Here is a 57,419-nt window from a genome sequence, read left to right on the forward strand (position 1 = left end):
GTGACGGCGACGGAGTCGCCCACGAGCTCCGCCTCCAGCCGCGGGCTCGGCCGCTCCGTGATCGTCACGGGCGCCTCCCACGCCAGCGCGGGCGGCGCGGCCAGCGACGCGACGAGGTTGAGGCCGTCGGTCGGGCTCGGCGGCGGCGCGGACAGCGCGCCGAGCGCGACGAGCACCGCGGCGGCGACGACCCAGAGCCAGCCGCGCTCGGGCGGGTGCGGCCGTGGTCCCGGGGCGGGCTCGCTCGCACCGAGCTCGAACTCCTCGACGAGCCCGGCCCCCGCGACGGCGCCGCGTGCCATGCGTCATTGTGCCGCGTGGCGGGCCGCCGCACCAGGGCGGAGCCGCGGGTCAGCCCGGGGGGGCGTCAGAGGTACGGCGCGACGAGGCGGTCGTAGCGCTCGGTCATGGTGGCCACGATCTCGTCGGTCGGCATGGCCCACACGTCGGCGTTGAAGATCTCGACCTCGACGGCGCCGGTGTACCCGGCCTCGGCGACCCAGCGGGTGATCGTGGGGAAGTCGACGTAGCCGTCGCCCATGAAGCCGCGCGAGAGCAGCGGGTCGGCCGCGAGCGGCAGCAGCCAGTCGCACACCTGGTAGAGCGCGAGCCGGCCCTCGCGGCCCGCGCGGGCGATCTGCTGCTCCAGCTGCGGGTCCCACCACACGTGGTAGGTGTCGACGAGCACGCCGACCTCGCTGCTGTCGAACGGGGCGGCGACATCGAGGCACTGGCCCAGCGTCGACAGCACCGCGCGGTCGGCCGCGAACATCGGGTGCAGCGGCTCCAGCACCAGACGCACGCCGTGCTCGGCGGCGAACGGCACCAGCTCGCCCACGCGGTCGACGACGCGCTGCCGCGCCGCCGCGATGTCCTTGTCGCCGTCGGGCAGCGCCGCGGCGCCCGGCTCCGGGTTGGCGGGCAGCCCGCCGACGACGAGCACCAGCTCGCTCGCGCCGAGGGTCGCGGCCTCGACGATCGCCGCGCGGTTGTCGGCGAGCGCGGCCTCGCGGCCCGCGTCGTCGGCCGCCGTGAGGAAGCCGCCGCGGCACAGGCTCGAGACCTGCAGCCCGGCGTCACGGATGATCCTCGCGGCGGCCTCGGTGCCGACCTCGGCGACCCTGTCGCGCCACGGCCCGACCGCGGGCAGGCCCGCGCGGGCGGCCGCCTCGACGGCCTCGGCCAGCGTGGCGCGCTTGGCGGTCGCGGTGTTGAGCGCCAGCCGGGTCACAGCGTGATCGGCTCCAGCTCGACGCGGCGGCCCTCGGCGGAGGAGCGCAGCCCGGCCTCGGCCAGCTGCACGCCGCGTGCGGCCGACAGCAGGTCGTAGCGGTGCGCGCGCCCGGCGACGACGTCGCGGATGAACTCCTCCCACTGCAGCTTGAAGCCGTTGTCGAGGTCGGCGTTCGCGGGGACCTCCATCCACTGGTCGCGGAACGGCTCGGTGACCGGCAGGTCCGGGTTCCACACCGGCTTGGGCGTGTGCGAGCGGTGCTGGGCGACGCACTTGCGCAGCCCGGCCACCGCCGAGCCGTGGGTGCCGTCGACCTGGAACTCGACCAGCTCGTCGCGGTACACGCGCACCGCCCACGAGGAGTTGATCTGCGCGACGATCTCCTCGCCGTCCGGGCCGGCGACCTCGAAGATGCCGTAGGCGGCGTCGTCGGCGGTCGCCGCGTACTCGCGGCCCTGCTCGTCCCAGCGGGTGGGGATGTGGGTGATCGTCTTCGCCGTGACGCTGCGGACCTGGCCGAGGATGCCCTCGAGGACGTAGTTCCAGTGGCAGAACATGTCGGTCGTCATGCCGCCGCCGTCCTCCTTGCGGTAGTTCCACGACGGCCGCTGGGCGGCCTGCACGTCGCCCTCGAACACCCAGTAGCCGAACTCGCCGCGCAGCGACAGGATGCGGCCGAAGAAGCCCTCGTCGACGAGACGGCGGAGCTTGACCAGACCGGGCAGGTAGAGCTTGTCGTGCACGACGCCGGCGGTCACGCCGGTCTCCTCGCGCAGCCGCGCGAGCTCGATCGCCTCGGCGAGCGTCTCCGCCGTCGGCTTCTCGGTGAACACGTGCTTGCCGGCCTTCATGGCCGCGGTGAGCGTGCCCGCGCGCAGCGAGGTCATCGACGCGTCGAAGAGGACGTCGATGCTCGGGTCGGCGATCGTGGCGTCGAGGTCGGTGGTCCAGTGCTCGACGTCGTGCCGCTCGGCGATCTCCCGCACGGCGTCCGGACGGCGACCCACGAGCACCGGCTCGACCTGCACCTTCGTGCCGTCGGCGAGCGTCACCCCGCCCTGCTCGCGGATCGGCAGGATCGACCGGACCAGGTGCTGGCGGTACCCCATCCGGCCGGTGATGCCGTTCATGCCGATGCGGAGGGTGCGGGTGGCCATGTGACTCCTCGAAGACGTGGGAATGCGCTTTCCGCAGCGTACGGGAGGCCCTGACGGGTGTCAACGGCCGCGAGTCCTCCCCGCGCCCACGCCCCTCCCAGCAGCCACCGCCTCCCGCGTGCCCGCCCACCGACCGCCCCTGTGCCCGCCGAGTTCGCACCTTCGCGCCGAGTTCGCACCGTGCGCGGTGCGAACTCGGCGCGAAGGTGCGAACTCGATGCCGCGAGGGGGTGGGCGAGGCGGGCGCGATCTCACAACGTCGGTCACCGCGCTGAGCGGAAGACGTAACAGGTCCGACCGCCTCCCGGTGACGGAGGTGAAACGCGCGGTTCCTAGCGTCGACGGCACGCCGCGACGAGCAGGGCCAGGCCCGGCGAGGCGCGACCCCCTCCAGACCCGGGAGCACACCGATGTCCTACGTGAAGCCGTCCGACCTGGTCGTCGCGATGACCGACGCCGGCGAGGCCAAGATCCGCATGTCCACCTCCGACACCCTCGCCAAGGCGGCGATGGGTGGCGCGATGCTGAGCGTCGCGGCGGCCTTCGCCGTGACGATCTCGGTGACCACCGGGGTCCCGCTGCTGGGCGCGGTCCTGTTCCCCGTCGGGTTCGCGCTGCTGTACCTGCTCGGCTACGACCTCCTCACGGGCGTGCTGGTGCTCGGACCGATGGCGTGGCTCGACCGCTCGCGCGGGATCGGCGCCCGCGACGTGCTGCGGAACTGGGGGCTGGTGTTCGCCGGCAACTTCGCGGGTGCCTTCACCGTCGCGGTGCTCATGGCCGTGGTCGTCACCTACGGCTTCGACACCACGCCCAACGAGGTCGGCCAGGCGATCGGCCACATCGGCGAGGGCCGCACCGTCGGGTACGCCGCGCACGGCGCCGGCGGCATGCTCACGCTGTTCGTGCGGGCGATGCTGTGCAACTGGATGGTCTCGACCGGTGTCATCGGCGCGATGGTCGCGCGCGACGTCGTCGGCAAGGTCCTCGTGATGTGGCTGCCGATCATGCTGTTCTTCTTCATGGGCTTCGAGCACTCGATCGTCAACATGTTCCTGTTCCCCTCCGGGCTGCTGCTCGGCGGGAACTTCACGATCGGGGACTACCTCGTGTGGAACGAGCTGCCGACGCTGCTCGGCAACCTCGCGGGCGGGATCCTCTTCACCGTGACGCCGCTGTTCTTCGTCTACGGCCGGCGCCGCGCCGCCGCGGCGGCCGAGCCCGAGCCGGCGCCGGTCGCGACGCCGCGCACGCAGCCCGCGCTGGTGGGCGAGGCCGTCTGAGGAGCGGTTGGTCGTCCCCGGTCAGTCGGAGGTGGGCGTGAGCCCGTCCGCCTCGACCGGGCACGACAGACCCGCGAGCAGGGCCTCGAGGCCGCGTGCGAGCACTGTCTCGGGCTCGACGGCGTGCGCCTCGCGCAGGGCGGCGTACCGGGGAGCGATGGCGGGGTCGACCGGCGTGCTGCGCTCCGCCGCCGCGGCGGCCGCGGTCAGAGCGGAGCCGATCACGAGGTTGGAGAGCGCGTAGGCGTCGCCGAGCGGGTCGGGGGACCCGGCGTCGGCCGTGAGCACGCACATGCGCTCGGACAGACGGAGGTAGTGGGGACCGCGCGGAGCCCGCATCGACACCACCTGGCACGCCCACGGGTGGGCCAGCAGGTGCCGGTGGAGCGCGAGCGCCAGGTCGCGCAGCGGCGCCGAGGCGATCGCCTCCTGCAGGTGCGCGTCGTCGCGCAGCGCCGCGTCCAGAGCGAGGTCGTACAGGTCGTCGACGGACCGGATGCGCGAGTACAGGCTCGCCGGTGCGACGCCGAGGCGCGAGGCCACCGCGCGCAGCGTCAGCGCGCGGAACCCGCCGGCGTCGAGCAGCTCGACGGCGACGCTCGCGATCCGCGCCACGTCCACCGCGCGCACGCGACGGGGTACCGGTGGGTCGGTCCAGTAGCCCATGCGCCTCCTTATCCGAATGCTGTTAGTTTAAGGGCGATGCTGGATCCACGCCATCTCCCTCTCATCGGTGACCGCACCCGCCTGCGTGCGCTGCGGCACGAGGACGCGGCCGCGTACGCCGCGGGGACGGCGGACCCCGAGGTGCGCAGGTTCGCCCACCTCCCCGAGCCCGAGTACACCGAGGACTCGGTCGTCGCACTCGTCGACGGCCCGGTCCGCGACGGGCTCGCACGGGGCGACCTGGCCGTGCTCGCGATCGCCGACGTCGCCACCGACCGGTTCGCGGGCAGCCTGGTGCTGTTCGACGTCGACGATGCCACGGCTGAGGTCGGTTTCTGGGTCCACGCCGACCACCGCGGGCGCGGGTTCGCCGTCGAGGCGCTCGATCTCGCGGGACGCCTGGCGCGCCTGAGCGGCCTGCGCCTGCTCACCGCGCGGACCGCGGTCGACAACCTCGGCGCGCAGCGTGCGCTGGAGACCGCCGGGTACCGGGTCCGCTCGCGCGGCCGCGACGTCGCGCCGTCGGGCCGTGAGGTCGTCGCGGCGCACTACGTGCGCGGGCTCGTCTGACGGGCGGTCGCGGGTCAGGTACGCGGCGGGGTCGACTCGCGCAGCACGACCTCGCCGCCCACCTCGAGCACGCGCGGCTCGCCCGCGGCCTCCTCGAGCGCCAGCTCGGTGGCGCGTGCCCCGAGCTCGACCAGCGGCAGCCGCACGGTCGTGAGGCCCGGGCTGACGTCGCGCAGCGTGACGATGTCGTCGAAGCCGGCCACGGCGATGTCGCGGCCGACCTCGCGACCGGCGTCGCGGGCGGCGGCCATCGCGCCGACCGCCATGACGTCGTTGACCGCGAACACGAGCTCGACGTCGGGCTCCTGCGCCAGCAGCCGGGCCATGCCGTCGTAGCCGCCGTCGCGCGTGAAGGCCGTCTCGAGCGTGACGGCGCTGCTCTCACCGAGCTCGTCGACGGTGCGGGCGAAGCCCTCGCGCCGGTCGCGCGCGGTGAGGTGCCCGGCCGGTCCGCCGAGGATGCCGAAGCGGCGGTAGCCCAACCCGTGCAGCGCGCGGGCGAGGTCGACCACCGCCGCGGTGTTGGCGATCGCGATCGTGCTGACGCCCGGCAGCGGCTGCCCGATCAGCGCCGCCGACCCGCCCGAGGCCATGTAGCCGGCGAGCGCGTGCGTGAGCGCCTCGGTGCCCTCGGGGTCGTCGTAGCGGCCGCCCGCGATGACGATCGCGCGTGCCCGCTGGCTGTGCATGACCTCGACGAACTGGACCTCGCGGCCGCGCTGGTGCTGGGTGGTCGCGAGCGTGACGACCAGCTTGTGCCGGTCGGCCGCGCCGGTGACGCCCGCGGCGATCGAGGAGAAGTAGGGGTCGGCGATGTCGTGGACGATCAGCCCGACCGTCGTGGTGCGGCCGCGCGCCATCGCCTGCGCGTTGGCGTCCGGGCTGTACTTCAGCCGCGCGGCCGCCGCGAGCACGCGCTCGCGCAGCTCGGGGCGCACCGTGCGGTTCGCCGAGCCGTTGATCGCCCGGGAGGCGGTGGCGAGCGAGACGCCCGCCTCCTTGGCGACGTCGCTGAGGGTGGTGGGGCCCGCCATGGTCACAGGGTAAGCGCGTTCCTGCCCCGTGGCTCCGCGACTGGCCGAGCCGTCGCCGGCGGGTGCGCGCCACGCCGTCGCGCGCTTGACGCTGCGGCCCCCAGAAGATAAGTTGCGAGCAACAACAAAACTACGAGCAGCGGAGCGACGCGATGGTGCGCAAGCCCACCCCCGACGACAAGTTCTCCTTCGGCCTCTGGACGGTCGGCTGGCCCGCCAACGACCAGTTCGGCTCGGCCACCCGGCCCGCCCTCGACCCGCGCGAGTACGCGACGAAGCTCGCCGAGCTCGGCGCCTGGGCCGTCACCTTCCACGACGACGACGTCGTCCCGTTCGGGACCGACGACGCCACGCGCGCGAAGATCCTCACCGACTTCAAGAAGGCCACCGACGAGGCCGGCATCGTCATCGAGATGGTGACGACCAACCTGTTCAGCCACCCGGTCTTCAAGGACGGCGGCTTCACCTCCAACGACCGCGGCGTGCGCCGGTTCGCGCTGCGCAAGGTGCTGCGCAACGTCGACCTCGCCGCCGAGCTCGGCGCCGAGACCTTCGTCATGTGGGGCGGTCGCGAGGGCAGCGAGTACGACGGCGTCAAGGACACCAACGCCGCGCTCGACCGCTACGCCGAGGCCGTCGACACGGTCGCCGCCTACATCAAGGAGAAGGGCTACGGGCTGCGCATCGCGCTCGAGCCCAAGCCCAACGAGCCCCGCGGCGACATCCTGCTGCCGACGATCGGCCACGCGCTCGGCTTCATCGCCAAGCTCGAGAACGGCGACATCGTGGGCCTCAACCCCGAGGTCGGCCACGAGCAGATGGCCGGGCTGAACTTCACCACCGGCATCGGCCAGGCGCTGTGGAGCGGCAAGCTCTTCCACATCGACCTCAACGGCCAGCGCTCGATCAAGTACGACCAGGACCTCGTGTTCGGTCACGGCGACCTGCTCTCGGCGTTCTTCACCGTCGACCTCATCGAGAACGGCTTCCCGGGCGGCGGCCCGCGCTACGAGGGCGCCCGCCACTTCGACTACAAGCCGTCGCGCACCGAGGGCCTCGAGGGCGTGTGGGAGTCCGCCGAGGCGAACATGCAGACCTACCTGCTGCTCGCGGAGAAGGCCAAGGCCTACCGCGCCGACCCCGAGGTGCAGGCCGCCTTCGAGGCCGCCGGCGTGCTCGAGCTGTCGCAGCCGACGCTCGGCGAGGGCGAGTCCGTGGCCGACCTGCTCGCCGACCGCAGCGCGTTCGAGGACTTCGACCCCGACGCCGCCGGCGAGCGCGAGTACCACTTCGTGCGCCTCAACCAGCTCGCGATCAACCACCTCATCGGGTAGGAACGAGGGCATGCCAACCGAGCGTCTCGTCGCCGGCGTCGACACCTCGACGCAGTCGTGCAAGGTCGTCGTCCGGGACGCCGAGACCGGGGCGCTGCGGCGCTTCGGCCAGGCCAAGCACCCGGACGGCACCGAGGTCGACCCTCGCGCCTGGTGGGAGGCGTTCACACAGGCGAGCGCGGCCGCCGGCGGTCTCGACGACGTCGAGGCCGTCGCGGTCGGCGGTCAGCAGCACGGCATGGTCGCGCTCGACGCCGAGGGCGCGGTCGTGCGCCCCGCGCTGCTGTGGAACGACACCCGCTCGGCGAAGGCCGCGCGCGACCTCGTCGAGGAGCTGGGCGACGGCACCGAGGGCTCGGGCGAGCGCGCCTGGGCCGAGGCGGTCGGCAGCGTCCCGGTGGCGTCGTTCACGGTGACGAAGCTGCGCTGGCTCGCCGAGCACGAGCCCGAGAACGCCGAGCGGGTGGCGGCCGTCGCGCTGCCGCACGACTGGCTGACCTGGCGCATCGCCGGCGACGGCCCGGTCGCCGAGGGCCACAGCCCCGACGGGTTGGCCCGACTGGTGACCGACCGCTCCGACGCCTCCGGCACCGGCTACTTCGACGGCCGCACCGACAGCTACCGGTTCGACCTGCTCGAGCGTGCGTTCGGGCGCCGGGTGGCGGTGCCCGCGGTCGTCGGCCCTGGCCAGCAGGCGCGCACCGGCCCGAACGGGCTGGTGATCGGCCCCGGCACCGGGGACAACGCGGGCGCGGCGCTCGGTCTCGGCGCCCGGCCGGGCGACGTCATGGTCTCGATCGGGACCTCCGGCGTCGTCACCGCGGTCTCCGACACCTCGACGCACGACGCCAGCGGGCTCGTCGCCGGCTTCTCCGACGCCACGGGCCGGTTCCTGCCGCTGCTGGCGACGCTCAACGGGTCGCGCACGTTCGACGCCGTCGGGCGGCTGCTCGGTGTCGACCACAAGGGGTTCGCCGAGCTCGCGCTGTCGGCGCCTCCGGGAGCCGAGGGCCTCGTGCTCGTGCCCTACCTCGAGGGCGAGCGCACGCCGAACCTGCCGGACGCGACCGGGTCGCTGCACGGCGTCCGGCTGAGCAACACGACGCCGGCCAACCTCGCCCGCGCGGCGATCGAGGGCGTGCTGTGCTCGCTCGCGTTCGCGCTGGACGCGCTCGTGGCCCAGGACGTCGAGGTGGAGCGGATCATCCTCATCGGCGGGGCCGCGCAGTCGGAGGCCGTGCGACGCATCGCGCCGTCGGTGCTCGGCCGCCCGGTCGCCGTGCCGGCCCCCGGTGAGTACGTCGCCGACGGCGCCGCGCGCCAGGCCGCGTGGGTGCTCTCGGGCGCGGACGAGCCGCCGGCCTGGGAGGTCGCGGGCGTGCAGGTCTACGAGGCCGACGCGCCTGCCGTGGGGCTGCGAGAGCGGTACGCCGACGCCTCGCAGATGTTCCTCACCCGCTGAGGTTTCAACCCACTTCTGCCAGCTGCCCAGACCCTGAGACGGTGATGCCGCGGAGACGGCTCACCTCGTGAGATGGGGGGGGCAGAACCTCGTTGAAACCGGGAGACCGATGTCCGCGCACGTCCTGCACTACGACCGCCCTGCCCGTGAGTGGACCGAGGCGCTGCCCGTGGGCAACGGTCGGCTCGGTGCGATGGTCTTCGGCGGGGTCGACGTCGAACGGCTGCAGCTCAACGAGGACACCCTGTGGTCCGGCGGGCCGTACGACCCGGTCAACCCGCTCGCGGCCGAAGGGCTGGCCGAGGTCCGGGCGCTGGTGGCGCAGGGCCGCTACGCCGAGGCCGAGGCCCGCACCGACGAGACGCTCATGGGCGTGCCGGTCAAGCAGGCGCCCTACTCGACCGTCGGCTCGCTGCTGCTCGAGCTCGACGGCGTCGACCCGGCCGCGGTCTCGGGGTACCGGCGCTCGCTCGACCTCGACACCGCCGAGGCCGTCACCACCTGGACGCTCGACGGCTCGACCTACGTGCGCCGCGTCGTCGCCTCGCCGGTCGACCAGGTCGTCGCGGTGCACCTGGCGGTGACCGGCCCGGCGACGCTCACCGGCCGGGTGTGGTTCACGAGCCCGCTGCAGGAGACCTGGACGCACGCGACCGACGACGAGCTCGTGCTCGGCGGCCGCAACGACCCCCACGGCGACATCCCGGGCGCGCTCTCGTTCGAGGCCCGGGTGCGGGTGCTGACCGCCGGCGGCACCGTGCGCGAGGACGGCGACGCCGTCGCCGTGGAGGGGGCGACCGCGCTGACGCTGCTGGTCGCGATCGCGACCAGCTACGTGACCTTCGAGGACCTCTCCGGTCACCCGTCGGCCAGGACGACGGCGCAGCTCGCCGCGGCCGCGCGGCGCGGCTACGACGAGATCGCCTCGGACACCGCCCGCGAGCACCAGGCGCTGTTCCGCCGTCTCGACCTCGACCTGGGGGCTGCGCCGGACCTGCCGACCGACGAGCGGATCCGGCGCGCCGAGACCGTCGACGACCCGGCGCTCGCGGCGCTGTACCTGCAGTACGGCCGCTACCTGCTGATCAGCTCCTCGCGCCCGGGCAGCCAGCCCGCGAACCTGCAGGGGCTCTGGAACGCCGAGACCGACCCGCCGTGGGGCAGCAAGTACACGGTCAACATCAACACCGAGATGAACTACTGGCCCGCGGAGCCGGCTGCGCTGCCGGAGCTGGTGGAGCCGCTCGACCGGCTCGTGCGCGAGGTTGCGGTCTCCGGGGCGCGCACCGCGCAGCGCATGTACGGCGCGCGGGGCTGGGTGTGCCACCACAACACCGACGGCTGGCGGGCGACCGCACCGGTCGACGGCGCGCCCTGGGGGATGTGGCCGACCGGCGGCGCGTGGCTGAGCCTGCACCTGTGGGAGCACTACCGGTACGCGCCCGAGGAGGCCTACCTCGCCTCGATCTACCCGCTGCTGCGCGGCGCGTGCGAGTTCTTCCTCGACACGCTCGTGGAGGGGCCCGGCGGCACGCTGGTCACCTCGCCGTCGCTGTCGCCCGAGAACATCCACCCGTGCGGCGCCGCCGTCGTGGCGGGGCCGACGATGGACGCCCAGATCCTGCGCGACCTGTTCACCGCGACCGCCGAGGCGGCACGGCTGCTGGGCCGCGACGCCGACCTCGTCGAGACCCTCGGGGCGACCGTCGACCGGCTGCCGCCCAGCCGGGTGGGCGCGCACGGCCAGCTGCAGGAGTGGCTGGAGGACTGGGACGCCGACGCGCCCGAGCAGGACCACCGCCACGTCTCGCACCTGTTCGGGCTGTACCCGAGCCGGCAGATCTCACCCGACCGGACGCCGGAGCTCGCCGCAGCTGCACGGCGCACGCTCGAGGACCGCGGCGACGAGTCCACCGGCTGGGCGACCGCCTGGCGCATCGCGCTGTGGGCGCGGCTGCGCGACGGCGACCGCGCGCACCGCGTGCTGCGGCTGCTGCTCGACACCTCGCGCACCTACCCGAACATGTTCGACGCCCACCCGCCGTTCCAGATCGACGGCAACTTCGGGGGCGCCGCCGCCATCCTCGAGATGCTCGTGCAGCACGACGGCGACGAGATCCACCTGCTGCCCGCGCTGCCCAGCGCGTGGCCCAGCGGGCGGCTGCGCGGCGTCCGGACGCCGGGTCCGTGCTCGCTCGACCTCACCTGGGCCGACGGCGAGCCCACCGAGGTCCGCATCACCGCCGAGCGCGGCGGCGAGCGGGTGCTGCGGCACGGCGAGAGCAGGGTGCCGGTGACCCTCGAGCCCGGTGTCGAGGCCGTCGTCGGGTTCTGACGGCGGGATCCGACGGGCGAGGCTCAGACGCCGGTCGCGCGCAGCTCGGTCGCGACCTCGGCGTACCCGGGAGCCGACGCCACCACGCGCACGTCGCCCGAGCCGCCCGCGCGCACGACGGCGAGGGCGCGCCCGTCGAACAGCCGGTGCCGGTCGTCGGTGAACGACTCGAGCGTGCGCGGCGCGGCGCTGCCGAAGCCCTGCAGCGCGGCCGGCCCCTCGACCCGCAGGGTCACCTCGTCGTCGGCGTCGGTGGCACGGACGCCCTCGTCGTCGGTCACCTCGATCGTGAGGAACGCCAGCGCGTCGGGGCCGTCGAGCCGGGTGCGGTCGGGGTGGACGCGCAGCACCCGGGGCCCGGACGCGGTCACGAGCCTGGCGCGCTCGGCCGGCACGCCGTCGCGGATCGCCACGGCCTCGATCGCGCCCGGCTGGTACCCGACCTCGACGAGCGCGCGGTACCGGTGCTCGGGGCCGGTCGGGTAGCGGCCGAGCGTGCGCCCGCCGAGGAGGACCTCGACCTCGGGGGCGTCCGCGTACACCTCGACCTCCAGCGGGGTGCCCGGCGCGACCGGCCAGGTCCACGACGGCAGGCAGTCGGTCCACGACCACGGGGCGGGTGCGGCCTCGCGGCCGTAGGTCTCGGGCCGCCGGACGGCGAGGAAGGGCTCACGGCGCAGGCCGTAGACGATCTCGCGGTAGTACGAGGCCGGTCGGCGCTCGCCGGTGATGTCGATGTCGCCGGCGCCGGAGAGCAGCCAGGGGTACGGCGCGAGCGGCGGCGTGCCCGGCGGCTCGTCGCGGTAGCGGGGCCGCCCGAGGCCCGGCTCGCCGAGGTAGTCCCAGCCGGTCCACGTGAAGTCACCGATCACGTGGGGGAGCGAGCGCACCAGGTCCCACAGCACGTCGATACGGGTCGGGAAGGTCTCCGAGCCCACGATCACCCGGTGCGGGAAGGCGGTGCGGTCGTGCTCGTAGCGCGACTCGAGGTAGTTCATGCCCGCGACGTCGAGCGCGCCGTAGGCCTCCTCGGTGAGGGCGGTCACGGCGTCGGAGACCCCGAGCGCGTTCATGCGGTCGGCCAGCTGCATCATGAAGCCGTTGATCTCCTCGACCTCCTCGAGGCTCGCGCCGCCGAGCAGCTCCGGATCCACGGGGACCGCGCCGTCCATGACCAGCAGCGCGCCGTTGACGCCGGCGGTGACGTAGCGCGTCGGGTCCAGCCGTCGGGTCCTCGCGGCGAGGCGGCGGGCGAGCTCGGCGCCGGTGCGGGTGCCGGCCTCGGGGATCTCGTTGCCGATCGAGTACATGATCACGCTGGGGTGGTTGCGGTCCTTGCGGACCATGTCCTCGAGGTCGCGCTGCCACCACTCGGTGAACGTGGACGATCCGTCCTCGGGCCGCTTCGCGCGCGTCCAGACGTCGGTCAGCTCGTCCATGACCAGCATCCCGAGCCGGTCGCAGGCGTCGAGCATCGCGCGGCTCATCGGCTGGTGCGCGCTGCGGATCGCGTTGAAGCCCGCCTCCTTGAGGATCGTGACCCGCCGCTCCTCCGCGTCGTCGAGCACGACGCCGCCGATCACCCCGTTGTCGGCGTGCACGCAGGCACCGCGCAGGTCGACCGGGACGCCGTCGATGCGCAGGCCCCGCCGTGCGTCGAGCTGCAGGGTACGGATCCCGACGACGACGCGGCTCTCGTCCACCTCGTCACCGGTGTCGGTCGCGAGCACGCTCTCGACCGTGTGGAGGTCGGGGTGCGCGGGCGACCAGCGTCGAGGCTCCGCCACGAGCATGCGCTGGGACACCTCGCGGGACTCGTTCGCCGGCACCGTGACCCGTGTGGTGTCGGCGGCGACCGCCTCGCCGTCGGGGCCGACGACGGTCGTCCGCAGCCGGCGCACGGCGGGCCTCGGCTCGAGGTTGCGCACCGTCGTGACGACCTGCACGAGCGCCGTCTCGTCGTCGCTCTCCGGGACCGTGACCACGACGCCGTCCAGCGGCACGTGCACGCGCGGCCCCACCGCCAGGTGCACGGGGCGGAGGATCCCGCCGCCGGTGTACCACCGCGCGTCGCGGTCGGCACGTGCCTCGACCGTGAGCTCGTTCGGCGCCCCGTACCGCAGCGCGCCGTCGAGAGGGACCGTGAGGGCCGCGGTGCCGGACGGGCGGCGCGCGAGCAGGTCCCCGTTGAGCGAGACCGCCGGCGACCGGTAGACCGCCTCGAGCTCCAGCACGACGTGCCGCTGCTGCCAGTCGGGCGGCGCCTCGAAGTGTGAGCGGTACTCCCAGGTCCCGCCGGGGACGTAGCCGGTGGCGGTCAGCGCAGGGTCGTCCACGCGCTCGACGCCCAGCACGGCGTCGTGCGGGACGACGACCGGGCGGGCCGGGGACGGCCCGTGCGCGGTGATCGTCCGCCACTCCCACGGGTACGGGTACCGCTGGCGCTGCATCCTCAGGTGCTCCCTGGTCCGGGTCGGGCGGGGTCGAGCCCGTCGGTCGGGTGCGCGGCGGCGAAGACCTCGACGCCGAGCAGGTGTGCCGCCATCCGCACGCGTGCGTGCTCGGCGTCGCGGGTGCGCAGCGCGGCGAGGATCGCGCGGTGCTCGGCGTGCGCCTCGTCGACCGAGGCGCGCTCGGTGATCGCGCGCCACAGCCGCCCGCGCAGCGTGCGGGTCATCAGGCTGTCGATCAGCGCCGCGAGCGCGCCGTTGCCGCTCGCGGCCGCGATCGTGCGGTGGAACTCGGCGTCGGTGTCGATGAACGTCTCGGGGTCGAGCCGGCCCGTGGCCATGCCCTCCTCGATGCCGGTGAGCACGTCGTCGAGCCGCGCGAGCTCCTCCTCCGTGAGCCGGACGGCGGCGAGCCCCGCCGACTCGGTCTCGAGCACGCGCCGCACCGCGAGCAGCTCGGCCGACTGGGAGACCTGCTGGAGGTCGGCCCAGAACTCGAGCGGCCGCAGCAGCGACCCGGGGTCGAGCTGCGTCACGTAGGTGCCGTCGCCCTGCCGCGTCTCCAGCACGCCGAGCGCGGCCAGCGACCGGACGGCCTCGCGCAGGGACCCGCGCGAGACGCCCCACCGGGCGGCCAGCTCCTTCTCGACCGGCAGCCGGTCGCCGGCGCGCAGCTCGCCCGAGGCGATGAGGTTCTTGACGATGTCGATGACGTGGTCGGAGCGTGACGAGCCTGCGCTCGACCTGTTCTCGGTGCGGCTCGACACGCGGTCAGTGTAGGGGCAGTGGGGTCGATAGATCAGATCATTGGGCGGCAACGCTGTCTCCGCGCTGAGGAGGTCGGAGCGGTTCAGCTCCGGCGCGATCCACGCGACGTTGAGCAAACGGGCCGCGAAGACCGAGCTTGGAGCCCGGTCGGCAGGCTCGCTGAGATGCTCGACGAGGAAGCTTCTCGGAAGCGTTGACTTCCGAATGATCAGACGATTATCGTCGCCACCGGGCTTGACTGCAGTGCGGCAGAGGAGGACGACCGGATGACCCGTCAGACGTCGGCGCGCAGCCTGCCGTGGTCCCGTGCGCACGACCCCGCAAAGGGCTTGGGCCGCGCGTGGTGATGCCCGTCGGCGTGGGTGCCGCCGGTGCTGCGCCCACGCTCCGCGACCGCGACAAGCAGCGCGGCTGGCCCGGGGCCCGGCGCAGCCTGCAGCGCCACTGGCAGCTCTACCTGCTGATGCTGGCGCCGCTGCTCTACTTCGTCGTCTTCAAGTACGTGCCGATGACGAACGCGGTCATCGCCTTCAAGGACTACAACGTCGTCGACGGCGTGTGGGGCAGCGACTGGGTCGGGCTCAAGCACTTCGAGCGCTTCTTCTCCAACCCGATCTTCTGGCCCGTGCTGCGCAACACGTTCCTGCTCTCGGCCTACGTGGTGCTCGCGAGCTTCCCCGTGCCGATCGTGCTGGCGCTCGCGCTCAACGAGGTGCGGCTGCGGTTCTTCAAGAACACCGTCCAGATGGTCACCTACGCGCCGTACTTCATCTCGACGGTCGTGGTCGTGTCGATGACGATCCTGTTCCTGTCCCCGCGCCTGGGACTGGCCGGCGACGTCACCCAGTTCTTCGGCCTCGGCAGGATCGACTTCCTCAGCGACCCGAACTACTTCCGGCACATCTACGTCGCCAGCGACATCTGGCAGACGATGGGCTACTCCGCCGTCATCTACATCGCGGCGCTCGCGGGCATCGACCCGGCCCTGTACGAGGCGGCCCGCGTCGACGGCGCGAACCGGTGGCAGAAGATCGTCAACGTCGACATCCCCGGGATCATGCCGACGGCGATGATCATCCTGGTCCTCGGCGTCGGCAACGTGATGGCGATCGGGTTCGAGAAGGCCTACCTGTTCCAGAACACGCTGAACATCTCGCAGTCGGAGATCATCCCGACCTACACCTACAAGGTCGGCCTCCTCAGCGCGGAGTTCAGCCAGGCCTCGGCGATCGGCCTGTTCAACGGTGTCATCAACCTGGTGCTGCTGCTGGGCGTCAACGCCCTGGTCAAGCGACTGACGGGGAGCGGGCTGTGGTGAGCACCGACGTCGAGCGCCCCGCGGTGGGTATCGGGAGGGCGCGGAGCCTCGCGACGCGACGGCCGCCCCGGCCGCGGCGCGTCAAGGACGGGCTCGACGACCGTCTGTTCATGGTGGGCGTCTACGTCCTGCTGACCACCTTCCTGCTGGTGGTGCTGCTCCCGCTCGTCTACATCGTCGCGAGCTCGCTCAGCGACCCGCTCGCCGTCTCCTCCGGTCGCGTGTCGTTCTGGCCGGTCGACTTCACGCTCGAGGGCTACCGGCGGGTGCTGAGCGACCCCTCGATCCTCACCGGGTTCGGCAACTCGATCTTCTACACGCTCGTCGGCACCGCGATCAGCCTCGTGCTCACGGTCTCGATCGCGTACCCGTTGTCGCGCCGCGACCTCTGGGGGCGCCGGGGCATCACGCTCTTCGTCGTGTTCACGATGCTGTTCGCCGGCGGCATCATCCCCACCTACCTCGTGGTGCAGAACCTCGGGATGCTCGACACCCGGCTCGCGCTGGTGCTGCCGCAGGCGATCGGCGTCTGGCAGGTCATCATCGCGATGTCGTTCTTCCGCACCTCGATCCCGGACGAGCTGTACGAGGCCGCGCAGCTCGACGGCGCGAGCGACCTGCGGTTCCTGGTCTCGACCGTGCTGCCGCTGTCCAAGCCGCTGCTGGCGGTGATCGCGCTCATGTACGCGATCTACCAGTGGAACTCCTACTTCGACGCGCTGCTCTACCTGCGCGACCCGGACCTGTACCCGTTGCAGCTGGTGCTGCGCAACGTGCTGATCCTCAACCAGACCGCGCCGGGGCTGGACGCCGCCGCGGCGCTGGAGCGCCAGCAGCTCGCCGACCTCATGAAGTACTCGCTCATCGTCATCTCCACGGTGCCGGTGATGCTCGTCTACCCCTTCGTCGCCCGGTACTTCAACAAGGGGCTCCTCGTGGGTGCCGTCAAGGGGTGATGCGTCGCCGCACCTGCAGGTCACAGGACCGACACGGCCGACAGGGCCGACCCGGCCCACCAGGCCACCCACCCGTCCCACCGAAAGGCACGCACGTGTTCAGACCCTCACTGTCAGACATGCGACGTCGGCGCGCGGTCGTCGCCGCCGCCTCCGTGGCGGCGCTCGCCCTCACGCTCGCCGCCTGCTCGGGCTCGAACGCCGAGGAGGACCAGGGCGTCATCACCATCTTCGGCTCGCAGGGCGGCCAGATGGACCTCAACACCAACTCGTTCACGCTGCTGCTCGAGGAGAAGTTCGACGTCGACATCGAGTTCCAGACGACGGGCTACGACTCGGCCGCGGCGACCGAGGCGCGGCAGGTCTCGCTGGCAGGCGGCGACCTGCCGGAGGCGTACATGCTCGTGCCGTGGGCGTCGCAGTTCACGCAGGCCGAGCTGCTCCGCTACGGCGACCAGGGCCTCATCCTGCCGCTGAACGACCTCATCGCCGAGCACGCGCCGGCGATCGCCGACGCGCTCGAGGCGGAGCCCGACTTCGCGACCCTCGCCACCGCGCCCGACGGCACGATCTGGGGCCTGCCGCAGTGGAACGACTGCTACCACTGCTCCTACCCGTACAAGTTCTGGATCAACACCGAGTGGCTCGACACCCTCGGGCTGGAGATGCCGACCACGCCCGAGGAGCTCTACGACGTCATGACGGCGTTCAAGAACGACGACCCCAACGGCAACGGCGTCGCCGACGAGATCCCGATCACCGGCAGCGCGCAGTGGTCGATCGTGCCCTTCATCATGAACGCCTTCATCCCGAACGCGTTCAACACCGGCGCAGGCGCCAACAGCCAGCCGGTCTCGCTCGGGCTCGACGGCGACACCGTGCAGATGCAGACGATGCAGGACGGCTGGCGCGAGGGCCTGAGGTTCCTCCACCGGATGTGGGAGGACGGTCTCATCGACCAGGCGGCGTTCTCGCAGGGCGGCGACACCATGCAGGCCACGGGCAACAACGCCGAGGCCGTGATCGTGGGCGGCTTCACCGCGATGCACCCCGGCATCGGGGTGAGCATCGGCCAGGAGGACGGCCGCGACAACCTCTACGACCCGCTGCCGCCGCTGAACGGCGCCGAGGGCGAGATCACCACCTACCAGCTGCCGAGCGTCCCGGGCGCGACCTTCGTGATCACCAAGGAGGCCGACGAGGTCGAGCAGCAGGTGATCATGGAGATCATGAACTACCTGTTCACGCCCGAGGGCCACATCCGGGCGCAGTTCGGCGAGGAGGGCATCGGCTGGCGGCAGCCCGAGGAGGGCGAGATCGCGCTCGACCGCGACCTCGAGCCGAGCCTGGTCGACCTGCCGCTGGACGAGGAGAACGAGGCCGACTACAACGGCAGCTGGGGTCCGATGGCGCAGGTGTTCGACACCGAGGAGTTCCGCAACGCCCAGGTCCAGCCGGAGGACATCTACACCCAGGAGGGCTTCGAGCGGCGGCTCTTCGAGGCGACGACGCTGTACGAGGGCAAGGAGTCCGACGCGATCCTCCCGTACTGGAACCTGTGGGTGCCGCTCGAGGACGCCAGCGAGCTCGCCACGCTCACGACCAACATCGAGAGCAACGTCGCGACGGCGACCGCCGAGTTCATCACCGGCGTGCGCGACCCCGAGAACGACGGCGACTGGCAGAGCTACCTCGACGGGCTGCAGGGCCTCGGCGTCGACCGCTACGTCGAGATCTGGCAGGCCGCGTACGACGCCAGCTGACCGCGGCGACCGGGCCGGGGTGCGGGCGGACCGCACCCCGGCCCGGCGCCGTCCGACGCCGACAGGGGAGGGGCCCGTGGCCGCCGAGCAGACCGTCACGTGGCGCCCGGGCGCCGTCGAGCTCGACCTGACCTACGGCCCGGGGTCGCCACCGGCCGTCACGCGCCTGGGCGTGCCGGGCGAGGACACCCGGCACACCGAGCCGGTGGCGATACCCGTCGCCGAGATCCACGTGGACGCCGAGGGGTCGGCGACGTCGTCGTCGGAGCGGCTGATGGGCAGCGCGGTCGGCCGGCGTCTGCGCGTGGTCGACCACCGCACCTGGACGGAGGGCGACCGCGCCCACCTCGAGGTCCGCGCGCGGGACGCCGTCTCCGGGGTCCTCGTCGTCGTCACCTGGTCGGCCTGGGCCGACCTGCCGGTCGTGCGGTGCCGCACCGAGGTCGTCAACGACGGCGAACGACCGGTGACGCTGCGTGCCGTGTCGTCGGTCGCGCTCGGGGGGATCACGGCGCCGGGGTCGGCGTGGTGGCACGACCACGAGGTCGGGTTCGCGCACAACACCTGGTTCCGGGAGATGGTGTGGCAGGCGCGCACGCCCGCGGAGCTCGGCCTGGACGACACGGGCCTGCGGACGTGGGGCATCCCGAGCTCGCGAGCGTCGTTCTCCCTCGGGCAGCGGGGGAGCTGGTCGACCGGCGGCCACCTGCCGATGGGCGTGGTCCGTTCTCGGGCGCAGCAGCGGTCGCTGCTGTGGCAGGTCGAGCACAACGGCGCGTGGCGCTGGGAGATCGGCGACCAGGGCGGAGCGCTGTACCTCGTCGCGTCCGGTCCCACCGACCAGAGCGCGGCCTGGTCACGGCGGCTGGCCCCGACCGAGCGGTTCGAGGCGGTCCCGGCCCTGCTGGTGCTGGGTGGTGACGACGACGACGTCGTCGGCTCGCTCACGCAGGCGCGGCGCCGGTTGCGCCGCCCGCACCCGGACCACACGACGCTGCCGGTGATCGTCAACGACTTCATGAACTGCCTCATGGGCGACCCGACGGCGCAGAACCTCCCGGCGGTCGTCGACGCCGCGGCGCGGTTGGGTGCGGAGGTCTACTGCATCGACGCCGGGTGGTACACCGACGGCGACGCGTGGTGGGAGGACCTCGGGGCGTGGCAGCCCTCGACCAGGCGCTTCCCCGACGGCCTCGGTGCGATCACCGAGCGCATCCGGGCGCACGGCATGGTGCCGGGCCTGTGGCTGGAGCCCGAGGCCGTGTCGGTCTCGAGCCCGGTCGCCGACGCGTTGCCGGCCGAGGCGTTCTTCCAGCGCGACGGCGCCCGGGTGGTCGAGTCGGGCAGGCTCCAGCTGGACCTGCGGCACCCGGCCGCGCTCGCGCACCTCGACAACGCCGTCGACCGCCTCGTCGGCGAGCTCGGGCTCGGCTACCTCAAGCTCGACCACAACATGGACGTCACGCAGGGCACCGACCGCGACGCCGACAGCCCCGGCGACGGGCAGCTGGAGCACCAGCGCGCACTGCTGCGCTGGGTGCGCGACCTCATGGACCGGCACCCCGGTCTCGTCGTCGAGAGCTGCGCGAGCGGCGGCCAGCGGATGGACGCCGCGACCCTCGCCGTGCACCCGGTGCAGTCCACGAGCGACAACCAGGACCCGCTGCTGACGGCCGCGATCGCAGCCGCGGCCCCGACCGCCGTCACCCCGGAGCAGGGCGCGGTCTGGGCCTACCCCGACCCGGGCTGGTCGGAGGAGCGGATCGCGTTCTCGCTCGCGAGCCCGCTGCTGGGCCGGGTGCACCTCGCGGGGCAGATCCACCGGCTGGACGAGCGGCGGACCGCACTCGTACGTGAGACGGTGGCGGCCTACCGCCGGATCCGGCACCGGCTGCCGGCCGCGCTGCCGTTCTGGCCGCTCGGGCTGCCCGGCTGGCACGACGACGTCGTCGCCCTCGGGCTGCGCGACGACGACGGCGACCTGCTGACCGTGTGGCGCCGCTCCGGTCCCACGACCGTGCGGCTCCCGCTGCCACGACGAGCCGGCTCGCTGCTCGACGTCGAGCCCGTGTTCCCCACGAGCCTGCCGACCCAGGCGCGGTGGGACGCCCGCACGGCCGAGCTCGTGCTCGAGCTGCCGGACGAGCCGGCCGCCCGCACGCTGGCGCTCCGCCCCGCCGGCTGAGCGACCCGGGGCGCGCGACCACCGGGCCGCTGCCGGGGGGCCACGGGCTGCGGCTGACGCCCGCCGGTGCAGGGGGCTACCCCCGCAGCGTCGGCCGGCCGCCGCTGGGAGGTTGGTGACATGCCCGTCCAGACAGCCCCGAGCGCCCGCGCGACGCTCCCGACCGCCGTCCGAGCGGCATGAGCCCCGCACGCGCGCTGCGGTGGCGGCAGGTCCGTGGCGACCTGCGCCACGACGCCGCCGTCAACGTCGCGCTCGTCGTCGTGGTCGCCCTCTCCGCCTGCCTCATGGGCACCGGGGCGATGGTGATGGAGCGGCTGCTCTCCTCGGTCGACCGGCTGTTCGAGGTCGCCCAGCCGCCGCACTTCCTCCAGATGCACAAGGGCGAGGTCGACCTCGCCGCGCTCACGCGGTTCGCGGACCGGCACCCGGAGATCGAGTCCTGGTTCGTCGAGGAGATGGTCGGGTTCGACGGCGCCGCCCTCGCCTGGGAGCGTCCCGCCACCGGCGCCTCGGGAGACCTCGGCGAGAGCCTGATCGACAACCTGTTCGTCGCCCAGAACGAGACCTTCGACCGCCTGGTCGACGCCGCCGACGCCGCCCCGGTCCCCGAGGACGGCGAGGTCTACGTCCCGGTGGCGTACCAGGAGAGCATCGGCCTCCAGGTGGGCGACCTGCTCACCGTGGCGACGAGCAGCGGCCCCCGCACGTGGGAGGTGCGCGGCTTCGTGCGCGACGCGCAGATGGCGTCCTCGCTCTCCTCGGCGACCCGGTTCGTCGTCTCCGAGTCCGACCTGGCCGCGCTGACCGCCGCCGGCGGCGGCCAGCCCGAGGTGATCGTCGAGTACCTGCTGACCGATCCCGGCCTGGCGTCGGACCTCGAGCGGGCCTACGCCGCCGACCCGGCGCTGCCCAAGAACGGCCAGGCGGTCACCTACACGATGATCCGCACGCTGCACGCGATCAGCGACGGGCTCGCCGCCGTGGCGCTCGTGCTCGTCGCGGCCCTGCTGATCGCGATCGCGCTGCTCGTGATCCGGTTCGTCGTCCGCGGCAGGCTCGAGGACGACGTCCGCCAGATCGGCGCGATGCGGGCGATCGGGATCCCGGCCCGCGACATCGGCCGGGTCTACCTGACCCGCTACTCGCTGCTGGCCGCGGTGGGCTGCGCCGTCGGCGGCGCGCTGGCCGTGCTCGCCGTGCCGCTGCTCACCCGAGGGGTCCAGACGCACTACGGCGCCGCCGCTGCCGGCGGCCGGGGCACCCTCGTGCTGCTGGTGGCGCTCGCCGCCGTGGCACTCGTGGTCGTGCTCGGCTGTCGCCGGGCGCTCCGGCTGGTGCGGCGCGTCGAGGTCGTCGACGCCCTCGTGCACGGCAGCACGCTGGACCGACGGCAGAGCCGGCGGCGCGCCCGTCGGCAGGCCCGACGTGCCCGCCGGACCAGCCTCGCAGGAGCGCGCGGCGGCGTCACCCGCAGGCTCGCGCTGATCGACCTGCGCGCCGATGCCCGGCAGTGGTCGCTGGTGCCGGTCGTCTTCTTCCTCTGCGCGTTCCTCATGGGGCTCCCCGCCCACCTGCTCAGCACGCTCGAGAGCCCGCGCTTCCTCACCTACATGGGTGCGCCGCAGGTCGACGTCCGCGCCGACCTGCAGCTCGCCGACGACCTGGAGGCGCTCCGCACCGACCTGACCGCGGCGCTGACGGCGGACGACCGGGTCGCCGACGTCCAGGTGCACGCGCTGGTCCTCGCCGATGTCGAAGCCCCCGACGGCCGGCGGACCGTGCGCGTCGAGGTGGGCGAGGGCGCCGCGCAGGGCATCGAGATGATCGACGGCGCAGCGCCGGGACCGGGGGAGATCGCCCTCTCGCTGCTCAACGCCGAGGAGCTGCAGGCCGCCGTCGGCGACACGCTCACGATCCACGAGGGCGACCAGTCGCGGTCCGTCGTCGTCAGCGGCGTCTACCAGGACGTCACAAGCGGCGGCAAGACCGCCAAGATGCACGGCGACCCGCCTCCCGGTGCCACCGGGTACACGTTCTTCGTCGACCTCGCCGAGGGGGTCGACCCCGTGGCGCTGGCGGCGTCCTACGACGAGCGGTTCGAGGACGTCACCGTGCTGCCGATGACCGCCTACGTCGAGCAGACGATGACGCACGTGACCAGCGCGTTCCGCGCCACGGCGGTGCTCGCGACCGCGTTCGGCCTCGGGGTCGCGACGCTGATCACCGTCACGTTCCTGCAGCTACGGCTGGCGCGCGAGCGGCGTGCGATGGGCACGCTGTCCGCCGTCGGGTTCTCGACGGCGGAGATCCTCGGCCAGCTGCGCGGCAAGACCGCGGCGACCGCCGCCGTCGGCGCCGGCCTGGGGGCCGTCGGGGCGGTGACGCTGGGCGGACCCGTGCTCGACGTGCTGGTCGCCTCGGCCGGGGTGGGGCTCGCGCACCTGGAGCTCGCACCCGACCCCTGGGTGGCGACCGGCGGTGCCGTGGCGCTGGTCGCCGCGGCCTGGCTGGCCGCCGTCGGGCTCACCGTGCGCCTGCGTGGCGCGAGCACGAGCACCTGGCTACGAGACTGAAGGAGACACCGATGACCGTCACCCTGGAGTGCCGCGACCTGACCAAGACCTACACCTCGACCGACCCACCGACCGACGTGCTGCGCGGCGTCGACCTCAGCGTCCGCAGCGGTGAGTTCGTCGCCGTCATGGGCGCCTCCGGGTCGGGGAAGTCGACGCTGCTGCACGGCCTCAGCGGCATGGACCGGCCGACGGGCGGGACCGTGCACCTGGAGGGCAGGGACCTCACGGCGCTGACCGACGCACAGATGAGCCGCGCGCGGCTCACCCGGATCGGGTTCGTGTTCCAGCAGGCCCACTTCCTGCCCAACCTCAGCATCCGCGACAACGTGCTGCTGCCGGCGCTCAAGGCGGCACCGCGCGAGCAGCGCGCGGTGCTCGAGCGAGTCGACGCGCTCCTGGAGCGGTTCGGCATCGCGCACGTGCGTGACCACGCGAGCACGCAGGTCTCGGGCGGGCAGCTGCAGCGCGCCTCGATCTGCCGCGCGCTCGCGACCGAGCCGGCCGTGCTGCTCGCGGACGAGCCGACCGGTGCGCTCAACAGCAGCATGTCCCGGGAGGTGATGGACGCGTTCACCGACGTCCACGCCGCCGGCACGACGATCGTCATGGTGACCCACGACCCGGCCTGCGCGGCGCGCGCCGACCGTGTCGTGTACCTGCGCGACGGCCGCGAGACGGGCACCCGTGCGCTCGGTCCGTGGCACGCCGAGGACGCAGCCAGGCGGGAGGACGAGCTGCTGGGATGGTTGAGGACGCTCGGCTTCTGAACCACCCGACGACGGAGCGATGCCCGTGACCACGTCCCCCACCACCCCCGACCCCGCCGACCTCCGCGCCGTCCCCGGCCTGCTGCCGCTGCTGCGGTCCGCCGGCCCGGTGCTGCCCAGCGGTGACGACGGCGCGGCCGTGCGCGACCGGCTGCGGGAGGTGCTGAACCCGCCGCCGTGGCAGCCGGTGACCACCACCACGGGCCGCACCTGGCAGGCCGACGGGGTCGACGGCGTCGAGCTCACCTGGGACGTCGGGTTCGGGGCGCCGACGCAGGCGTGGCTGCTGCGGCCCGCGGGCGCGACCGGCGAGCTGCCCGGCGTCGTCGCCCTGCACTGCCACAGCGGCATGAAGTTCTTCGGCAAGGAGAAGATCGCCGACGGGCCGGACGGACCGCGGGCGGAGGTGCAGGCGCTGCGCGCCGAGTGCTACGGCGGCCGCCCGTGGGCGACCGACCTCGCGCGGCGCGGCTACGCGGTGCTGGTGCACGACGTGTTCGGGTGGGGCAGCCGGCGCACGGGCGTCGAGGACATGCCCGCCCGCAGCGAGACCTACGCCGCGCTGGTGCTCGCCGAGGCCGAGCGCAGCGGCCGCCGGCTCACCGAGAGCGAGGTCTACGACGTCCACGCGGCCGCGCACGAGGACGCGATGGCCAAGCTGCTCGGCGTGCTCGGTACCTCCTGGGGCGGCGTCGTCGCGCGCGAGGACCTCGTCGCCGTCGACGTCCTCGCCGGGCTCGACGGCGTCGCGCCGGGTGGTGTCGCCGTCATGGGTCTGTCGGGCGGCGGCGCCCGGGCGGCGACGGTCTCGGCGCTCGCGGCCCCGGGCCGCATCCGGGCGACCGTGGTCGCGTCGATGATGTCGACGATCGAGCACGTGCTCGACGGCTACCTGCACAAGCACACCTGGGTGATGATGAACCCCGGGCTGGCACACGTCGCCGACTGGCCCGACGTCGCCGCCTCGGTACGCCCGCAGCCGCTGTTCGTCGGCTACGGGCTGGCCGACGCGCTCTTCCCCGAGGAGGGCATGCGCGCCGCGCACGAACGGATCGCGCACCTGTACGCCGAGGCCGGGGCGCCGGACGCCTACCGCGCGGTGCTCGCCGACCTGCCGCACTGCCTCGCGGGCGAGATCCGCGACGGCGCGTTCGCCTGGCTCGACGAGACGATGCGCTGAGTCACAGCAGCAGCGCCGCCGCGTGCGCCTCGGCCCACGCGAGGTGCTCCGCGTTGCGCGCGAGGAACCCCTCCGCCACCCAGGTGCGCTGGGGCTCCAGGCCCCGCCGCGCCAGGTCGGCGACCTCCTCCGCCGTGCGTCGCTTGCGGGCGAGGACGGCCGCGACCGCCTCCGCGGGCGTCGCCCGCGACCCGTAGGCGTCGAGGAACGTGCGCAGCCGGGCGGCGCGGTCCGGGACGTCGAGGAAGCCGTGCCAGCGCAGGCAGTCCTCGTCCGGGCGCAGCGGCGCGAGGTAGTCGAGCGCGTACGCGACGTCGTCCAGCGCTAGGCCGGGGCGTGCGAGGTCCCAGTCGAACAGACCCACCGCGACGCCGTCGCACCACGCCATGTTCCACGGCCCCGGGTCGCCGTGGAGGATCGTCGTGGCCGCGCCCGGCCGGGCCGGGAAGACCCAGACGGCGTCGGGCGGCGGCACGAACGAGGCGGCGGCGTCGTGCACCGCGCGCAGCAGCCGTGCGACCGAGCGCAGCCCTTCCTCGGTCGCCTGCAGCGGCCACGCGTCGGCCCCCGCGGCGCCGTCGACCCGCCGCACCACCTCGACGCCCGGGCTGGTCTCGGTCCCCGGCTCGAGCGCGACCGGCTGGGGCACCTCCAGCCCGGCCGCGCGCAGGTGGCGCAGCAACGCGTGCACGGTGGCCGTCCACGGGTAGGCGGGGCGGCGCACGAGGTCGCCATCGACATCCACCCGGCGCTCGTCCATGCCTCGATGCTCCCAGCACCGTCCAGCACTGCCCAGCACGGCCCAGCACTGCCCAGTGATCAGCCCAGTGCTCAGCCCAGCAGCACCGCCACGACGACGAGCAGCGGCACCGCGAGCACGGTCGTCACCAGCTGGGCGTCCCGCGCGATCGGCTGCCCGGTGCCGTACCGCATCGCGTAGACGAGCACGTTCTGCGCCGTCGGCAGCGCGGACATCGCGACGACCCCGAACAGCGCCGGCCCGGACAGCCCCAGCCACGCGCCCAGCCCCCACGCGAGCAGCGGGTGCACGAGCGAGCGCAGCACGACCGCGAGCGCCAGGTCGGGCAGCGGCGCCCGTGTCGCCGATCGCCGCGCGCCGGTGAGCGACATCCCAAGCATGAGCAGCGCGAGCGGTGCCGCGGCGGCCCCGACCAGCTGGAACGGGTTGAGCAGCCAGTCCGGCGGGGTCACCGGCAGCAGCGAGACCGCGACGCCGACCAGCGCGGCGATGATGATGGGGTTGCGCAGGGCGCCGCCGAGACCGGTCAGCAGCGCGCGCCGGCCGGTGCCGCTGCCTCGCGCCTCGAGCACGACGAACGACACCGGTGCCAGCACCAGCAGCTGGAACAGCAGCGTCGGCACCACCGCGACCGGGTTGCCGAGCAGGTAGACCGACAGCGGCAGGCCGAGGTTGCCGGCGTTGAGGTAGGAGGCAGCGAGCGCGCCGATCGTCGAGTCGCCGACGCTGCGTCGCAGCAGCAGCCGCAGCACCGTGAGCGCGACCAGCGCCACCAGCGCGGTGCTCACCGCGGTGACCAGCGCCGGCGCGGTCAGCAGCAGGTGCAGGTCCGCGGTCGCGATGGTCGCCACGAGCAGCGAGGGGGTGGCGACCATGAAGACGGTCTTGGCCAGCACGAGCTGGGCACCGTCGCCGAGCACGCGCAGCCGTCCCAGCAGCCACCCGACGGCGGCGATTGCGGCCATGGTGCCGAGCGAGGTCAGCACCGCGGTCACGGGCACACCTGCGCAGTCACGCCCGCGACGCTACTCGGCGCGCACGGCGGCGAGCCCGCGGTTGAAGTCGGTTGCCGCGGCGCCGGGACGACGGCGCAGCCGCGGTGTGTGAAACGATAAAATCCGGCTGACTAGGCTAGGCACGGCGACCGCGTCGGTGCGCCGTCGAGCACCTCGAGAGAGCGGGTCATGGAACGACGACTCCCCAAGCTGTCCGTGCTGCGCGAGCAGCTCAACTTCCGCCGGCCGAGCCTGGACCTCACCGCGAACCGGCTCGAGAAGGCGCAGACGATCTGGGACCTGCGACGCATCGCCAAGCGCCGCACGCCCAAGGGGCCGTTCGACTACACCGACGGCGCCGCGGAGAACGAGGTCGGCCTCGCGCGGGCACGCACCGCGTTCGAGGACGTCGAGTTCCACCCGAGCATCCTGCGCGACGTCACGCACGTCTCGACGTCGTGGGACGTGCTCGGGGCGCCCGTCGCCTATCCGCTCGGCATCGCCCCGACCGGCTTCACCCGGCTGATGCACGCGGCCGGCGAGCGCGCCGGCGCCGCGGCCGCCCAGCGGTTCGGGATCCCCTTCGCGCTCTCGACGCTCGGCACGACGTCGATCGAGGAGGTCCGCAAGGCGGCCCCGCGCGGTCGGCTGTGGTTCCAGCTCTACATGATGAAGGAGCGCCAGCGCTCGCTCGACCTCGTCGCGCGCGCCAAGGCGGCGGGCTACGACACCCTGCTGATCACCGTCGACACCCCGGTCGCGGGCGCCCGGCACCGTGACAAGCGCAACGGCATGGCGTTCCCGCCGCAGCTGACGCCGATGACGATCATCGACGCGCTGCCGCGCCCCGAGTGGTGGATCAACTACCTCACGACCGAGCCGCTGGAGTTCGCCTCGGTCTCCAAGTGGGACGGCACGGTCGCCGAGCTGCTGGACGCGATGTTCGACCCGAGCATCGACTACGACGCGCTCGAGGAGATCCGCTCGCACTGGGACGGCAAGGTCGTCGTCAAGGGCGTGCAGAACGTCGACGACGCGCGCCGGCTCGCCGATGCCGGCGTGGACGGCATCGTGCTCTCCAACCACGGCGGTCGCCAGCTCGACCGGGCGCCGGTGCCGTTCCTGCTGCTTCCCGAGGTCGTGCGCGAGGTCGGCAAGGACCTCGAGGTCCACCTCGACACCGGCATCATGAGCGGTGCCGACGTCGTCGCCTCGGTCGCGATGGGCGCGCGCTTCACCTCGGTCGGCCGCGCGTACCTGTACGGGCTGATGGCCGGCGGTGAGGCCGGTGTGGTGCGCGCGCTGCAGATCCTCACCGGCGAGATCGAGCGGGTGATGCGGCTCATCGGGGTCGCGAGCCTCGAGGAGCTCGGCCCGCAGCACGTCACCCAGCTGATGCGGCTGACGCCGCGCGAGCTCGGCGCTCCCGAGGCCGGTGCCGCGACCGCGCCGGCGCGCACGCCCGCCCGCAAGCCGGCTGCACGCACGCGCGCCCGCTCCTCCTAGCACCGGCGGGCGCGGCCCCGGCCGCGCCTGTGGACCCGGCCGCGCTCGTCGACCCGGCCGCGCCTGTGGACCCAGCCCTGCGCGGTCGGGTGCCTGGCTACCATGCGCGGAGGGGACGGTGAGATCTCCGACGCCGCCGGAGCGTGTCCGGACCGGAGGTGAGGGACCCGATGACCGTGCCCACCGCGCCTGGTCACCCCCCGCACGAGGGCGGGTCCGGCTGGGACCCCGCGGCGTCGGGGCACCCCGGACCCAGCCCGACGCAGCAGCCGTACGGCTACCAGTACCAGCCGCTCGGCAGCTACCCGGGCCAGCCGCCAAGCCCGCAGCAGCAGGTGCCCGCGTACGGCACGCCGCCCATGGCGTACCCGGCGCCCGCGAGCGGCCCCTACGGTGCTGGCCCCGCCGCGTACGTCCAGGGCCACCCGCACAGCGCCTACCCGTACGACCGCGTCTACGGTCCGGCCGGTGAGCTCGTCTCCACCAAGAGCCGCACGGTCGCGTCCCTGCTCAGCTTCTTCCTCGGCGCGCTCGGCGTGGACCGGTTCTACCTCGGAAACATCGGCATGGGGGTCGCCAAGCTGCTGCTCGGCTGGGCGACGTTCGGCATCTGGCCGCTCATCGACTTCATCGTCATCGTCGCCGGCAGCGCGCACGACGGCCAGGGGGCGCGCGTCAGCCGCTGGGAGTAGCCGCCGGGACGGCCTGCCCGGCCCCGGGCGGGCGCCGGGCTCGGGTGCGTGCCTGGCACGGGTGCGTGCTGGCCACGGGCCCTCGCCCGGCCACGGCGCGTGCCGGTCACAGCTCGCCGGACATGCCGACGCCCCGCCGGCCGGTGGCCGACGGGGCGCCTCGACAGTCCCTCGCGAGTCAGTCCTTCTCGGTGTCCTCGTCCACCCAGTCGAAGGTCTTCGTGACGGCCTTCTTCCAGTTGCGGTAGAGGCGGTCGCGCTCGGCGTCCTCCATCTGGGGCTCCCAGCGCTTGTCCTCGGCCCAGTTGTCGATGACGTCCTGCTCGCCGTTCCAGAACCCGACGGCGATGCCCGCGGCGTAGGCGGCGCCGAGCGCCGTCGTCTCCGCGACCTGCGGCCGGACCACCGGCACGCCCAGGATGTCCGCCTGGAACTGCATGAGCGTCTCGTTGGCGATCATGCCGCCGTCGACCTTCAGCTCGGTGAGGTCGACGCCGGAGTCGGCGTTCATCGCGTCGAGCACCTCACGGGTCTGGAAGGCGGTCGCCTCCAGGGCCGCGCGGGCGATGTGACCCTTGTTGACGTACCGGGTCAGACCGACGAGCGCGCCGCGGGCGTCCGAGCGCCAGTACGGCGCGAACAGACCCGAGAACGCCGGCACGAAGTACGCACCGCCGTTGTCGTCGACGCTCTTGGCCAGGTCCTCGACCTCCGGCGCCGAGCCGATGAGGCCCAGGTTGTCGCGCAGCCACTGCACCAGCGAGCCGGTGACGGCGATCGAGCCCTCGAGCGCGTAGACCGTCGGCTGGTCACCGATCTTGTAGCAGACCGTCGTCAGCAGGCCGTTCTCGCTCGGCACCTTCTCGGTACCGGTGTTGATCAGCATGAAGTTGCCGGTGCCGTAGGTGTTCTTGGCCATGCCGACCTCGAAGCACGCCTGCCCGAAGGTCGCCGCCTGCTGGTCGCCCAGGATCCCGGCGATCGGTACGCCGGCGAGGTTGCCCTGCGCGCGGCCCTCGCCGTAGACCTCGGAGGAGGAACGGATCTCGGGCAGCATCGACATCGGGATGCCCATGTCCGCGGCGATGCTCTCGTCCCAGCTCAGGGTCTCGAGGTCCATGAGCATCGTGCGCGAGGCGTTGGTGACGTCGGTGACGTGGACGCCGCCCTGGGTGCCACCGGTGAGGTTCCACAGCAGCCAGGTGTCGGTGTTGCCGAACACCAGGTCGCCGGCCTCGGCCTTCTCGCGCGCACCCTCGACGTTGTCGAGGATCCACTTGACCTTGGGGCCGGAGAAGTAGGTCGCCAGCGGCAGACCGACCTTCGACTTGTACTTGTCCGGGTCGCCGCCACCGAGCTCGTCGACGATCTTCTGGGTGCGGGTGTCCTGCCAGACGATCGCGTTGTAGACGGGCTCGCCGGTGGTCTTGTCCCAGACGACCGCGGTCTCGCGCTGGTTCGTGATGCCGACGGCGACCAGGTCGTCCTTGGTGATGTTCGCGCGGGTCAGGGCGAGCGCCACGACCTCGCGGGTGTTGCGCCAGATCTCGGCGGGGTCGTGCTCGACCCAACCGGCGCGCGGGAAGATCTGCTCGTGCTCGAGCTGGCCGCTCTCGACGATCTGACCGGAGTGGTTGAAGACGATCGCGCGGGTGCTGGTGGTGCCCTGGTCGATCGCGAGGACGTACTTGTCCGCCATGGGGATGGTGCCTTTCACTTCGTCGTGGCGCACCGCGTTCGGGTGCGGGTCGGGGCCTGTGCCGCCGGTGGGCGCCGGGTCGCGACGCCCACCGGCAGGTGGCCGCTCGTCAGTCGAGCGGCAGGAAGGTCAGCAGCGGGTCGGCCAGGAGGCCGGCCAGCACGCCACCGATGATCGGGCCGAGCACCGGGACCCAGGAGTAGCCCCAGTCGGACGAGCCCTTGCCCTTGATCGGCAGGATCGCGTGCGCGATGCGCGGGCCGAGGTCACGGGCGGGGTTGATCGCGTAGCCGGTCGGCCCGCCGAGGCTGGCGCCGATGCCGACGACCAGGAGCGCCACGGCCAGTGGGCCGAGCTCGCTCGGGGTGCCGGCGAACGCGATGACGACGAACACGAGGACGAAGGTCGCGATGACCTCGGTGACGGTGTTCCAGCCGTAGCTCCGCTTGGCGGGAGCCGTGGAGAACACCGCGAGCTTGAGCGCCGGGTCGGGCTCGTCGTCGAAGTGCTGCTTGTAGGCGAGCCAGCAGGCCACGGCACCGAGGATCGCGCCGATGAACTGGCCGACGATGTAGAGCAGCACGTTGCCGACCGTGGCGTCGATCCCGTCCGCGAGGTCGCCCCCGGCGGCCCAGAGACCGAACGTGACGGCGGGGTTGATGTGCGCGCCCGTGTCGACAGCGGCGTAGACACCGGCGAAGACGCCGAGCCCCCATCCGAAGTTGATCAGCAGCCAGCCGCCGCCGAAGCCCTTGGTGCCCGCGAGCACCACGTTGGCCACGACACCGCAGCCGAGGAGGACCAGCAGGAAGGTACCTACCGCCTCCGGGAGGATGATGTCCATCTGACTCTCTTTCTCGTCATCGAGTGGTGAGTGATGTGGAGCGCCCCGGTTGCGCCACATCACGAAGCATGCCGCCGAGCGGCACGCGGATCACGCAGGCGCGTCGATCGGACGCAACGGAACGATGTCGGGCGCCTGCGCCCGAGCCAGCGCGCCCTCGGCGTCGCTGGTGGTCTGTGCGGCGGCCGCCTCGGCGTCGCGCAGCGCGAGGTAGGCCTTCTTCTCGGCCTCCTGGCGCTCGGCGTCCCAGCCGAGGATCGGGGCCAGGATGTCGACGATCTCGTCGAGGGCGGCCGCGCCGCCGTCCTCGCGCTCGTAGACGAGCCGGGTGCGGTGCAGCATCACGTCCTCGAGGTGCAGCGCCTGCTCGTGCGTGGCCGCGAACGCGACCTCGACCCGCAGGTAGTCCGGCGCGCCGGCGAGCGGCCGCGCGAGGTCGGGCTGCTGCTCGATCATCGCGACGAGGTCGGCCAGCTGGCCGCCGTAGCGGTTGAGCAGGTGGTCGCAGCGGTCCTTGGTCCAGCCGTAGGTCTCGGCCCAGCCGCGCGCCTTGCGGCGCGCCGTCGTGAACCCGACGGCGCCGGCGAGCGGCACCCGGTCGGTGATCGACGGCGTCGTGCGGGCCTCCTCGCCGAGCGCGAAGTCGACGGCGTCCTTCGCCATCACGCGGTAGGTGGTGAGCTTGCCGCCGGCGATGACGACCAGCCCCGGGGTGGGGGAGGCGGTCGTGTGCTCGCGCGACACCTTGGCCGAGGAGGTGCCCTCCTTGGTGCCCGGCTGCAGCAGCGGCCGCAGACCCGCGTAGGTGCCGATGATGTCGTCGCGCGTGAGCGGGTCCTTGAGCACGGCGTTGGCCCGCTCGAGGACGTAGTCGATGTCCTCGGCCGTGGCGACCGGGTGCACCGGGTCCTCGGTGTAGGGGGTGTCGGTGGTGCCGATGATCCAGTAGCGCTGCCACGGGATGACGAACAGCACGCTCTTCTCGGTCTGCAGGATCAGACCCCGCTCGCCGCGGATGCGCGAGCGCGGCACCACGATGTGGATGCCCTTCGACGCCAGCACCCGCAGCCCGCCGTCGGTGCCGGCGAGCGCCTCGGTGTCCTCGGTCCAGACGCCGGTCGCGTTGATGACGGCCTTCGCCTTGATCGTGTGCTGCTCGCCGCTCTCGAGGTCGACGACGACGGCGCCCGTCACCCGCTCGCCGTCGCGCGTCATCTCCACGACCTGCGTGCGCGACGCCGCCAGCGCGCCGTACGCGGCGGCGGTGCGGACGAGCGTGACGACCAGCCGGGCGTCGTCGACCTGGGCGTCCCAGTACTGGATCGCGCCGACCGCGACGTCGGGGCGCATGTCGGGGAAGACCCGCCCGAGCTCGGAGTGGCTGACGTGCTTGTGGAACCTGGTGGCGCGGCGGCGCTTGGACAGCGAGGCGAGCGCGTCGTAGAGCGCGATGCCGGAGCCGACGTAGAACCGCTCCCACACGTGGTGCTTGAGCGGGTACAGGAACGGCACCGGCCGCACGAGGTGGGGCGCGAGCTCCGAGAGCAGCAGGTCGCGCTCGGTCAGCGCCTCGTGCACGAGGTTGAAGTCGAGCATCTGCAGGTAGCGCAGGCCGCCGTGGACGAGCTTCGAGGACCGCGACGACGTGCCGCTGGCCCAGTCCTGGGCCTCGACGATGCCGACGCGCAGGCCGCGCGTGGCCGCGTCGAGCGCGATCCCGGCACCGGTCACGCCTCCTCCGACGACCAGGACGTCCAGCCCGGTCTCGTCGCTCATCTGCGCGAGCGCCTGGGCCCGGCTCTCTGCGGTGATCGCGGTCGTGGCCACGGTGCCTCCTGATGTCGATGGTGTTCAGGACTACCCGGACGCGGGGTGCAGGCCCCCACACATCCCACACACTTGTGGAGAGCGCACGTTCGCGCAAGCATGCTGCACATATGTGCAGCCGCCGTCGAGCCGCCTGGGAGCCCGTGAACCGTGCATGACGAGGACGCCTACCGCGCGGCGACGATGTACTACCTCCAGAACCAGACGATGGAGGTGATCGCGAAGACCCTGCGGGTCTCGCGCTCCACGGTGTCACGGCTCATCGCGCAGGCGCGAGCCGAGGGCATGGTGCGGATCGCCGTCGAGCAGCCCGCGAGCCGCAGCGGCGCCGCGCTCGGGCACCGGCTGGCCGCGACCTTCGGCATCCGCGCGCACGTGGTGCCGGTGCGGCCGCGCTCGACCGAGCTGCAGCGCCTCGATCAGGTCGCCGCGGTGGCGGCGAACCTGCTCGGCCAGTGGTTCGGCTCCGACATGGTGCTCGGCATCGCGTGGGGCACGACGGTGTCGGCGATCGCCGGCCACCTGCGGCGCTACCCGACGTCCGCCTCGACGGTCGTGCAGCTCAACGGGGCAGCGAACACCGATGCCAGCGGCGTCACCTACGCGAGCGAGCTCATCGGCACGATCGCGGAGTCCTTCGGCGCGACGAGCGTGCACTTCCCGGTGCCCGCGTTCTTCGACCACGCCCAGACGAAGACGCTGATGTGGCGCGAGCGGAGCGTGCAGCGCGTGCTCGAGGTGCAGCGCCGCGCCGATCTCGCGGTGTTCGGCGTCGGCGCCGTGACGGCCGAGGTGCCCTCGCACGTGTACTCGGCCGGGTACCTGTCCGAGGAGGAGATGCGCGACCTCACCGCCGACGGCGTCGTCGGCGACGTCTGCACGGTGTTCCACCGCGAGGACGGCACCTACCGCGACATCGAGATCAACCAGCGCGCGACCGGGCCGACCCCGCGGGAGCTGCGACGCATCGGGCGGCGGATGTGCGTCGTCGTCGGCGACCGCAAGGTGCCGGCGCTGCTGGGGGCGCTGCGGGCGCGGGTCGCGACCGACCTCGTCATCGACGAGACGACGGCGGGGCGGCTCCTGGAGCGGGCGACGGCGCGACCCTGAGCCGCCGGTGCGGGCCGCCCCCGGGCCGTGCGGCTAGACCGAGCGGAGCAGGTGCACGCGCAGGAGCGCGAGCACGACGACCAGCTGGGCGGTGACGAGCGCACCGACGAAGGCCCCCAGCAGGCCGGCGCTCGCCACCAGCGCCCACACCGTGATCGCGAGGACGCACGCGCCGAGGGTGATGCGCATGAGGACGGCCAGCCGCGACGCCGTCGCGCGGGTCGTGGTGCGCGGGACGTCCTCGCGGACGGCGTCCGAGGAGGCGTCGCTGCCCGGCTCGCCGACGCCGCGCAGCACCCGCACGAGCCCCACGCCCGCGACCGCGGCCGACGCCAGCGCGCACACCTGGCCGACGCCCAGCAGCGTCAGCCCGGCCGTGATCGGCGGCGTGCGCAGGTCGTCGCCCGCGAGCGACAGCCCGCCGAGCCCGACCGCCGCGAGCGCCAGGCACGCACCGGCCAGCGCCACCAGAGTGCGGGTGTGCGCGCGAACCGCACGCGCGATGACGACGTCGGGCGGCACGCGTTCCACACGCCCGAGGGTAGGCGCTCGCGGGGGAGGAGGCCGACCGGGCGCGACGGCGGCGCGGCACCGGACGAGGCGAGCAACCGAGCCCGGGCGGGGCCGCCCGGCGCGGCGCACTCGCGCACGCTCGCCTCTTGCCGAGCTCGTACCTGCGTGCCGAGCTCGTAGCGTGCACCGTACGGGCTCGGTGCGGCGGTGCGGGTTGGCGGGGTGGCCGGAGGTGGGGCTCGCGCGACGGGGGCGAGCCGGCGGGTGCGCGGCGGGGCGGCGCGTGCGCGGTGCGGCAGGCGCGGTCGAACGCGCGCCCGCTGCCGAGCTCGTACCTGTGTGCCGAGCTCGTAGCGTGCACCGTACGAGCTCGGTACGGGGGTACGAGTTGGTGGGGTGGCTGCCGGGGGTGGCGCTCGCGCGAGGTGGTGGCGCCGCTGGCGGTGTGACCTCGCGCGGCGGGGCGAGCTGGCGGTGTGACCTCGCGCGGCGGGGCGAGCTGGCGGGTGGCTCCCGGGGTGGCGCTTGTGGGGCGCGCAGTCGTGGCCGAACGCTGCGTCTTGCCGAGCTCGTACCGGCGTGCCGAGCTCGTAGCGTGCACCGTACGAGCTCGGCACCGGGGTACGAGTTGGTGGTGGGTGCTAGGAGGTGGCCCGACGGCCGGTGGCGGCCATGTGCGTGGGCATCGTGCGTGAGTGCGGGCCGGTGGCGACGTCCGGCGGCGGAAACACGTCGCTCGATGCACCGGCAACCGGTTGTCACGGGGTCGCGCGCCCATCGAGTGGCGGGTGTCCGCGAGGGTCGGTGCCCACACGCGCCAGGGTGCGGCGCCCACATCCGCCAGGTTGCGGCGCCCACACGCGCCGGGGCGCGGTGCCCACACGCGCCAGGGTGCGGCGCCCACACGCGCCGGGTGCGGCGGCCACGGGCGTCGGGGTGGGGTGGCCACAGGCGCCGACGCTGCGCGGTCGAGCCACACCAAGTCTCGACGCGCTGCCCGCGCGCCCCATCAGTCTCCCGCGCTCCGAGCGCCCGTCGGTTCACCGCACGTGCTGCCGCGCGCCGCTCTCACCGCAGCTCTTGCGGCGTGCTCGTAACGACGCGACGACCTCCGTCGGCACGGCGGGCGCCGCGGACGGTGCCGCTCCTGCCTCGCGTGCCGAAGCGTGCGCGCGCCGTGCCGCCGCGGTGCGCGCTTGGGGAGCGGGTGGACGCCGCCCGCCATGCGATCACTATCAAGAATGCTTGAGCAAGAACTCTTGATCAAGAACTCTTGAGAATGCTACGGTCCCTGCATGCGGCAGCCCGAGAGCATCAACAACCCCGAGCGGATCAGGGCGCTCGCGCACCCGATCCGGCTCGCCCTGCTCGACCACCTCCAGCGCGTCGAGGACGCGACCGCGACGCAGTGCGCGGAGGCGATCGGCGAGTCCGTGGCATCGTGCTCGTTCCACCTGCACACGCTCGCGAGGTACGGGTTCATCGAGCCCGCGCCGCGGCGGGGTCGGGAGCGGCCGTGGCGCAGCACGGTCGCCGACGGCTACGCGGTGAGGCCCAGCGACGAGGTGCCCGGCTCCCGGCACGCGGTCGCCGAGCTGGCGAGCATGCAGGTGATGCGGCAGGCCGAGCGGGTGCGCGCCTACCTCGCCACGATCGCCGACGAGGACGACGCCTGGGTCCAGGCGAGCCTCGTCACCTCGAGCACCTTCTGGGCCACCGCGGAGGAGACCGCGAGGCTCAGCCAGCACCTCCAGGAGGTCGCCGCCGAGTGGTTCGGCGGCCGTGACGCCGACCCCACGGCACGCCCCGAGGGCGCCCGCCGCGTCCAGCTCTTCGCCACCGTCAACCCCGAGCCCACCACGAAGGAGGCGCGATGAGCGCCCTGGCCGTGCTCCGCCGTCGCCCCGCCGCCTGGCAGCACCAGCCGTTCCGTCGGCTGCTGCCCGCGTGGGTCTCGACCAACCTCGCCGACAGCGCCCTCTACCTCTCGGTCGCGGTCTGGGTGAAGGACCTCACCGGCTCCGACGCCGCCGCCGCGATCGTGTTCGCGGCGCTCGGGCTGGCGAACCTCACCGGGCCGCTCATGGGGCACCTGGTCGACAAGGTGTCCCGGCGGCCGGTCATGATCGTCGCGAACCTCGTCGGGGCCGCGCTCGTCGCGGCGCTGCTGCTCGTGACCTCCGCCTCGCAGCTGTGGCTCGTCTACGCCGTGATCTTCGGGTACGGCACGCTCAACGTGCTGACGGCCACCGCGCAGTCGGGCCTGCTGCGTGACATGCTGCCCGACGAGCACCTCGCCTCCGGCAACGGCCTGCTGTCGACGATCGACCAGGCGCTGCGGCTGGTGTCGCCGCTTCTCGGCACCGCGCTCTACGTCGCGCTCGGCCCGGCCGCGGTCGTGTGGGTGACGGTCGCGTGCTTCCTCCTCACCGCGCTGCTGCTCACCCGTGTGCACGTCCGCGAGACGCCGCCCGAGCCCAGCACCGACGCCTTCCTGAGGCAGGCCGGCGCGGGTTTCCGGCACCTGGCCGCCACGTCGCCGCTGGGTGCCGTCACCGTGCTGACCTCGGCCGCGTTCGCCGCGACCGCGATGCTCAACGTCGCGGTGTTCCCGGTCATCGAGCACGGCCTGCAGCTGCCGACGGCGTCGCTCGGTGTGCTCGTCAGCCTGCAGGGCGTCGGCGCGGTCGTCGCGGGCGCGACCGCCGCCACCGTCATCGGCAGGCGCGGCGAGGTGTGGACCCTCTCGGCCGGGCTCGGCCTGCTCGCGCTCGGCGCGGTGACGCTGCTGTCGGGCTCGCTCGCGCTCGTGCTGCCTGGCATCGCGGCCGTCGGGTTCGGCGTCACCTGGTGCGTCGTCGCGTTCGTGACGCTGCGGCAGCGTCTCACCCCCGCCCGCATGCAGGGCCGGACGGCGGCCGCCACGATGATGGCGCTCAACCTCCCCCAGGCGTTGCTCACCCTCGTCGGTGCGGCGCTGGTGGCGGCCATCGACTACCGGCTGCTCATCGCCGGCACCGTCCTGGTCGTGCTGCTCTCCACGGTCGGCGGCTTCGTCGTCGGGCGCCGCCCCGTCATCGTCCCGGCAGCCGATAGCGCGCCGGCGACCCCGTGACGGCGACCAGACCGTCGGCGACCAGCCCGGTGAGCGCGCGCGCTCGCTGGGCCTCGTCGTGCCACGCGGGCAGCGCCTCCAGCGGCAGCGGCTCGGTGGCCTCGCGCAGCGCCGCCATCAGCCGGCCGCGCACCTGCCGGTCGGTGCCCTCCCAGGCCTGGGCGCGCCGTCGGTCCGCGTACGGGTCCGGCGGGTAGCCGGCGGCGCGCCACGCGCACCGCTCGGCGACCGGGCACGCCTCGCAGCGCGGCGAGCGGGCCGTGCAGACGAGCGCACCCAGCTCCATGAGGCCGATGTTCCACAGCGCGCTGTCGGCCGGTCCCGGCGGCAGCAGGTCGCTCGCGCGCCGCTCCTCGGCGCGGCTGAGGCTCGGCGGCGGCAGCGGCAGCCCGTCCAGCAGCCGGGTGAGCACGCGCCGCACGTTGGTGTCGAGCACGGTGTCGCGCTCCCCGAAGGCGAACGCGCGCACCGCGGCCGCCGTGTAGCCGCCGACGCCCGGCAGGTCCAGCAGCGCCTCCCGGTCACGCGGCACCTCTCCGCCGTGCCGCTCGACGACGGCGACCGCCGTCCCGTGCAGCCGCAGCGCCCGCCGCGGGTAACCGAGCGTGCCCCAGGCGCGCAGCACCTCGTCGTGCCCGGCCGCGGCGAACGCGGCCGGCGTCGGCCACCGACGCATCCACGCCCGCCACACCGGCTCGACGCGCGCGACCGGTGTCTGCTGCAGCATCACCTCCGACACCAGCACCGCCCACGGCGACGTGCCCGGCTCGCGCCACGGCAGGTCGCGGCGGTGCGCGGCGTACCACGCGGTCACCGCGTGCCACAGCGCCGGCCAGGGGTCGTCGTCCACGCGCACAGTCTCGCCCGCGCGGCGGGTGCCTCGTCACCGACGCGACACCAGCGCACGCCGGAGCGCGGCTGCGGGACCCGCACGGGAGGCTGCAGCACTTTATGCCGGGCGCCCGCGGAATGTCTCCCGAGGTCCGCGCCGCGGCTCGGATACCGTCGCGACCATGGCGCGGACGACCGATCGCACGACCCGAGGACCTGCGTCCTCCGGTCGGGGTCGCACCGCACCCACGTCACGGACGCGGCAGCAGCCGGGCGCGCGATCGAGCGCGGCTAGCCGCACCGGCGCAGCGCGCCGCACGGGTGCGCGCGCGACGTCGACGCCACCCCGCCGGCCTGCCGGTGGACCGCACCGTCCGAGCCCGGCGACCCTGCGCCGTCGTCGGGTCGTCGCGCTGGTGCTCGTCGTCGCGCTGCTGACCGGGCTGGCCCTCGGGGTGCGCGCCGCCTACCTCGCGATCACCGCGGCGGCCGCCGACGACCCGGTCACCGTCGACACCCCCGAGGTCACCAGCGCCCCGGAGGACGCCGAGACCACCGGGCCGCCGACCGACGACGAGCTCGCCAACCCGGTCGACTGCGTGCCGGGCGCGGTGGCCGTGTCGGTGGGGCTGCCGTCGAGCACGCTGGCGCGCGGGGCGTCGACGTCGCTGCCGGTCACCGTGACCAACACCGGGCCGGTGCCGTGCCTGGTCGACGTCGGGCGCGCCCAGCTCGTGGTCGAGATCCACTCCGGCGACGACCTCGTGTGGAGCTCGCAGCACTGCGGCCGCGGCGAGCGCCGCGTGCTGCTCGACATCGACGGCGAGGACGTCACCACGTTCGAGTGGGACGGGCACCGGTCCTGGCCGTCGTGCCCCGCCAAGCGGCCGGTCGCCGAGCCGGGCACCTACCGCGCCGTCGTCACGCTGACGAGCGCCGAGGGTGGCGGCACCGAGCTCGCGACCACGGAGAGCGTCTTCACCGTGCGGTGAGCCGCGCCGTCGGCGACCGGGCGTGCGGGTCTAGGAGAACCGCTCCAGCAGGCTCGACTCCGCCTGGCGGGAAAGCCCCTCACGGACGGCTCGCGCGCGCTGCGCACCCACGCCGTCGACCACCTCGAGGTCCTCGATCGTGGCCGAGAGCATCTTCTGCAGCGACCCGAAGTGCTCGACGAGGGCGGAGACGACCGACGCCGGCAGCCGCGGGATGCGCATGAGCATCCGGTAGCCGCGGGGCGCGATCGCCGAGTCGAGCGCCTCGCCCTGCCGGCCGCCGAGGCCGAGGACCCGGGCGATGAGCGAGAGGTCGAGCAGCTGGGAGGAGTCGAGCGCCGCGAGGTCGGCGAGCACGTCGTCGATCGTGCGGGCGGACCGCTCGTCGAGGTAGTCGCGGATGACCAGCTCCAGCCCGGTGCCGATGCCGCCGCTCATCTCGTCGAACTGCAGCTCCAGCAGGCGGCCGTTGGTGCCGAGCTCGATGACGTAGTCGGAGATCTCGCCCGAGATGCGCCGCACCATCTCCAGGCGCTGCACGACGGCGGCGACGTCGCGGACCGTGACGAGGTCCTCGATCTCGAGCGCGGACAGCGTGCCGGCCACCTCGTCGAGGCGCTCCTTGTACCGCTCGAGCGTGGCGAGGGCCTGGTTGGCGCGGGAGAGGATCGCGTCGGAGTCCTCGAGCACGTAGCGCTGCGAGCCGACGTAGAGCGCGACGATCCGCATCGACTGGCTGACGGAGATCACAGGGAAGCCGGTCTGCTTGGCCGCCCGCTCGGCGGTGCGGTGGCGGGTGCCGGACTCGCTGGTCTCGATCGCGGCGTCGGGGAGCAGCTGCACGGCGGCGCGCAGGATCCGCGTGGCCTTGGCGTCGAGCACGATCGCGCCGTCCATCTTCGCGAGCTCGCGCAGGCGGGTCGAGGAGAACTCGACGTCCAGCTCGAAGCCGCCGGTGCAGATGCTCTCGACGACGTCGTCGTAGCCGAGCACGATCAGCGCACCCGTGCGGCCGCGGAGGATCCGCTCCAGCCCGTCACGCAGCTCGGTTCCCGGCGCGACCCAGCCGAGGATCTCGCGCAACGACGGCGTGGACAACTCCGCACTCCCATCCCGCGTCCGATCCGGCCTGGGGTGAGTCTATGCGGGGGATCGACCCGGTGAGCGCTGCTGTTGCGGACCTGTGACCCTCGGGAGGGCCGGTCGCGCACGACCGGCCCTCCCTCGGCTCATCGGGTGACGCGACGTCGCACCGCGAGCGCGGCGGACCCGATCGCCATGAGCAGCAGCGCGACTGCCGGCAGCGTCGCATCGGGCGCGAACCCGGTCGATGGCAGCGCTGACGCCGGTGGCGCGGGCGGGACCGCGATCGGTGCGCAGGCGGTGCCCTGCGCCTCGAGGCCGTTGTGCTGCACGGTCGCCACGTTGCGCAGTCCGCCGGCCTGGTCGCCGTCGGCGCAGCCGGAGACGTCCTGCGCGCGCTCGCCGGGGGCCAGCGATGTGGACACGTGCACCAGGAACCGGTGCGTCGCGCCTGCGGCGAGGTCGACGTCGGTGGCGATGGCGTTCGCCGCGGCGTCCGGCTCGGTGCCGAGTCCTGTGAACGCGCCGGAGGTCGTGACGTCACCCGGGACGGTGTTGGTGACCTCGACGTCCTCCACGGCCAGCAGTGGGTCGAACCGGAGCTGGTCGAACAGCGAGTACACGCCTGCTGCGGCCCCTGCGTTCGTCACGTCGATCGCGTAGGTGACCGCGTACGAGTCACCATCGCTCTCGACCTCGCCGACGAGCGACTTATCGATCGTGATCGACGGCAGCTCGGCGCAGGCCTGGTCGTCCTGGGTCCGCCCGTCGCGGCCGGTGAGCGTCGAGACGTTGTTGAACGCACGGTCGGAGTCGTCGCCGCTGTCGCCGCACGCCGTCGGGTCGTCGGGGCTGCCCGCGCCCTCGAGCGACAGCGGCACCGACGCGACGACGGCCAGCACGTAGCGGTGCGGCGCGTAGTCCGCATCACCGTTGCCTGCGAGCGGCACCGCCGTCGCGATCCTCGTGCTGTCCTGGCCGTCCCACGCCGGGTCGGCGAGCTCGACGCCGTCGGGCGCCTCGGTGACCTCAGCCGCCACCACGGAGGCCTGCTCGGTGAAGTGCAGCTCGTCGTCCAGCGAGTAGCTCGTCGCCACGCCGGTGCTGTTGGTGACGTCGATCGCGTACACGACCTCCCAGAGCCCGTCGCCGACCGGTGTCGCCGACAGCAGAGACTTCTCGTGCACGGGGGTGCCGTCCACCTCGAAGCCCGCGGGGTCGCAGTTGATCGTCGGCGGCTGCTCGGCATCCGCCGGCTGGTCCGCCGTCGCGCATGCCGTGTTGACGACCGGACCCTGGACGCCGTCCGTGAGCTCGATCTCGAGCTCGTGGGCCTCGGAGGCCCCCGGTTCGAGCTCGTCGACCGTGAAGGAACCCAGCTCCGGTTGGCGGTCGTCGCTCACCTCGACGTTGGTCAGCGTGCCCTGACCGGTGTTCTCGACGACGATCCGGTAACGGATCGTGTCGCCCGCCTGGAAGAGGGGGTAGTCCTCGACCGTGTTCGCGTCGTGCCACTCGCCGTCGGTGCCCAGCACGTACTTCTTCAGAGCCGCCGAGTAGGTGTTGGCGATCGTGATGGGCGCCGACGTGCGCATCACGAGCTCGGTGTGCTCGGCCCTGGCCTGGGCGCGGTTGACGAGCACGTCACCGCCGTCCATGCCCTCGGTGACGATGCCCACGACGAACTGCTGCGTGGCACCCGGCGCCAGCTCGGGTGCGATGACGCGCACCGCTGTGGCATCCGGTGTGAAGGTCGTCGTCCAGCCGACCGTGTTGCCGACCGCGTCACCCGCGGAACCGTTCGACGGATCGGCCGGGTCGTCGCTCAGCGTCGCCGGGTCAGCGGTCGTGTAGTAGACCACCGCGCCATCCACGGCCTCGACGCCCGTCAGCTCGTAGCTGCCCGAGAAGCTCGTTCCCCGGTCGTCGCCCAGGTACGGGAGGATGTCGATCGTGTCGGTGAACGCCTGCGCCACCGGGTCGTCGGAGGCGATGGTCACGGTCCACGAGCCCTCGCCGCTGCCCGACCCGTCGGGGTTGGGGATGTAGGGCGAGTCCGGGGTCTTGCCGATCGAGGTCGTGCCCGACGTCGTGACCGTGACCTGCGCGGTCGCGGGCTGGCTGGTGGCGCCGCCGACAGACGCCGTCGCCGTGTTCTCGAGCACCGACCCCGGGTCGACGTCAACCGGCATCGCCTGGTAGGTGAGCGCCTGCACGGCGTTGGTCGGCACGCCGTCGAGCGTCCAGGTCAGCACCTGGGCGCCGTCGCCGTTCGTCGAGACGCTCGGCTCCGGGGCCGCGCTGCCCGCGACGTACTCCATGCCCACCGGGAGCGTGTCGACGATCTCGAAGTCGTCCACGGTCTCGGGGATCGCGCCCGTGCCGTTCGCCGAGTACTCCAGCGTGTAGACCGCGGGCTCACCAGGCGCGACGACCGAGCGATCGACCGACTTCGCGATCGCCGGCGTCGCGGCGATGATCCGCACGACGTCGCGGCCGTTGCCGATGAACGGGTAGCGCAGCCCAGGTGTCGGCAGCGCGTTGCCGACGTCGGCCGGGTCCGTGCTGCGGTTCGGCTCGGACCACGTGCCGTCCTCGGCGATCGAGCCCCACTGCCAGATGTCCTGACCGACCTCGACGTCCTCGGCCACGCGCTGCTCCACGCGCAGCGGCGTGTGCTGCGGGCCACCGGCGATCATCGAGAACGGATAACGTGCTCGCACGGCGCGGACGCCGGTGAGGTCGGCAGGCGGCTCCGTGGTCCAGCCCCCCTCGGTCGCGCACGAGAAGGCGTTCGGGTCGTAGGAGCCGCTCGCAGGATCGAGCAACGTCGACGGCCCGGTCCAGTACTCGAGCACGAGTCCGTCGTCCTGCGTGTAGGGCGTGCCACCCCAGCCGCGCTCCAAGCGGGCGCTCTCGAATGCCAGATACCGGGTGTCGAGCACGACGCACTGCGAGATCGCGGTGGTGCCTGGCAGGGCACGCTCCGACCACGTGTTGGTGTTGACCGACTCCACGGGCGTGCCCGGCGCGACCTCGAACAGGTTGCTCCACCAGCTCCCCGTGTCCACGCCGGAGTACTCCGGGCGCCAGGCGTTCGACCATGAGCCTCGGACGAGCTGTCGGCTCGCGCCGTTGTTCTCGGCATCGTCGACGTCCGTGGCGCCGGATCCTGGAGCGACGTAGGTGGGGGTGCTCGCGGACAGCTCGATGGCCGAGTTCTGGGTACCGAGCTTCGTCAGCCAGATCGATCCGCTCGCGACCGCGACGCTGTCGGTCGGAAGAGGCCTGCCGGTCGAGTCGTGCGTGGGAACCTGCACCAGCGAGTAGTCGATGCCGGTGAGCGTCAGCTCGAACGCGCCCGGCGCCGCCTGCGTGAGGGTGCAGTCGTCGACGAACGGGGCGACCCGCTCCGGGTGCTCGGCGCTCGCTCCCGACCAGGGGTGCCCGGTCGCACCCGCCCCGGTGAACGGCGTGCAGAGGTCGGCACCGGCCACGATCGCTTCGCCGGTCGCCGCGCTGACGTCGAGCGTGTAGCTGACCGAGTCGGGTCCTGGCTCGCTGCCGGCGTCGAGGAACAGGGTCCACTCGAAGTCGAAGTCGACCGTGTCCTCGCCCCAGGTGGTGCGCGACGTCGCCTGCTCCCACCGGATGTCCATACCGAAGGGGTTGGTGATCGGGATCGGCGTCAGGTCCACGCGCTGGCCCGCGATCTCGCCCGACGCGACGACCTCGTCGCCCGTCACGCCGTCGACGCGGATCGGCGTCAGGATCGCCGCTGCGGTGCCCTGGTCGAGCGTGCCCAGGTTGCACACGAGGGTTCGGCCGTCGTCGGAGATCGACGAGATCGGCTCGACGCCGTCGACGAGACAGACGCTCGGCACCTCGGCGAACACACCGTGCTCGGTGGTCGCCGTGAACGTCACGTCGTCCACCGGGTCGTTCGACGGCGCCGGGGCGTCGTCGTTGACGTTGACGTGCCAGATCGCGTTGACGACGTCACCGTCGGAGACGATCGACGGCGTCCCCTCCTCCCAGGCTCCGGTGATCTCGTAGACCGGTACAGCGCTCGCAGGCAGAGCCGAACCGGCCATCGCCATCGTCCCCGCGAGCAGTGCCGCCGAGGCCACTCTCCCCGCCTGCCGACCACGAGACCGAGGTCCCGGTGGGGCCGTCGATCCTCGCGTCGACCCAGTCCGATCTGGACCGCCCCCGAAGACCGCACGCCGAATCAACCGTCGCATATCGCCCTCTCTGCTCCCTGCTCAGGGAGCCGATGCATATGCTTCGGCGAGATCGGCCGGTGCTCCGGTCGTCACTCTCGATTTCATCACCGATTTCATCAACCCGGTTCGCAGGCCCGCTCTTTCGCGAGCCTGTGAGCCGCTGCTAGCGTCGACGGCGTTGTCAAGAGCGGGTCATGGTGCAGGGGACGCCACGGTCGGCGCTCCGCACCGAACGATCACCACAGGGGGACGTCGGGCGTGGGCCTCATCAGCGACCTCGAGGTCTCCGAGGCGCTCGAGGGACTTGATATCCGTACGATCGAGCGCGCGAGCGACGAGCTCTGGTACGACCTCCCGGTCCGATTCGCAGAGCCGCTGCTGCGCGCCGTCGCACGACTGGACGACGCAACGGTCGAGGCACATCCACGGCTGCTGCTCGCCGCATTCTTCGCCCATGCGTTCATCAGCTCTCCCGGAGACGTGAGCCTCGCCCGCGCGCGCCACTTCTACCTGACGCGTGGCCCGCACTACGCGGCACGTCTCGCGGCGTTCCGAGATCCGGGTGATCTCGTCGCAGCCGGCATGGCCGCGATGATCGGCGCGCGCATGCGCGGGGCCCTCAGCACCGCCGAACGCATCGGCGAGCGCGTCGAGCACCTCATGGGTCGTGTGGACGTGTACGCCCACCTGCCCTGGAGCCGTCACCGCAGCGGGAGCAGGCCGGGTTGGGTCGCTGCCCAGCGCGCCTTCGTCGCGCTCTTCGACGGCCGGTGGGATGACGCGATCGGCTTCCTCAACCGTGCCTTCCTCGAGATCGGTCCGCCGCCGCACCATCACGTCGCCGGCGTCAACGCCTGCGCGAACCTCGTCTTCTTCAACGCGTGTCACGGCTACACGAGCAGGGCTCGGGAGTGGCTCGTCGAGCTCCAGCAGCTGCCACCTGTCCCGGAGCCGATCGCGCACCTCGCCATGATGGGCGCCGATCTGGGGCGGGCGTGGCTCGCCATGGACGAGATGGACCTGCCCAGAGCGACCGAGGCTGTCGACGCCGCCGGGGTGGCCACGGACCAGGTGGAGCACTGGCCGTGGATCGCCTCGACGCGGGCGCGGCTGGACCTGCTGCTCGACCAGCCGGTCGCGGGACTCGCTCGGCTGGAGGAGGCTTGCACCGCGCACGGCGTCACGCTCTCGGGGGCTCCCGGCGGTGGCGTGGTGCAGCGCGCGTTCGCCGAGCTGCGGCTGGCCGAGGGCAACGGCACGACGGCGATCGAGCTCGCGCGGCAGGGCAGGTCGCCCGCGTATGTCGCGCCCGCCGCGGCACGCGCCTACCTGCTTTCCGACGAGCCGCGGCGGGCGATCCGTGTCGCGGCCCACGCCCTTCGTGCGCACACGATCGGGCCGCGTGCGGCGCTCGATCTCCAGCTGTCGTTGGCGATCGCCTACCTGCGGGTGGGCGACGCCGACGCCGCACGCGAGTGCGCCGAGCATGTGCACGCGATGTTCCAGGTCGTGGGCGATCGCACCGTGTTCCGCGATGTCGAGCCGAGCGAGCTCCAGATGATCTGGGCCGTCGCACCTCGATCATCGGCGATGGTGCACGAGGGCCGTGCCTGGCGGCGGGCGAAGCCCCGCATCGTCTCGCTCACGGCACGCGAACGGCTCGTCCTCGAACACCTGGCAGGCGAGGCCAGCGTCGTCGACATCGCGGCACGGCTCACGGTCGCCGTGTCCACGGTGCGGTCACAGGTCCGCAGCATCTATCGCAAGCTCGAGGTGCGCAATCGCGAGGACGCGGTGGCGCAGGCCGTCGCGCTCGGACTGCTGCACGGCCGGCCGCCGCTCGACGGAGACGTGGCGACCGCGCCGAGGGCCCCCTGCTAGTCAGTCACGCGAGCGCGGCCACGACGGCGGAGCGCAGGTCGGGCGCCTCGGTCACGTCCATGCCCGCGGGGGCGCCGCCGAGCAGGTCTGAGCGGGCCGGCACGATCGCGCGCGTGAACCCGAGCCGGCGCGCCTCGGCCAGCCGGCGGCCGGTCCCGACGACAGGGCGCAGCTCGCCCGCGAGCCCGATCTCGCCGACGGCGACCAGCCCCTCGGCCAGCGGCTCGTCGCGACGTGCGCTGACGACGGCGAGCGCGACCGCGAGGTCCACCGCGGGCTCGGGGGCGCGCGAGCCGCCGACCGTCGAGACGTAGGTGTCGAAGCCCGAGGCGTCCAGACCCAGCCGGGCCGAGAGCACCGCGAGGGTCATCGCGACGCGCGAGGAGTCGAGGCCGTGGGTGGCGCGACGCGGCTGCGGAGCGGTGGTGCGCGCCAGCAGCGCCTGCACCTCGATCGGCATCGGGCGGCGGCCGTCGAGGGTGACGGTGACGCAGCTGCCCGCGACGGGTTCGCGGCCGCCGGAGAGGAACAGGCCGGAGGGGTCGGGCAGCCCGTGGATGCCGCGCTCGTCGAGCGTGAAGCAGCCGACCTCGTCGACCGACCCGAACCGGTTCTTCACGGCGCGCACCAGCCGCAGCTGGGCGTGCTTGTCGCCCTCGAACTGGCACACGACGTCGACGAGGTGCTCGAGCACCCGGGGCCCGGCGATCGCGCCGTCCTTCGTCACGTGGCCGACGAGCACGACGGGCAGGTTGGTGCGCTTCGCGACCGCGATGAGCGCGGCGGCGACCTCGCGCACCTGGGACACGCCGCCGGCGGACCCGTCGACCTGGGCCGAGGCGATCGTCTGCACGGAGTCGACGACGAGCAGGTCGGGCTGCTGGGACTCGACGTGGCCGAGCAGGCGACCGAGGTCGGTCTCCGCGGCGAGCAGCAGCGTGGGCCGCAGCGCACCGATCCGCTCGGCGCGCAGCCGCACCTGGGCGGCGCTCTCCTCGCCGGTGACGTAGAGGACCTTGTCGCCGCCGTCGGCGGCGCGCGCGGCGACGTCGAGCAGCAGCGTCGACTTCCCGACGCCGGGCTCACCCGCGAGCAGCACCACTGCACCGGGCACGATGCCGCCGCCGAGCACGCGGTCGAACTCGCCGACGCCGGTGGGGCGGTAGGCCGCGGCCTGCGCGTCGACGTCGGCGATCGGTTGCGCGCGCGTGCCCGGAGCGGTCGCGGTGGTGCGCGGCCCGGTCGCCTCGGGACCGCCTGCCTCGGTGAGCGTCCCCCAGGCCTGGCACTCGCCGCACCGCCCGACCCACTTGGGCGCGCTCCACCCGCACTCGGTGCAGACGAACCCGGCGCGCGCGGGCTTGGCGGCGGTCTTGGTGCTCACCCGGCGAACCTACCCGTCGCCCCCGACACCGCCCCAGCTGCGCTGTCACCGCGCTGGGCACCCGGCCCGATGCGGCCGCACGACCGCGCTGTCGGCGACGTGCGCCGTCGGCAGGCCGACCGCCTCGCGCGTCACCTGGGCGCCGTGCCGGGCGAGCGCCAGACGGTGCGGTGGGATCGAGGCGCGGCAGGACGTGCGGTGAGACCGGGGGTGCTGCCGGGCTACTCCGCGAGCCAGGCGGCGAAGGCGTCGACCGAGTAGGGGCGGCCGAGGAAGTCGGCGACGAGGTCGGCGGCGTCCTTCTGGCCGCCGGGGGCGAGCACGAGGTCGCGGTAGCGGCGGGCCACCTCGGGGTCGAACATGTTCGCGCGGTCGAAGGCGGAGAACAGGTCCTTCGCGATCACCAGCGACCACATGTAGGTGTAGTAGCCCGAGGAGTAGCCGTCGAGGTGCCCGAACGAGGCGGCCATGTGCGTGCCGTCGACGTAGGGGTACAGCGAGTAGGCGTTCTGCAGCTCCTTGGTGAGCTCGGTGACGTCGGTGACCGGCTCGGCGTGCAGGCGGTAGGACAGCGCGGCGTAGAACATCTGCGTGCGGGCGTCGGAGCCCTTGCCGAAGTCGTTCGCCGTGCGCATCCGCGCGACGAGCTCCTCGGGGATCGGGGTGCCGTCGGCGTCGAGCGCGAAGGTGCGCAGCACCTCGGCGTCCCACGCCCACTCCTCGAGCAGCTGGCTCGGGGCCTCGACGAAGTCCCACTCGGTCGCCACGCCCGAGAACCGCACGTACGGGACGCGCCCGGCCAGCACGTGGTGCACCAGGTGCCCGAACTCGTGGAACAGGGTCACGACGTCGTCGTGCTCGATCAGGCCGCGGCCGATGTTGCAGCCCAGCACGCCCTCGGGCAGCTGGCGACCGGCCACGCCGGGGCTGAGGTCGAACTGCGCCGCGTGCTTGTACTTGCCCTCGCGAGGGTGCAGGTCGAGGTAGATGCGGCCGATCCGCTCGCCGGTGTCGGTGAGGTGGACGTCGTAGGCGTCGACGTCGGGGTGCCAGACGACGGCGTCCGCGGCCGGCCGGTACTCCAGCCCGAGCAGTCGGCCGGTCACGTCGAGCAGACCGTCCCGCACGCGCGTGAAGGCGAAGTAGCGCCGCACCTGCTGGGCGTCGACGTCGAACCGCTCGCGGCGGATCTTCTCCGCGTAGTAGGCGGCGTCGGCGCGGTCGATGTGCTCGGCGTCGGGGCGGTCCTGGCGCAGCCGCTCCAGCAGCAGCGCGACGTCGCGCCGCGCGGAGGCGTCCGCGGCCTCGGACACCTGGTCGATGAACGCGGCGACGGCGTCGCCGGAGCCGATCATCTTGACCTCGGTGTCGTAGTCCGGCCAGGAGTCGTAGCCGACCAGCGAGGCGTACTCGCGCCGCAGCTCGACCAGCTCCTTGAGGCGTGCGTCGTTCGCGGGCCAGGCGCGGTTGAGGTAGTGGATCATCAGCCGGCGGCGCGACTCGGCGTCGTCGGCGAACATGAGGAACGGCACGTAGTCGGGGTAGTCGGTCGTCACCTCGACGAGCCCGTCCTCGCCCACGGGATGCGCCTCGACCCAGTCCTCGGGCATGCCCGCGAGCCGGTCCGGGGTGACCTTGATCGAGCGGACGTCGTCGCGGATCTCGCGCCCGAACTCCTGCCCGACGACGACGATCCGGTCCGAGATCTCGGCCAGTCGCGCCCGGGTCGCCTCGTCCGTGTTCACGCCGGAGCGGCGGAAGTCACGCAGCACCCGCTCCAGCAGCCGCGCCGCGAGCGGGTCGCGGCCGGCCAGCTCGGCCGGGTCGAGCGCGGCGAACACCTCGTAGAGGTCGCGGTCGAGCGACAGCTCGGTGCGGAACCGCTCCACCTGCTGCACGGCCTCGTCGCCGCGGGCGCGTGCCTCCTCCTCGGGGTGCAGCTCGGAGAACGTGTGCGCGGGCGCGCCGAGGTTGCGCAGCATCAGCTCGATCGCGTCCCAGCGCCGCACGGCCTCGAGCGCGTCGGTGGGGCGGTCGGCCTTGAGGCGCTCGACGGCGTCGCGCGCCTCGGCGAGCAGCGTCGTCGTGCGCTGCTCCAGCCAGGCGGCCGTCTGCGACGGCGCAGGCAGCTCGAGCGGGTGCGGGGCGGCGGTGGAGTCGGTCACGAGCGGCAGCGTATGCCGCGCGCGGGCGCGCATCGCACCTCATTCACCGCGTCGCCCTCGGCTGGGACCGCGACCGGGTGGCCGTGACGCGTGCGACCACGCCACTACGCTGACCGCGTGACCTCGCCGTCCGAGCTGCCCGAACCCAGCCGCGCCGGCGGTCCCGACGACGCGGCGACCGCACCCGGTGCGCCCGACGCGACGCCCGCCGAGGGTCTGCGGCGACGCGACATCCGGTCGCGTCACGCGACGTCCGGAGCCGGCGAGGCCGACACCGGCGAGATCCCGCTGCTCGACGGCGCCGCCGCGGCCGCCGGCCCCGAGGCGGTCCCGCAGCACGGCGACACCGCGGCCCCGCCGGGCTCCGACGACACCACCGTCGCGCCCGCGGCTGCCGCGCGGCGTGCGCCCACCAGCTCGCGGCGGCGGCTGCTGGTCGTGCTCGGCGTGGTCGTCGCGGCGCTCGTCGTCGTGCTCGTGGTGCTGCTGGTGACGCGGGGCGGCGGCGAGCGGGACCCGATGCAGGTCGTCACCGTCACCCTCGACCCCGGCGCCGAGACACCGCCGGTGGAGCCCGTCGAGCGCGACACCGGCACGGCCCTGCTGGAGGCGCTGCCCGACGTCGTCGGCGGCTACGCCGTCACCGAGCAGAACGAGTCCGAGGCGATGCTCGACGCCGGAGCCCTGGAGGGCTGGTCGCTGCTCTACACCGGTGCCGAGGGCGACGTCACCGTCCAGGTGGGTCAGTGGCCCACCGAGGAGGAGGCGGTCGCGGCCTTCGACGACCTCGTCGCGGACGGCGGCGACGCGACCACCGAGGGCGACGTCGTCGTCGACGGCGACACGGTCGGCGGCTTCGTGGTGCAGCCCGTGGACGGTGCGGGCGAGCGCACCGTGTGGCGCAACGCCACCGCGGTGTTCGTCGCCGAGGGCCCGGCCGGCACCACCCAGCCCTTCTACGAGACGTTCCCCTTCTGAGGTTCGGAGGTCGCATGCAGCAGGTGGAGGTCGCGCTCGTCGGCGCCGGCGTCATGGGCGAGGCGGTGCTGGGCTCGCTCGTCGCCGCGGTCGGCGCGGACCGGGTGCGCGTGACCGACGGCCGCCCGGAGCACGGCCGCGAGGTCGCGCAGCGGCACGGCGTGAGCTGGGCGGAGGACAACGCGGCCGCGGCCGACGGCGCCGACGTCGTCGTGCTCGCCGTCAAGCCGAAGGACGTCGCGGCGGTGTGCGCCGACCTGTCGCGCACGCTGCGCGAGGGTGCGCTGGTCGTCAGCGTCGCCGCCGGGATCTCGACGGCGTACCTCGCCGACCGGCTGCCCGCCGGCACCCGCGTCGTGCGGGTGATGCCGAACACCCCGGCGACGATCGGGCGCGGCATCGCCGCGCTGAGCGCGGGTTCGAGCGCGTCGGAGGACGACCTCGACCTCGTGGCGCAGCTGCTCGCCGGCACCGGGGCGACCGTGCGGGTGCCCGAGGACCAGCAGGACGTCGTGACCGCGGTGTCCGGCTCCGGCCCGGCCTACGTGTTCTACCTGCTGGAGGCGATGCGCGACGCGGGGGTCGCGGGCGGGCTGGAGCCCGAGCTCGCGCTCCAGCTGGCGCGGCACACGGTCGCCGGTGCGGCCGAGCTCGCGCTCGCGAGCGACGCCGACCCGGCGGTGCTGCGCGAGCGTGTCACCTCACCCGGCGGCACGACCCTCGCGGCGATCACCGAGCTCGACGCGCGCGGCGTGCGCGACGCCGTCCAGGACGCCGTCCGCAAGGCGTGGGAGCGCGCCGCGGAGCTCGGCCAGGGCTGACGGCTGCGACAGCCCACCGGTCCCGTCGCGGCCCGGTCCTCATGGCCTGCTGGCGAACCGCTCCAGCAGCTGCGTGTCGCCGGAGAGGATGAGGATGTCCTCGGCGTCGATGCGGGTGTCGGGGTCGGCGTAGGTGAACGGCTTGCCCGGCGGCTTCACACCGATGACCGTCACGCCGTAGCGCTTGCCGATCTGCGACTCGGCGATCGTGTAGCCGTGGGTCTCGCGCGGCGGGCGCATCTTGACGATCGTGAACCCGTCCTCGAGCTCGATGAAGTCGAGCATGCGGCCGGAGACCAGGTGCGCGACCCGGGTGCCGGCGTCCCACTCGGGGTAGACGACGTGGTGCGCGCCGATGCGCTGCAGGATCCGGCCGTGCTCGGCGGAGATCGCCTTGGCCCAGATCAGCGGGGTGCCGAGGTCGACGAGGTTGCCGGTGATGAGCACGCTCGCCTCGATCGAGGTGCCGACACCCACGACCGCGACCGGGAAGTCCTTCGCGCCGAGCTGCTCCAGCGCATCGGGGTTCGTCGCATCGGCCTCGACGAGCGGCAGGCGCCCGGACCACTGCTGGATGAGGTCGGCGTCCTTCTCGACGCCGAGCACGTCGCGGCCGAGGGAGTCGAGGGTCTGCGCGATCGCGCTGCCGAAGCGTCCCAGCCCGATGACCAGCACGCCGGAGTCGGCGGCGGGCGCGGGGCCCTGGGGCGTGTTGCCGCGGGGGCGTAGCTCAACCAATGATCGGCCTCTCCTCAGGCAGTCGGATCACCCGGCGCCGGTCGCGCAGGGCGAGGGCCGCCGCCAGCGTCATTGTCCCCGTGCGGCCCGCGAACATGAGCGCGACCAGCACGTACTTCGCGCCGTCGGGCAGCTGCGGCGTGACGCCGGTCGACAGGCCGCTGGTCGCGAACGCCGAGATCACCTCGAACAGGATGACGTCGAGGTGCAGGTCGGTGAGCACGAGCAGGGCGAGCGCGGCGAGTCCGACGAACGTCGACCCGATGAAGGCGACGGCGATCGCGAGCCGCACGACCCCGCCGTCGAGCCGGCGCCCGAAGGCCTCGATGTCGCGGTCGCCGCGCGCCTCGGCGACGATCGCGAGCAGCATGACGGCGAACGTCGTCACCTTGATGCCGCCGCCGGTCGACGCCGAGCCGCCGCCGACGAACATCAGCGCGTCCTGCATGAACCAGGTCGCCTCGCTCATGTCGGCGATGTCGACGGTCGTGAAGCCGGACGAGCGCGGCGTCATGCCGGCGAGCATCGACGCCAGCAGCTTCCCGTGCAGCGGCAGGTCGCCGAAGGTCGCGGCGTTGCGCCACTCGAACGCGCCGATGAGGACGGTGCCGAGCACCCACAGCCCGACGCTGGTCGTGATCGTCAGCTTTGGCGTGGACCGACCACCGGCGCGGCGAGCGCCAGTGCGAGGAGACCGACAGCAGCACCGGGAACCCGAGCGCGCCGACGAAGGTGCCGACGATGATCGGCAGGCACATCCACCAGTCGGTGACGTAGGGCGCGAGGCCGCCGTCGAGGATGACGATGCCGGCGTTGTTGAACACCGACACCGCCATGAACCAGCCCTGCCACAGCGACTCGCCGAACCCGTGCCCGTCGGCGAGGAACCGCGGCACGAGGACGACGGCGAGCCCCACCGTGATCGAGAGGCTGGCGACGATGACCGCGCTGATGAGCGAGCCGACCTCGCCGAGCCGCGTCACCTTGGTCTCGGCCGCCGTCAGCAGCTTGGAGGTCAGCCCGACCCGCCGCGAGACGGCGAGCCCGAGGATCGAGGCGAGCGTCATGACGCCGAGCCCGCCGACCATCATCCCGATCATGATGACGACGTGACCCATGTCGGACCAGTAGGTCGGCACGTCGGTGGTCACCAGGCCGGTGACGCAGACGGCCGAGGTCGCCATGAACAGCGCGTCGACGAAGGGTGCGCGCTCGCCGTCGGTCGTGGCCGCCGGCAGCGAGAGCAGCGCGGTCTCGACCGCGATGACGCCCAGGAACACCAGCAGCGTCAGCCGCGCCGGGGACTGGCGCGCCATCGCGTCGATCGCGTCCCGGACGGCGGACAGGGCACCCGGCAGCTCTCTCGCCACCTCGTCCCCTCTCGTCAGGTCGCGCGCCCGGACCACCCGTGAGACCTACTGTGCCACCGGCGCGTCCCCGATCAGCGCAACCAGGCGCGCGCCACGAGAGCGCCCGGGCACGACGGGTCGGACACCCGCCGCGAACTCGTACCTCCGCACCCAGCTCGTACGGTGCACGCTACGAGCTCGGCACGGAGGTACGAGCTCGCGCCCGCACCGGGAGGGGGTGGGGGCCGGACGCGGCGGTGGAGGGAGCAGCGTCACGGCGGGTGCGTGGGTGACGGGTGGGCCGGTCTGGGGGCCTGGCGCCTCCCCGTCCGCGCTCCCACCGACCGGGCACCCCGGCGAACTCGTACCTCCGCACCCAACTCGTACGGTGCACGCTACGAGCTCGGCGTGGCGGTACGAGCTCGCTGGCGTGCCCCACGTGCGTCTGGCGAGCGTGGCCGGCCCGGGGGAGCGTGGGTGGGCCGTGGGACGGGAGGCGCGGCGGGACCGGCGCCCGTCGGCGCCCGCGCGAGCCCTCCCCGCGAACTCGTACCTCCGCACCCAACTCGTACGGTGCACGCTACGAGCTCGGCACGGGCGTACGAGTTCGTTGCCCGCACCGGAGGGGGCGGGGCTGGACCCTGTGGTGGAGGTCGCGTCGTGTCGCGGCCGGTTGCGTCGGGGACGCGGGCTGGTCTGACGTCCGGCGCGTCCCGTCCGCGCTCCCACCGACCGGGCACCCCGGCGAGCTCGTACCTCCGCACCCAGCTCGTACGGTGCACGCTACGAGCTCGGCACGGAGGTACGAGCTCGCCGCTGCGCTGGGTGGGGTATGCGGGGCGACGGTCGCGGGTGGTGGGTGGTGACGGTCGGTCCGTCCGCTGCTCGGCCCCGGCGGCTGCTCGTGGGTCGGTGCGCGCTAGCGTGGTCGCATGGCGGCGGACGCGCGGGCGGTGCTGCTCTGGTCACCGGAGCTGCTGGGGTACGACTTCGGCCCCGGTCACCCGATGTCCCCGCTGCGGCTGCGGCTGACGATGGGGCTGATCACGGCGTTCGGGCTGCTGGACGACCTGGACGTCGTCGCCCCCGAGCCGGCCTCGGACGAGCTGCTGCGCCTCGTGCACGAGCAGGCCTACATCGACCAGGTGCGTGCCGAGGACGGCGCGGGGCCGCCCTACCCGTGGGGGATCGGCGACACCGACAACCCGGTCTTCGCCGGCATGCACGAGGCGAGCTCGCGCGTCGTCGGCGGCACGGTCGCGGCGACCCGGGCGGTGTGGCGCGGGGAGGCGCCTCGCGCGGTCAACCCCGCCGGGGGCCTGCACCACGCGATGCCGAGTGCCGCGTCGGGCTTCTGCGTCTACAACGACATCGCGGTCGGCATCGCCGCCGTGCTGGCCGAGGGTGCGGAGCGGGTGCTCTACGTCGACGTCGACGCCCACCACGGCGACGGCGTCGAGCGCGCGTTCTGGGACGACCCCCGGGTGCTCACGGTCTCGATCCACCAGTCCGGGCGCAGCCTGTTCCCCGGCACCGGCTACCCGCAGGACGCCGGTGGGCCGCGAGCCCGCGGCTCCGCCGCGAACATCGCGCTGCCGCCGCGCACCTCCGACGCCGCGTGGCTGCGGGCGCTGGACGCCGTCGTCGGCCCGCTGGTGGAGGAGTGGCGGCCGCAGCTGGTCGTGAGCCAGCACGGCGCGGACGCCCACCACCGCGACCCGATCACCGACCTCGACATCTCGGTCGACGCCCAGCGCGCCGCCGCGATCATGATCCGCGGCTGGGCCGACGAGCACTGCGAGGGTCGGTGGGTCGCGACCGGGGGCGGCGGCTACGACGTCGTCTCGACCGTGCCGCGGGTGTGGACGCACCTGGCGGCCGTGGTCGCGGGGCGGCCGATCGATCCCACGGCGCCGGTGCCGGAGTCCTGGCTGGCGCAGGTGCACGAGCTGCTCGGCGAGGACGGGCCGGCGGCGATGACCGAGGGCCGGCCGGCCACGTTCCGGCGCTGGGAGGACGGTTACGACCCCGGCGACCCGGTCGACCGGGCGGTGCTGGCCACCCGGCGGGCGGTGTTCCCGGAGCACGGCCTGGACCCGCAGCTCGTGTGAGTGCCGCGGATCGTTACCGTTTCGGTCCTCGGAGCCTCTAGAGTTGCTCTTCGAGCCGGGAGTGCGGGTCGCCTCCGGGCACCCGTCGGGGTCGTCAACCGAGAGGAGAGCCGCGCATGGCCGAGCCGAGCGCACCGCGCTTCCTCACGGTCGCGGAGGTCGCCGAGATGGCGCGGGTCTCCCGGATGACCGTGTACCGGATGGTGCACGCCGGCGACCTGCCGGCGATCCGGGTGGGCAAGTCCTTCCGCGTGCCGGAGGCCGCGGTGGAGGAGATGCTGTCGCAGGGTCTGCCGCTGCAGGGGCCCGCCGCGAACGCGCGCTGACGCACCCGGTAGACTGTGCCGCTGGTGGGCGGCTCGTCGTCGCTTCCGCCGACAGCCGTCATCGACATCAGTGAGGTCCGCGTGGGTTCCGTCATCAAGAAGCGCCGCAAGCGCATGGCGAAGAAGAAGCACCGCAAGATGCTTCGCAAGACTCGTCACCAGCGCCGCAACAAGAAGTAGCGGTCGCGAGGTACGCCTGAGGCCGGGCCCCTGCGGGGGTTCGGCCTTTCGCATGCCCGCGTGTCGACGGCGACCGGCGCTGCAGCGGGCGTCCGGCGCCGGCGGCCTCCCCGCCCTGCCCTCGTGCCCGCCCTCGGCGCCGGCCGACCGGTGCGCTGCTCGTCCGTCCGCGCCGGCGTCGGCCACCGCGGGCTCGCGGCAGGTGGGCCCGGACACCGGCCAGGGCCCGGACACCGGCCACCGCCCGCCACC

At 73.3% G+C, this 57,419-nt stretch carries 44 protein-coding genes and 1 pseudogene (1 of these 45 running past the window's edge); 24 read left to right on the forward strand and 21 right to left on the reverse strand.

Annotated features, from left to right (window positions below):
- The 3 genes from GPA02_RS08385 to GPA02_RS08395 form a co-directional block, all read right to left on the reverse strand.
- A protein-coding gene (locus GPA02_RS08385) for an outer membrane protein assembly factor BamB family protein (protein ID WP_156199467.1) crosses the window boundary here: on the reverse strand, window positions 1-302 show its 5' portion. 961 nt of this gene lie to the left of the window's left edge; 302 of the gene's 1,263 nt are visible here — the first part of the coding sequence; it begins with the start codon at window positions 300-302; its stop codon lies off the left edge, out of view.
- A gap of 65 nt (window positions 303-367) precedes the next feature.
- Entirely contained in the window at window positions 368-1,231 is an 864-nt protein-coding gene (locus GPA02_RS08390) for a sugar phosphate isomerase/epimerase family protein (RefSeq protein ID WP_156199468.1), read from the reverse strand.
- Window positions 1,228-2,391, reverse strand: a complete 1,164-nt coding sequence (locus tag GPA02_RS08395; RefSeq protein ID WP_156199469.1) for a Gfo/Idh/MocA family protein — start codon at window positions 2,389-2,391, stop codon at window positions 1,228-1,230. Before GPA02_RS08395 ends, GPA02_RS08390 begins: the two co-directional genes overlap by 4 nt.
- A gap of 410 nt (window positions 2,392-2,801) precedes the next feature.
- On the opposite strand from GPA02_RS08395, the gene GPA02_RS08400 reads away from it, so the two are divergent.
- Window positions 2,802-3,674 (forward strand): formate/nitrite transporter family protein, encoded by an 873-nt coding sequence (locus GPA02_RS08400; RefSeq protein WP_156199470.1) that lies wholly within the window; start codon window positions 2,802-2,804, stop codon window positions 3,672-3,674.
- A gap of 21 nt (window positions 3,675-3,695) precedes the next feature.
- Here GPA02_RS08400 and GPA02_RS08405 read toward each other — a convergent pair whose 3' ends face one another.
- Window positions 3,696-4,340: a TetR/AcrR family transcriptional regulator gene (locus tag GPA02_RS08405; RefSeq protein ID WP_156199471.1), complete on the reverse strand. Its 645-nt coding sequence runs from the start codon at window positions 4,338-4,340 to the stop codon at window positions 3,696-3,698.
- A 36-nt stretch (window positions 4,341-4,376) separates the two neighbouring features.
- Between GPA02_RS08405 and GPA02_RS08410 the strand changes: the two genes are divergently transcribed.
- The gene (locus GPA02_RS08410) at window positions 4,377-4,910 is read left to right on the forward strand and encodes a GNAT family N-acetyltransferase (RefSeq protein ID WP_156199472.1); all 534 of its coding nucleotides are present in this window, start codon (window positions 4,377-4,379) and stop codon (window positions 4,908-4,910) included.
- Between the two features lie 14 nt (window positions 4,911-4,924).
- Here GPA02_RS08410 and GPA02_RS08415 read toward each other — a convergent pair whose 3' ends face one another.
- Window positions 4,925-5,944, reverse strand: coding sequence for a LacI family DNA-binding transcriptional regulator (locus GPA02_RS08415; RefSeq protein ID WP_156199473.1), 1,020 nt, complete (start codon window positions 5,942-5,944; stop codon window positions 4,925-4,927).
- Window positions 5,945-6,096: 152 nt separating this feature from the next.
- On the opposite strand from GPA02_RS08415, the gene xylA reads away from it, so the two are divergent.
- From xylA to GPA02_RS08430, 3 genes are all read left to right on the forward strand, one after another.
- Window positions 6,097-7,278 carry a xylose isomerase gene (gene xylA, locus GPA02_RS08420; protein ID WP_156199474.1) on the forward strand — a complete coding sequence of 394 codons (1,182 nt, stop codon included), beginning with the start codon at window positions 6,097-6,099 and terminating at the stop codon, window positions 7,276-7,278.
- 10 nt (window positions 7,279-7,288) lie between these two features.
- On the forward strand, window positions 7,289-8,740 hold the full coding sequence (locus GPA02_RS08425; RefSeq protein WP_156199475.1) for a xylulokinase: 1,452 nt from the start codon (window positions 7,289-7,291) through the stop codon (window positions 8,738-8,740).
- 109 nt (window positions 8,741-8,849) lie between these two features.
- Window positions 8,850-11,075, forward strand: coding sequence for a glycoside hydrolase family 95 protein (locus GPA02_RS08430; RefSeq protein ID WP_156199476.1), 2,226 nt, complete (start codon window positions 8,850-8,852; stop codon window positions 11,073-11,075).
- A 23-nt stretch (window positions 11,076-11,098) separates the two neighbouring features.
- On the opposite strand, the gene GPA02_RS08435 is transcribed toward GPA02_RS08430, so the two are convergent.
- The gene (locus GPA02_RS08435) at window positions 11,099-13,525 is read right to left on the reverse strand and encodes a glycoside hydrolase family 2 TIM barrel-domain containing protein (protein WP_156199477.1); all 2,427 of its coding nucleotides are present in this window, start codon (window positions 13,523-13,525) and stop codon (window positions 11,099-11,101) included.
- Window positions 13,526-13,527: 2 nt separating this feature from the next.
- Window positions 13,528-14,292 (reverse strand): FadR/GntR family transcriptional regulator, encoded by a 765-nt coding sequence (locus GPA02_RS08440; protein WP_156199478.1) that lies wholly within the window; start codon window positions 14,290-14,292, stop codon window positions 13,528-13,530.
- A 347-nt stretch (window positions 14,293-14,639) separates the two neighbouring features.
- On the opposite strand from GPA02_RS08440, the gene GPA02_RS08445 reads away from it, so the two are divergent.
- The 7 genes from GPA02_RS08445 to GPA02_RS08475 all read left to right on the forward strand — a co-directional run bounded on the left by GPA02_RS08445 (window position 14,640) and on the right by GPA02_RS08475 (window position 25,041).
- Entirely contained in the window at window positions 14,640-15,611 is a 972-nt protein-coding gene (locus GPA02_RS08445) for an ABC transporter permease (protein ID WP_156199516.1), read from the forward strand.
- A complete protein-coding gene (locus GPA02_RS08450; RefSeq protein WP_240133952.1) occupies window positions 15,608-16,567 on the forward strand; it encodes a carbohydrate ABC transporter permease in 960 nt (319 codons plus the stop codon). The genes GPA02_RS08445 and GPA02_RS08450 overlap by 4 nt, the downstream gene beginning before the upstream one ends.
- 119 nt (window positions 16,568-16,686) lie before the next feature.
- Window positions 16,687-18,330 carry a type 2 periplasmic-binding domain-containing protein gene (locus GPA02_RS08455; RefSeq protein ID WP_162457732.1) on the forward strand — a complete coding sequence of 548 codons (1,644 nt, stop codon included), beginning with the start codon at window positions 16,687-16,689 and terminating at the stop codon, window positions 18,328-18,330.
- A 76-nt stretch (window positions 18,331-18,406) separates the two neighbouring features.
- Entirely contained in the window at window positions 18,407-20,515 is a 2,109-nt protein-coding gene (locus GPA02_RS08460; protein ID WP_156199480.1) for an alpha-galactosidase, read from the forward strand.
- Between the two features lie 179 nt (window positions 20,516-20,694).
- Window positions 20,695-23,091, forward strand: coding sequence for an FtsX-like permease family protein (locus GPA02_RS08465; protein ID WP_156199481.1), 2,397 nt, complete (start codon window positions 20,695-20,697; stop codon window positions 23,089-23,091).
- A gap of 11 nt (window positions 23,092-23,102) precedes the next feature.
- Window positions 23,103-23,861: an ABC transporter ATP-binding protein gene (locus tag GPA02_RS08470; RefSeq protein WP_156199482.1), complete on the forward strand. Its 759-nt coding sequence runs from the start codon at window positions 23,103-23,105 to the stop codon at window positions 23,859-23,861.
- Window positions 23,862-23,886: 25 nt separating this feature from the next.
- On the forward strand, window positions 23,887-25,041 hold the full coding sequence (locus GPA02_RS08475) for an alpha/beta hydrolase family protein (RefSeq protein ID WP_162457733.1): 1,155 nt from the start codon (window positions 23,887-23,889) through the stop codon (window positions 25,039-25,041).
- Between the two features lies 1 nt (window position 25,042).
- On the opposite strand, the gene GPA02_RS08480 is transcribed toward GPA02_RS08475, so the two are convergent.
- Both GPA02_RS08480 and GPA02_RS08485 read right to left on the reverse strand, forming a co-directional pair.
- Window positions 25,043-25,801, reverse strand: coding sequence for a phosphotransferase (locus tag GPA02_RS08480; protein WP_156199484.1), 759 nt, complete (start codon window positions 25,799-25,801; stop codon window positions 25,043-25,045).
- Between the two features lie 71 nt (window positions 25,802-25,872).
- Window positions 25,873-26,796, reverse strand: a complete 924-nt coding sequence (locus GPA02_RS08485) for an AEC family transporter (protein WP_156199485.1) — start codon at window positions 26,794-26,796, stop codon at window positions 25,873-25,875.
- A 189-nt stretch (window positions 26,797-26,985) separates the two neighbouring features.
- Here GPA02_RS08485 and GPA02_RS08490 point away from each other — a divergent pair, with 189 nt between their 5' ends.
- Entirely contained in the window at window positions 26,986-28,302 is a 1,317-nt protein-coding gene (locus GPA02_RS08490) for an alpha-hydroxy acid oxidase (RefSeq protein WP_156199486.1), read from the forward strand.
- Between the two features lie 170 nt (window positions 28,303-28,472).
- Window positions 28,473-28,994, forward strand: coding sequence for a TM2 domain-containing protein (locus GPA02_RS19265; protein WP_156199487.1), 522 nt, complete (start codon window positions 28,473-28,475; stop codon window positions 28,992-28,994).
- Between the two features lie 178 nt (window positions 28,995-29,172).
- Here the strand turns inward: GPA02_RS19265 and glpK are convergent, their stop codons facing one another.
- The 3 genes from glpK to GPA02_RS08510 form a co-directional block, all read right to left on the reverse strand.
- Window positions 29,173-30,693: a glycerol kinase GlpK gene (glpK, locus tag GPA02_RS08500; protein WP_156199488.1), complete on the reverse strand. Its 1,521-nt coding sequence runs from the start codon at window positions 30,691-30,693 to the stop codon at window positions 29,173-29,175.
- Between the two features lie 109 nt (window positions 30,694-30,802).
- Complete coding sequence (locus GPA02_RS08505) at window positions 30,803-31,537, reverse strand: MIP/aquaporin family protein (RefSeq protein WP_156199489.1); 735 nt, start codon at window positions 31,535-31,537, stop codon at window positions 30,803-30,805.
- Window positions 31,538-31,627: 90 nt separating this feature from the next.
- A complete protein-coding gene (locus GPA02_RS08510) occupies window positions 31,628-33,364 on the reverse strand; it encodes a glycerol-3-phosphate dehydrogenase/oxidase (RefSeq protein WP_156199490.1) in 1,737 nt (578 codons plus the stop codon).
- A gap of 150 nt (window positions 33,365-33,514) precedes the next feature.
- Here GPA02_RS08510 and GPA02_RS08515 point away from each other — a divergent pair, with 150 nt between their 5' ends.
- The gene (locus GPA02_RS08515; RefSeq protein ID WP_338027516.1) at window positions 33,515-34,474 is read left to right on the forward strand and encodes a sugar-binding transcriptional regulator; all 960 of its coding nucleotides are present in this window, start codon (window positions 33,515-33,517) and stop codon (window positions 34,472-34,474) included.
- 33 nt (window positions 34,475-34,507) lie between these two features.
- On the opposite strand, the gene GPA02_RS08520 is transcribed toward GPA02_RS08515, so the two are convergent.
- Window positions 34,508-35,005: a hypothetical protein gene (locus GPA02_RS08520; RefSeq protein WP_156199491.1), complete on the reverse strand. Its 498-nt coding sequence runs from the start codon at window positions 35,003-35,005 to the stop codon at window positions 34,508-34,510.
- 1,277 nt (window positions 35,006-36,282) lie between these two features.
- Between GPA02_RS08520 and GPA02_RS08525 the strand changes: the two genes are divergently transcribed.
- Together GPA02_RS08525 and GPA02_RS08530 are read left to right on the forward strand one after the other, a co-directional pair.
- Complete coding sequence (locus tag GPA02_RS08525) at window positions 36,283-36,864, forward strand: winged helix-turn-helix domain-containing protein (RefSeq protein ID WP_156199492.1); 582 nt, start codon at window positions 36,283-36,285, stop codon at window positions 36,862-36,864.
- The gene (locus GPA02_RS08530; RefSeq protein WP_156199493.1) at window positions 36,861-38,102 is read left to right on the forward strand and encodes an MFS transporter; all 1,242 of its coding nucleotides are present in this window, start codon (window positions 36,861-36,863) and stop codon (window positions 38,100-38,102) included. Before GPA02_RS08525 ends, GPA02_RS08530 begins: the two co-directional genes overlap by 4 nt.
- Here the strand turns inward: GPA02_RS08530 and GPA02_RS08535 are convergent.
- Window positions 38,062-38,952, reverse strand: a complete 891-nt coding sequence (locus tag GPA02_RS08535; protein ID WP_240133953.1) for an HhH-GPD family protein — start codon at window positions 38,950-38,952, stop codon at window positions 38,062-38,064. The genes GPA02_RS08530 and GPA02_RS08535 overlap by 41 nt on opposite strands.
- Window positions 38,953-39,349: 397 nt before the next feature.
- On the opposite strand from GPA02_RS08535, the gene GPA02_RS08540 reads away from it, so the two are divergent.
- Entirely contained in the window at window positions 39,350-39,925 is a 576-nt protein-coding gene (locus GPA02_RS08540; RefSeq protein WP_156199494.1) for a hypothetical protein, read from the forward strand.
- A 30-nt stretch (window positions 39,926-39,955) separates the two neighbouring features.
- On the opposite strand, the gene disA is transcribed toward GPA02_RS08540, so the two are convergent.
- Both disA and GPA02_RS08550 read right to left on the reverse strand, forming a co-directional pair.
- Complete coding sequence (gene disA, locus GPA02_RS08545) at window positions 39,956-41,023, reverse strand: DNA integrity scanning diadenylate cyclase DisA (protein WP_156199495.1); 1,068 nt, start codon at window positions 41,021-41,023, stop codon at window positions 39,956-39,958.
- Between the two features lie 131 nt (window positions 41,024-41,154).
- A complete protein-coding gene (locus GPA02_RS08550) occupies window positions 41,155-45,102 on the reverse strand; it encodes a DUF7507 domain-containing protein (RefSeq protein ID WP_156199496.1) in 3,948 nt (1,315 codons plus the stop codon).
- A 390-nt stretch (window positions 45,103-45,492) separates the two neighbouring features.
- On the opposite strand from GPA02_RS08550, the gene GPA02_RS19270 reads away from it, so the two are divergent.
- Window positions 45,493-47,115, forward strand: coding sequence for a helix-turn-helix transcriptional regulator (locus tag GPA02_RS19270; RefSeq protein ID WP_156199497.1), 1,623 nt, complete (start codon window positions 45,493-45,495; stop codon window positions 47,113-47,115).
- A 4-nt stretch (window positions 47,116-47,119) separates the two neighbouring features.
- Here GPA02_RS19270 and radA read toward each other — a convergent pair whose 3' ends face one another.
- Window positions 47,120-48,499, reverse strand: coding sequence for a DNA repair protein RadA (radA, locus tag GPA02_RS08560; RefSeq protein WP_156199498.1), 1,380 nt, complete (start codon window positions 48,497-48,499; stop codon window positions 47,120-47,122).
- Window positions 48,500-48,720: 221 nt separating this feature from the next.
- The gene (locus GPA02_RS08565) at window positions 48,721-50,664 is read right to left on the reverse strand and encodes a M3 family metallopeptidase (RefSeq protein ID WP_240133954.1); all 1,944 of its coding nucleotides are present in this window, start codon (window positions 50,662-50,664) and stop codon (window positions 48,721-48,723) included.
- Window positions 50,665-50,781: 117 nt separating this feature from the next.
- On the opposite strand from GPA02_RS08565, the gene GPA02_RS08570 reads away from it, so the two are divergent.
- Both GPA02_RS08570 and proC read left to right on the forward strand, forming a co-directional pair.
- Window positions 50,782-51,642, forward strand: coding sequence for a hypothetical protein (locus tag GPA02_RS08570; protein ID WP_156199500.1), 861 nt, complete (start codon window positions 50,782-50,784; stop codon window positions 51,640-51,642).
- Window positions 51,643-51,656: 14 nt separating this feature from the next.
- Window positions 51,657-52,463 carry a pyrroline-5-carboxylate reductase gene (proC, locus tag GPA02_RS08575; protein WP_156199501.1) on the forward strand — a complete coding sequence of 269 codons (807 nt, stop codon included), beginning with the start codon at window positions 51,657-51,659 and terminating at the stop codon, window positions 52,461-52,463.
- 39 nt (window positions 52,464-52,502) lie between these two features.
- On the opposite strand, the gene GPA02_RS08580 is transcribed toward proC, so the two are convergent.
- The 3 genes and pseudogenes from GPA02_RS08580 to GPA02_RS19530 all read right to left on the reverse strand — a co-directional run.
- Window positions 52,503-53,201 (reverse strand): potassium channel family protein, encoded by a 699-nt coding sequence (locus GPA02_RS08580; RefSeq protein WP_156199502.1) that lies wholly within the window; start codon window positions 53,199-53,201, stop codon window positions 52,503-52,505.
- On the reverse strand, window positions 53,194-53,817 hold the full coding sequence (locus GPA02_RS19525; RefSeq protein WP_338027517.1) for a potassium transporter TrkG: 624 nt from the start codon (window positions 53,815-53,817) through the stop codon (window positions 53,194-53,196). The genes GPA02_RS08580 and GPA02_RS19525 overlap by 8 nt, the downstream gene beginning before the upstream one ends.
- Before the next feature lie 133 nt (window positions 53,818-53,950).
- Window positions 53,951-54,517 (reverse strand): annotated as a pseudogene (locus GPA02_RS19530) (potassium transporter TrkG); the annotation flags it as partial.
- A 965-nt stretch (window positions 54,518-55,482) separates the two neighbouring features.
- On the opposite strand from GPA02_RS19530, the gene GPA02_RS08590 reads away from it, so the two are divergent.
- From GPA02_RS08590 to GPA02_RS08600, 3 genes are all read left to right on the forward strand, one after another.
- A complete protein-coding gene (locus tag GPA02_RS08590; protein ID WP_156199503.1) occupies window positions 55,483-56,661 on the forward strand; it encodes an acetoin utilization protein AcuC in 1,179 nt (392 codons plus the stop codon).
- 116 nt (window positions 56,662-56,777) lie between these two features.
- Window positions 56,778-56,987, forward strand: a complete 210-nt coding sequence (locus GPA02_RS08595) for a helix-turn-helix domain-containing protein (protein ID WP_156199504.1) — start codon at window positions 56,778-56,780, stop codon at window positions 56,985-56,987.
- 81 nt (window positions 56,988-57,068) lie between these two features.
- A complete protein-coding gene (locus GPA02_RS08600; protein WP_084480631.1) occupies window positions 57,069-57,167 on the forward strand; it encodes a 30S ribosomal protein bS22 in 99 nt (32 codons plus the stop codon).
- Window positions 57,168-57,419: the final 252 nt, after the last annotated feature.

This window comes from Actinotalea caeni (assembly GCF_009733795.1).
GTDB classification, from domain to species: domain Bacteria; phylum Actinomycetota; class Actinomycetes; order Actinomycetales; family Beutenbergiaceae; genus Pseudactinotalea; species Pseudactinotalea caeni.

Bases quoted from the DNA above. Each gene is read 5' to 3' on its own strand.
- GPA02_RS08395 (WP_156199469.1), bottom strand. From the start codon at position 2,391: ATGGCCACCCGCACCCTCCGCATCGGCATGAACGGCATCACCGGCCGG.
- GPA02_RS08400 (WP_156199470.1), top strand. From the start codon at position 2,802: ATGTCCTACGTGAAGCCGTCCGACCTGGTCGTCGCGATGACCGACGCC.
- GPA02_RS08405 (WP_156199471.1), bottom strand. From the start codon at position 4,340: ATGGGCTACTGGACCGACCCACCGGTACCCCGTCGCGTGCGCGCGGTG.
- GPA02_RS08410 (WP_156199472.1), top strand. From the start codon at position 4,377: ATGCTGGATCCACGCCATCTCCCTCTCATCGGTGACCGCACCCGCCTG.
- GPA02_RS08415 (WP_156199473.1), bottom strand. From the start codon at position 5,944: ATGGCGGGCCCCACCACCCTCAGCGACGTCGCCAAGGAGGCGGGCGTC.
- xylA (WP_156199474.1), top strand. From the start codon at position 6,097: ATGGTGCGCAAGCCCACCCCCGACGACAAGTTCTCCTTCGGCCTCTGG.
- GPA02_RS08425 (WP_156199475.1), top strand. From the start codon at position 7,289: ATGCCAACCGAGCGTCTCGTCGCCGGCGTCGACACCTCGACGCAGTCG.
- GPA02_RS08430 (WP_156199476.1), top strand. From the start codon at position 8,850: ATGTCCGCGCACGTCCTGCACTACGACCGCCCTGCCCGTGAGTGGACC.
- GPA02_RS08435 (WP_156199477.1), bottom strand. From the start codon at position 13,525: ATGCAGCGCCAGCGGTACCCGTACCCGTGGGAGTGGCGGACGATCACC.
- GPA02_RS08445 (WP_156199516.1), top strand. From the start codon at position 14,640: ATGCCCGTCGGCGTGGGTGCCGCCGGTGCTGCGCCCACGCTCCGCGAC.
- GPA02_RS08455 (WP_162457732.1), top strand. From the start codon at position 16,687: ATGCGACGTCGGCGCGCGGTCGTCGCCGCCGCCTCCGTGGCGGCGCTC.
- GPA02_RS08465 (WP_156199481.1), top strand. From the start codon at position 20,695: ATGAGCCCCGCACGCGCGCTGCGGTGGCGGCAGGTCCGTGGCGACCTG.
- GPA02_RS08470 (WP_156199482.1), top strand. From the start codon at position 23,103: ATGACCGTCACCCTGGAGTGCCGCGACCTGACCAAGACCTACACCTCG.
- GPA02_RS08480 (WP_156199484.1), bottom strand. From the start codon at position 25,801: ATGGACGAGCGCCGGGTGGATGTCGATGGCGACCTCGTGCGCCGCCCC.
- GPA02_RS08490 (WP_156199486.1), top strand. From the start codon at position 26,986: ATGGAACGACGACTCCCCAAGCTGTCCGTGCTGCGCGAGCAGCTCAAC.
- GPA02_RS19265 (WP_156199487.1), top strand. From the start codon at position 28,473: ATGACCGTGCCCACCGCGCCTGGTCACCCCCCGCACGAGGGCGGGTCC.
- glpK (WP_156199488.1), bottom strand. From the start codon at position 30,693: ATGGCGGACAAGTACGTCCTCGCGATCGACCAGGGCACCACCAGCACC.
- GPA02_RS08505 (WP_156199489.1), bottom strand. From the start codon at position 31,537: ATGGACATCATCCTCCCGGAGGCGGTAGGTACCTTCCTGCTGGTCCTC.
- GPA02_RS08525 (WP_156199492.1), top strand. From the start codon at position 36,283: ATGCGGCAGCCCGAGAGCATCAACAACCCCGAGCGGATCAGGGCGCTC.
- GPA02_RS08530 (WP_156199493.1), top strand. From the start codon at position 36,861: ATGAGCGCCCTGGCCGTGCTCCGCCGTCGCCCCGCCGCCTGGCAGCAC.
- GPA02_RS08550 (WP_156199496.1), bottom strand. From the start codon at position 45,102: ATGGCCGGTTCGGCTCTGCCTGCGAGCGCTGTACCGGTCTACGAGATC.
- proC (WP_156199501.1), top strand. From the start codon at position 51,657: ATGCAGCAGGTGGAGGTCGCGCTCGTCGGCGCCGGCGTCATGGGCGAG.
- GPA02_RS08590 (WP_156199503.1), top strand. From the start codon at position 55,483: ATGGCGGCGGACGCGCGGGCGGTGCTGCTCTGGTCACCGGAGCTGCTG.
- GPA02_RS08595 (WP_156199504.1), top strand. From the start codon at position 56,778: ATGGCCGAGCCGAGCGCACCGCGCTTCCTCACGGTCGCGGAGGTCGCC.